The organism is Neisseria sp. RH3002v2f, from assembly GCF_014596375.1.
Classification (GTDB): domain Bacteria; phylum Pseudomonadota; class Gammaproteobacteria; order Burkholderiales; family Neisseriaceae; genus Neisseria; species Neisseria cinerea.
On the sequence record NZ_MAYZ01000020.1, the window covers coordinates 57,276 to 114,946 of the forward strand.

The following is a 57,671-nucleotide window of genomic DNA, read 5'->3' on the forward strand; positions in this document are numbered from 1 at the left end:
ATTGTCTAACCATGCTTGAGGGTGTCGGATGTTTGTTGTTGTGTCTCTAAAAAGCAACAAATTTTAGTTCAATCGGCAGAAAAAGTAATGTCAAATTTGTTTGACGGGATGGAATGAAGGTATAGTTTAAGTGAAGTTTTCGGCATTTGTTTTGCCGATAAAACGATAACTAGGCAAATCTGAAGAATTTGCCGCATAACGGAAGGACACACAAATGAAAAAATCACTGATTGCACTGACACTGGCAGCCCTGCCTGTTGCAGCAATGGCTGACGTTACCCTGTACGGTACAGTTAAAGCGGGTGTAGAAGTTTCCCGTACTAAACACACCTATGCCGACGGCGAAAATCAGCCCATCGTTACTACCAAAGACCGCGTAGCTACCGAGATTACCGATTTCGGTTCCCGTATCGGTTTCAAAGGTCACGAGCATCTGGGCAACAACCTGAACGCCATTTGGCAGGTTGAGCAAAATGCCTCTGTTGCCGGTACTGACAAAGGTTGGGGTACTCGCGAATCCTTCATCGGTTTGGAAGGCGGCTTCGGTAAAATCCGCGCCGGTAAATTGAATACCGTCCTGAAAGACAGCGGCGACAACGTCAATGTATGGGAATCCGGCAGCGAAAATGCCGACGTTCTGCAACTGGGTACGATCGGTCAGATGGAAGAGCGCAAAGTTTCCGTACGCTACGATTCTCCCGTATTTGCCGGTTTCAGCGGCAGCGTGCAATACGTTCCCCGCGACAATGCCGATCCTCAAGATAAAGGCAAACATGAACAGCCCAGCCTTGATTCTTACCACTTCGGTGTAAACTATGAAAACGCAGGCTTCTTCGGCCAATATGCGGGCGTATATGCCAAAAATAAAATCGTTACCAACGATATTCAAAATCTGATCGACATGAATGATGACGATTATGTAACAGGTAAAGATTATCAGGTACACCGCCTGACTGCAGGTTACAATGCCAACAACCTGTATGTTGCCGTTACCGGTCAGCATCAAAGCTATAGAATTCATGAAGCATATGATGCTGCTAGCGAAACTAGCTTCGCTTACGATGGCGGAAAAGCTTCACAAACCGAGGTTGCCGCTACTGCTGCATACCGTTTGGGTAACGTAACACCGCGTGTTTCTTATGCGCACGGCTTCAAAGGCAAAGTGGAAGGTGAGAAACAAAACTACAGCGGATACGATCAAGTGATCGTCGGTGCGGATTACGACTTCTCCAAACGCACTTCCGCTCTGGTTTCTGCAGGTTGGCTGCAAACCGGTAAAGGCGAAAGCAAAGCCGTTACCACTGCCGGTATGTTCGGTCTGCGCCACAAATTCTAATCTGAAAAGATTGGTTTGAACCCGGGAGCCTGTCTGATGACAGGCTCTTTTTTATATGCGGAAGCGGAGGGAGGTTATTTCAGGTTGATTCTGCTATACAATGCCGTCTGAAAAAATCACAAGAATCCCGATATTTATGAGTACCCCCGACACACAACGCTGGGCACTGACCCTATCCTATGACGGCAGCCGCTTTTACGGTTGGCAGAAGCAGGCAGGCGGCGTACCGACCGTTCAGACGGCATTGGAAAACGCACTTGCCCAAATAGCAGGGGAAGCGGTTTCCACCATTGTTGCCGGCAGAACCGATACCGGCGTTCATGCGACTGCCCAAGTCGTTCATTTTGATACTACCGCCGTCCGTCCGGCTCAGGCATGGATACGCGGTGTGAACGCCAACCTGCCGGAAGGCATTGCTGTTTTGCACGCCCAACAGGCCGCCCCCGAATTTCATGCACGATTTGACGCATACGGACGGCATTACCGCTATCTGCTTGAATCTTCCCCCGTCCGTTCGCCACTGTTGAAGCACAGGGTAGGTTGGACGCATCTCAAACTTGATATCGAACCGATGCGTCGGGCTGCCGCCTTATTGGTCGGCGAGCAGGATTTTTCCAGTTTCCGTGCCGCCGAGTGTCAGGCAAAATCTCCTGTCAAAACCATTTACAGCGCAGAAATTGCCTACGGCCGGGGGCTTATCCGTTTGGATTTGCACGGCAATGCATTTTTGCATCACATGGTACGCAACATCATGGGCGCGCTCGTCTATGTCGGCAGCGGCAGGCTCAGTGTAGAGGGTTTTGCCGCACTCATACGGGAGCGCAGCCGACTCAAGGCACCGCCGACCTTTATGCCGGACGGACTTTACTTGACCGGCATCGATTATCCGGAAAGTTTCAATATTATCCGTCCCGAATTGCCGCAATGGCTATAAAGAAAGGTGCAGGGGATGTGTCCCTGTCTGGCGGCATTTGATTTGTATATGCTGCGCGAGGTTCTTTTCAGATAAGTGTTGTAAAAATGCAAATATAAAAAATTAGTTTTAATAATATGTTTTTAAAAGAAAAAAACTTTAATAACCTATTATTTTCTTTTGTTTGCATATAAGATTTCACATAAAAGCAAGCATAAGTTTGTTTTTTCGGACGAGAGCATTTATAGTTTCAGACATGGAATCGCCGACATCGGCGGTAGACGTAAAGCCTAAGCGGATTGGAAAGTTTGGTCTGCTTAAATTTCTTAACTATGAAAAGGAATACAGCAATGAAAAAATCCCTGATTGCCCTGACACTGGCTGCCCTGCCTGTTGCAGCAATGGCTGATGTTACCCTGTACGGTACAGTTAAAGCGGGTGTAGAAGTTTCCCGTACCAAAACTACCAAGGAGGGTGTTTCCACTAAAGATAGAACTGCTACTGAAATTGCAGACTTCGGTTCTAAAATCGGTTTCAGAGGTCACGAGCATCTGGGCAACAACCTGAACGCCATTTGGCAGGTTGAGCAAAAAGCTTCTATCGCCGGTACCGACTCCAAATGGGGCAACCGCGAATCTTTCATCGGTTTGGAAGGTGGCTTCGGTAAAATCCGCGCCGGTAATCTGAACACCGTATTGAAAGACAGCGGCGACAACGTCAATGTATGGGAATCCAGCGATGCAAATGCCGATGTACTGCAAGTAAGCAAAATCGGTCGTGTTGAAAACCGCCAAATCTCCGTACGTTACGATTCTCCTGTATTTGCAGGATTCAGCGGCAGCGTACAATACGTTCCCCGCGACAATGCGAATCCTAAAGACAACCATACCCACGCAGTTAAGAGCCGTGAGTCTTACCACGCTGGTCTGAACTACGAAAATTCCGGTTTCTTCGCTCAATATGCGGGCTCTTTTGCTAAATATGCTGATTTGAATAAAGATGCAGAACGTGTTGCAGTAGGTACTGCAGATTCCAATCCTGTTAAGGATTACCAAGTACACCGCGTAGTTGCTGGTTACGATGCCAATAACTTGTACGTTTCTGTTGCTGGTCAGTATGAAGCTGCTAAAAACAACGACGGTTCTGCCAATAATGGTAAAAAACACGAACAAACTCAAGTTGCTGCTACTGCCGCTTACCGTCTGGGTAACGTAACTCCTCGAGTTTCTTACGCTCACGGCTTCAAAGCTAAAGTGAATGACGTTAAACAAGAAGGTTCTCAATACGACCAAGTTATCGTTGGTGCCGACTACGACTTCTCCAAACGCACTTCCGCTCTGGTTTCTGCCGGTTGGTTGAAAGAAGGTAAAGGCGTAAACAAAACTGAAAAAACTGCCAGCATGGTTGGCTTGCGTCACAAATTCTAATCTGCAAAGATTGGTGTAAAAAAAGCCTGTCGAAAGACAGGCTTTTTTTATTTTAAATGATTCGTTTGCTATTTGATGCGGCAGCCTTCATTCCCACGAGAGTGGGTATTCATCGGAAAAACAGAGACTTCTCCGCCGTCATGCCCGCGAAGGTGGGAATCCGGAAACTCAAAGCCACAGGAATTTATCTGAAACAATAACAATCTTTCCATTGTTATGTCCAAGAAAGTGGGCATCTGAAAACGAAAAGCTGTAAGAATTTATCCGAAATAACGGAACGGACCGGATTTCTGCTTTTGTGGGAACGACGATATATTTTTGCATTTGATAAAAATGCCGTCTGAAGACTTGGACGGTATTTCTCAGCATATTTCTTTTATTTCCAGCATCGTAGGGTGGGCTTCAGCCTGCTGTTTTCATAACCTCCTGCGTTCCCACCCATCCCGCCGCGTCCTTGGAAAATTCATCAGGTCGGAGGGAGTGAACAGCTGGATGCTTGTAATCGGTAAACGGGAATGCGCTCTTCCTGTTTGTATTTTTTGAGTTGATGAAGATGGTGGGAGTGGGTGGATTGGTGGGCTGAAGCTCACCCTACGCAACTATCCTACGCAACGGAACGGACCGGATTCTTGTCTGTGTGGGAATGACGGGATTTTGGGTTTCTATTTTGGTTTTCTGTTTTCGTGGGAATGATGGAATAAAAGAAGTTGAAATAATGAAGCAAAAGCGTGATGGTGCTGCGATTTGGGCTTGTGCAGGTGATCAACGTCAAGTTGTGTGAATGATGAAATAAAAATGCCGTCTGAAAGGTTTTCAGACGGCATTTCCGATTGGAAAAATCAGTCGGCAACAGCCATCAGGCTGGCGTTGCCGCCGGCGGCCGTGGTGTTGACGCTGCAAGAGATTTCTTCAAACACTTGCAGGATGTCCAAGCCTTGTTCGGACGGGAGGATGCGGATGAGTGCGCCGTCGCGGTTTGCCAGCTCTTGCTTGCGGCTGCTGTCCAGCGGGCTTAGGGCGGCGACGTGGTTAACACCCGTGTTTTCAGGCTTGCTGCTGACTTGCAGCAGGCCTTCGAGGTCGGCGGTGTAGGCGGCAAGCGGGCTGTCGGTTCCGACGACGGTTTGGATGCCTGCGGCGGCAAGTTCGGTCAGGGCGCAGAAGGCTTGCAGGAGGCTGCCGCCGTGTACCCAGACGCGTTTTGGCGCGCGCCAGCTCAGGGCGTTGCGTTCGCCGGTCGGGCCGACCAAGACGGATTCTGCTTGGCGCAGGGTGCGGATGCGGGCGTGTCCCAATGCCGATGCCGCTGATTTTTTCTCTTCCGCATTAAACGGCAGCTTGTGAATCAGGGCTTCGAGGCGTTTGAGCGCGGCTTCGTCCGCTTGTCCGATGCGGCTCAGCGGCGGGGCGACCCATTCGGGGATGCGGGTCAGTTTTTGCAGGTAGAAAGAGCCGCCTGCTTTCGGACCCGTACCAGACATGCCGTGTCCGCCGAACGGTTGTACGCCGACAACGGCGCCGACGATGTTGCGGTTGACGTAAACGTTACCTGCTTCGATGCGTTCGCGGATGCGTTTGACCGTGCCTTCGATGCGGCTGTGTACGCCGCTGGTGAGCGCGTAGCCTTTGCTGTTGATTTGGTCGATGATTTGGTCAAGTTCGTCGGCGCGGTAGCGGACAACGTGCAACACCGGGCCGAAGACTTCGCGGGTGAGTTCGTTCAAGTTGTTGAGCTCGAACAAAATCGGCAGTACGAAGGTGGATTTCGCAGAATCAACGTCGGAAGCGGCTTTGACTTCGTGGTAAGACTTGGCAACGCCTTTCATTTTGTTGATGTGCGATTGCAGATTTTGCTGCGCTTCGGCATCGATGACGGGACCTACGTCGGTAGTGAGCTGAACGGGTTTGCCGACGACCAATTCGTCCATCGCGCCTTTGATGATGGCGAGCATCTTGTCGGCAACATCTTCTTGAACGCAAAGGATGCGCAGGGCGGAGCAGCGTTGTCCTGCGCTGTCGAAGGCGGAGTTGAGCACGTCCAAGCAAACTTGTTCCGGCAGCGCGGTGGAATCGACAATCATGGCGTTTTGACCGCCGGTTTCCGCAATCAATACGGGGCTGTCGTCGCGTTTGGCAAGGGCTTTGTTAATCAGTTGCGCCACTTCGGTCGAGCCGGTGAAAATCACGCCGCCGATGCGTGGATCGCCTGTCAGCGCCGCGCCGACATCGCCTGCGCCGAGGACAAGCTGCAAGGCGGAAGTCGGAATGCCTGCTTCGTGCATCAGGGAAACGGCGTAACCGGCAATCAGACTGGTTTGTTCGGCAGGTTTGGCGATAACGGTGTTGCCGGCTGCCAATGCGGAAACGACTTCTCCGGTAAAGATGGCGAGCGGGAAGTTCCATGGGCTGATGGCAACGATTGCGCCGACAGCTTTGGCGTCTTTGGGCAGGGTGTTTTCGGCTTCGCCTGCGTAGTAGCGGCAGAAATCGACGGCTTCGCGTACTTCGGCGACGGCGTTGTTCAGCGTTTTACCGGCTTCGCGGACGGCCAACATCATCAATGCAGGTGTGTGTTGTTCCAACAGGTCGGCAAAACGGCGCAGGCAGTTGGCGCGTTCGGCAGCAGGCGTCGCGCTCCATTCAGGGAATGCGGCAACGGCTGCGCCAATCGCTTCTTGGGCAAGCGCGGCATCGGCAAAGCTGACTGTGCCGACGATGTCGTCGTGGTCAGCAGGATTTTTAATCGGTTGCGCCTCGCCGACATCGCGGGCTTTGCCATTGACAATGGACGCGGCATGGAAGTCTTGCGCGGCGGCGCGGTTGAGTTTTTCTTGAAGCTGTTGCAACACGGTTTCGTTGCTGAAATCGACACCTTGGGAATTCAGACGGCCTTTTCCGTACAAATCGCGCGGCAGCGGCAGGGCGTTGTGCAGGTGGATGCCTTGTTCGGCGATGGTGTCGAACGGGCTTCGGATCAGCGTATCGATGCTGATGTTTTCATCGACGATTTGGTTGACGAAAGAAGAGTTCGCACCGTTTTCCAACAGGCGGCGCACCAAGTAGGCGAGCAGGGTTTCGTGCGTACCGACCGGGGCGTACACGCGCACGCGGCGGCCTAAGTTTTGCGGACCGACTACTTGGTCGTACAGGGTTTCGCCCATGCCGTGCAGACATTGGTGTTCAAAGTCTTTGCCTTTACCCATTTGGTAGATTGCGCCTAAGGTGTAGGCGTTGTGGGTGGCGAATTGCGGGAACACGGCATCTTGCGCGGAAAGCAGTTTGCGCGCACAGGCGAGGTAGGAGATGTCGGTGTGGACTTTGCGGGTGTAGGTCGGATAGCCGTCCAGTCCGTCCACTTGCGCCCATTTGATTTCGCTGTCCCAGTATGCGCCTTTGACCAAACGGATCATCAGTTTTTGGTTGTTGCGGCGGGCAAGGTCGATCAGGTAGTCGATAACGAACGGACAACGTTTTTGGTAGGCTTGAACAACGAAACCGATACCTTTGTAGCCGGCCAAGTCAGGGTCTGAAACCAAAGCTTCCATCAAGTCCAAAGACAATTCGAGACGGTTGGCTTCTTCGGCGTCGATGTTGATACCGATATCGTATTTTTTACCCAAAAGGAACAATTCTTTCAGGCGAGGTAAGAGTTCGCTCATCACGCGTTCGTGTTGGGCGCGCGAGTAGCGAGGGTGGATGGCGGAGAGTTTGACGGAAATACCGTTGCCTTCGTAAACGCCTTGGCCTGCGGCATCTTTGCCGATGGCGTGAATGGCTTGAACGTAGTCGTTATAGTAGCGGTTGGCGTCTTCTTCGGTGTAGGCGGCTTCGCCCAACATATCGAAGGAGAAACGGTAACCCATTTTTTCGCGCTCTTTACCGTTTTGCAGGGCTTCTTCAATGGTTTGTCCGGTGACGAACTGTTTGCCCAACAGGCGCATGGCGTAATTTACGCCTTGACGGATGAGGGGGGCGCCGCCTTTGCTGACCAAGCGGCTGAGTGCGGAACCCATCTGCTTGTCGCTGGGTGCGGTCAGTTTGCCGGTAATCAGCAAACCCCATGCGGCGGCGTTGACGAAGAGGGAAGGGCTGTTGTTCAGATGGCTCTTCCAGTTGCCTTCGGAGATTTTATCGGCAATCAGACGGTCGCGGGTGGCGTTGTCGGGAATACGCAAAAGAGCTTCCGCCAGGCACATGAGTGCGATGCCTTCGTCGCTGGAGAGTGAAAATTCGTGCATCAGTGCATCGACGCCACTGGCTTTGGTGCGGCTGGCACGGACTTGGGTAACCAGACGGCGGGCAAGCTCGGAGGCGGCTTGACGTTCTTCGTCGCTCATCTGGGCGCGCTGCAGCATATCTTGTACGGCTTCGATTTCATCGCGGCGGTAGGCATCGGTAACGGCTTGGCGCAGGGCGGTTTGTGCCGGAAATGCAAAATTAAACATTGTTTGGATTCTCCAGGTTTTTTCTCGGGGGATTCAGACGGCATCAGTATGGTCTGAAATACGGTAATATCGTAATAAATCCGCAGATGAAATACAAGGTCTCAAATGCCGGTAGATTTATTGTTTTCGTTTCTTTGAAAATGAAACGGATAAAACATAAATAAAGCCTGTATGCAGGCACGATTTATTTGTGTTTGACCCGGAAACGGGTTCAGACGGCACGAAGAAGGATGCCGTGCCGTCTGAAAGGGGTTTATTGGGCGGCGCGGTAGTCTGCGTCGGCTTTTTCAAAACGTTCTTGGATTTCTCGGGAAGGCTCTTTGCCGACAAGTGAAACTACAATGGCGACAATCAAGCAGGCGATAAAGCCGGGAACGATTTCATACATGGTCAGAAGGCCGGTTTCATGTGCTGCCAAAGCAGGTTTTTTAACCCATTCAGCCCATGCCACCACAGTCAGCGCGCCGGCAACCATACCTGACAATGCGCCGTAAGCGGTAATGCGTTTCCATAATACGGACAGAATCACAATCGGGCCGAACGCCGCACCGAAACCCGCCCATGCGTAGGAAACCAAGCCTAAAACTTTGCTTTCGGGGTTGGCGGCAATCAGGATGGAAATGACGGCAATGGCCAATACCATCAGACGGCCGACCCAGACCAACTCTCTTTGTTGGGCATTTTTACGCAGGAATCCTTTGTAGAAGTCTTCGGTAATCGCGCTGGAACAAACCAGAAGCTGGCATGACAGTGTGGACATCACGGCGGCAAGAATCGCGCTCAGGATGATGCCTGCAATCCAAGGGTTGAACAGCAAAGTAGAAAGCGCGATGAAGATGCGTTCGTGGTTACCCTTCATTGAAGCGACTTGGTCGGGATTGGCGCCGAAATACGCAATGCCGAAATAACCGACCGCTACCGCGCCTGCCAAACACAATACCATCCAAGTCATACCGATGCGGCGTGCGGATACCAGCGATTTTGCGCTTTCGGCCGCCATAAAGCGCGCCAGGATGTGCGGTTGGCCGAAGTAGCCCAATCCCCATGCGGCAGTGGAAATAATGCCGATAACCGTCGTACCTGCAAACAGGCTGCCGTATTCTTTACCCGTGCCTGCGGCAACGTGTTGGATGGCGGCAGACATCTGCTCTGCGCCACCCAACCCCAAATAGACCATGACGGGGGTCAGAATCAACGCGAAAATCATCAAAGATGCTTGCAACGTATCCGTCCAGCTTACCGCCAAGAAACCGCCCAAGAAGGTATAGACGATGGTGGCACCCGCACCCAGCCACATTGCTTGGGTGTAAGTCATGCCTTCAAACAGACTTTGGAACAGGGTTGCGCCGGCCACAATGCCGGAAGCACAGTAAATTGTGAAGAAAAACAAGATAATCAGTGCGGAAACCACTTTCATTAAGTGTCCGCCTGCGCCGAAGCGGTGGAAGAAATAATCCGGCAGAGTCAGCGCATTGTTGGCATATTCGGTATGCACGCGCAGACGGCCTGCCACCAAAAGCCAGTTGAAATATGCGCCGATCACCAAGCCGATGGCAATCCACGCTTCATTTAAACCGCTCAAATAAATCGCGCCGGGCAGACCCATCAAAAGCCAGCCCGACATGTCGGAGGCACCGGCGGACATAGCGGTAACAAACGGGCCCAAGCTGCGCCCCCCCAAAATGTAATCGTCGAAATTGCGCGTAGAAAAATAGGCGGCAAGTCCGATCAGAAGGACTGCGATCAGATAGATTGCAAAAGTAATGTACATGGGATTCATGTGCTATTCCTCGTCTAAAACTTCAAAATTACAGGCTTTGAAATTGCAAGCAACTTATGCCTGAAATGTTTTTCTAATAAAAGTACAACGGAAAATCCGGGAAATCTGTAAAGATATTCGGATAAATTATTTTCAATCACAATAAGATATGTAATGAAACTATATGAAATTGTAAATAATTTGACTCAGCATAACCCAAATTTTTTTGTTTGCAAAGCATTTATGGTTCAAAAAAGATGAGAAAAATCCATCTATCGACATTAAATATTTTTAAAACAGTATGTTATTTTGTAGTGTCTTGTAGTCAAAAGGGTGCTGAATATGAAATCCGTTTTCTGCCGGCAGGTGTCTTGAAGTGTAATTTAGTAACCGTGAAGGAAGTGAGGCAGATTTACCGCGGATAACCTACCGCCCGTTTTCAGACGGCATTTTTCCTTATACAATAGCCGTTTGAATTTAATATGTTCAGGAAGGATACAGATTATGTTCGGCAAACAGCTTTTTGAAGAAGTCGGCTCGAAGATTAGCGAAACCATCGCTAACAGCCCTGCCAAAGATGTGGAAAAAAATATTAAAGCTATGTTGGGCAGTGCGTTCAACCGTATGGATTTGGTAACCCGTGAAGAATTCGACATCCAGCAGCAGGTTTTGATTAAAACCCGTACCAAACTGGCAGCTTTGGAAGAGCGACTGGCGAAACTCGAAGCCGCTCAAGAGCCTGAAGAAGCTGCTTTGAAAGCTGCCGAAGCTGCTGCGGAAGAAGCTGTTGCAGAAATCAAACAACAAACCGAAGCTGTTGAATAAGGCTGTCTGAAACATGTCGCTTGCCTTGGTTTACAGCCGCGCCTTGAGCGGCATGAATGCGCCGTTGGTTGAAGTGGAAGCCCACCTTGCCAACGGCCTGCCTCATTTTAATATCGTCGGATTGCCCGATACCGAAGTCAAAGAAAGCCGCGACCGCGTGCGCGCCGCCATCATCCAAAGCGGTTTTGACTTCCCCGCCAAAAAAATCACCGTCAATCTCGCTCCCGCCGACCTGCCCAAAGAATCGGGACGTTTCGACCTGCCGATTGCGCTGGGCATCCTCGCCGCATCCGGACAAATCGCACCTGAAAAGCTTGCGCAATACGAGTTTGCCGGTGAGTTGGCGCTTTCCGGTATGTTGCGCCCCGTGCGCGGCGCGTTGGCGATGGCGTGGCAGGGCATGCAGGCCGGACGTTCTTTTGTCTTGCCGCAGGAAAACGCAGAACAAGCCGCCGTGATGCGCGGCATTACCGTTTACGGCGCGCGCTCTTTGGGCGAAGTCGCCGCCCATTTGAACGGTATCGAACCTTTGGCGCAAACCGAATGCCAAGTTCCTCAGATGCCGTCTGAAAACGCCAAACTACCCGACCTTGTCGATGTCAAAGGTCAACATACCGCCCGCCTTGCTTTGGAGATCGCTGCCGCAGGAGGACACAGCCTTTTGATGATGGGTCCGCCGGGAACGGGCAAATCCATGCTTTCCCAACGGCTGCCCGGTATTCTGCCGCCTTTGACCGAAGACGAATTGGTCGAAGTATGGGCGTTGCGTTCGCTCCTGCCCAATCACCAGCAACAACTTGACAGCCACCGTCCTTTCCGCAGCCCGCACCACAGTGCCAGTTCGGCAGCCATGGTCGGCGGCGGTTCCGATCCGCGTCCGGGCGAAATTTCATTGGCGCATCACGGCGTTTTGTTTTTGGACGAGCTGCCCGAGTTTGACCGCAAAGTTTTAGAAGTCTTGCGCGAACCTTTGGAAAACGGTGAAATCCACATTTCCCGCGCGGCGCGCCAAGCCGTCTATCCCGCCAAATTCCAGCTTGTCGCCGCCATGAACCCTTGTCCTTGCGGTTATCTTGGGCATCCCGTCAAACCCTGCCGCTGTACGCCCGAGAGCGTCGCACGTTACCGCAGCAAGATTTCCGGTCCGCTGCTTGACCGCATCGATTTGACCATCGAAGTCCCCAGCCTGTCCGCCACCGAACTGATGCAGCAGGAAGCAGGGGAAAGCAGCGCCGTCGTGTTGGCGCGCGTGATCGCTGCCCGCGACAAACAATACGCGCGACAAGGCAAAGTGAATTCCGCCTTGAGCGTCAGTGAACTCGATACGTCCGCACGCATCCAAAAAGAAGCGCAGGAAGCCTTGGGCGGTCTGTTGGAAAAACTCTCCCTCTCCGCCCGCAGTTTCCACCGCATCATGCGCGTGGCGCGTACGTTGGCGGATTTGGCAGGCGACGAAGAAGTCGGCAGAAGCCATGTTATGAAAGCCGTCAGCTTCCGTCGTGCTTTGTGAAAGGGTATCGGGTCAGATTTTGCTCAAATATGGCAATATTGTTAGAATATCTGTCCGTGCGCAAACGGTGTTAATGCCGTCTGAAATACATTAAGGTATGTTTATGAACAAATTTTCTCAATCCGGAAAAGGTCTGTCCGGTTTCTTCTTCGGTCTGATACTGGCAACAGTCATTATCGCCGGTATTTTGTTTTATTTAAATCAAACGGGTCAAAATGCGTTTAAGAATCCGTTTTTGTCGAAACAACCGGCAGAAACAGAAATCCTGAAGCCGAAAAACCAGCCTGAAGAGGACTTGCAGCCAGATCCGACCGATCATAATGTGTTGACCGAACCGGATGGCGCTAAAACAATGGAATCAACAGATGGGGAAAAAACCATCGATAAACAGGCTGTTGCCGATAAAGTCACTGAGGTTGCTGAACAAACAGACGAGCCGGAACAGGAAGAGCCGAAAGAGCGGAATATACGCAAGAAAGCAGGGCAGTCGGAAGAGCATGTAAGAGAGGTTAGGGAAGAGGTATCGAAGAAAGATGCGGGAACGCCAAAAAAACAAGCGGTAAAACCTTCTGAAAAAGTAGAGAAAAAAGCGGTAAAAGAAGAGAAAAAGGCAGGGAAAGGCAAAACCGAACCCAAGCCGACACCGGAGCAAATCCTTAACAGCGGAAGTATTGAGAAAGCACGCAGCGAAGCTGCAAGAGAAGTGCAAAAATTGAAAACTTCCGTTAAGGAGGAGGCAACGAATTACCTGCAAATGGGAGCGTATGCTAATCGTCAGGGCGCAGAAGAGCAGCGTGCCAAGTTAGCTATATTGGGTATTTCTTCCAAAGTGGTCGGTTACCAGGCGGGAAGTAAAATGCTCTACCGGGTACAAAGTAATAATATGTCTGCCGATGCGGTGAAAAAAATGCAGGCCGAGTTGAAAAAACATGGGGTCGCCAGCCTAATCCGTTCGATTGAGGGCAAATAACCATGAGAATTAAACACCTTTTGCCGTTGCTGTTGTCGGTAGTCTTGTCTGCGCAGGCATCTGCCCTGACGGAGGGGGAAGATTATACTGTTCTGAATAAGCCCATTCCTCAGGAAAAATCTGACAAAATCGAAATTTTAGAATTTTTCGGCTATTTTTGCGTACATTGCCATCATTTCGATCCTTTGTTATTGAAATTGGGCAAGGCATTGCCGTCTGATACTTATCTGCGGACGGAGCATGTAGTTTGGCAACCTGAAATGCTCGGATTGGCCAGAATGGCAGCAGCCGTCAATTTGTCAGGTTTGAAATATCAGGCAAACCCTGCTGTGTTTAAAGCAGTTTACGAACAGAAGGTTCATTTGGAAGACAGGGCGGCCGCCGGAAAATGGGCTTTGTCTCAAAAAGGCTTTGACGGTAAAAAACTGATGCGCGTCTATGATTCTCCCGAGGCCGCTGCCGCCGCATTAAAAATGCAGAAACTGACGGAACAATATGGTATTGACAGCACGCCAACCGTTATTGTCGGTGGAAAATACCGCGTAATCTTCAATAATGGCTTTGATGGTGGAATCCATACCATTAAAGAATTGGTTGACAAAGTCAGGATAGAACGCAAACCGTCAAACCGTTCTACGCAAAAATAACCTTATCCCTCATACACCTGAAAGAAACCAAGCAATGGATTTTATGATTGTCCTGAAAGCCCTGATGATGGGTTTGGTAGAAGGTTTTACCGAATTCCTGCCTATTTCCAGTACCGGTCATCTGATTGTGTTTGGTAACTTGGTCAGTTTTCACAGCAACCATAAGGTTTTTGAAATTGCTATCCAACTTGGTGCAGTTTTGGCCGTGGTGTTTGAATACCGTCAGCGTTTTGCCGGTGTGTTGCATGGTTTGGGTAAAGACAAAAAAGCCAACCGATTCGTCCTCAATCTTGCCGTCGCTTTTATGCCGGCTGCCGTGATGGGGTTATTGTTCAGCAAACAAATCAAAGAGTATCTGTTTAATCCCTTGAGTGTTGCAGTCATGCTGGTTCTGGGCGGTTTTTTTATTTTGTGGGTAGAAAAACGTCAAAGCTATACGGTGCCTAAAAAAATTGATGTTGATGCACTCCGCCCGGTTGATGCGTTGATGATCGGTATTGCTCAAGTGTTTGCCTTGATTCCGGGAACGTCCCGTTCAGGCAGTACGATTATGGGCGGAATGCTTTGGGGCATCGAACGGAAAACAGCGACAGAATTCTCGTTTTTCTTGGCTGTGCCGATGATGGTTGCCGCAACAGCTTATGATATTCTGAAACATTACCAATTTTTCACGTTACATGATATCGGTTTGATTTTGATTGGCTTTGTTGCTGCCTTTGTTTCAGGCTTGGTGGCGGTAAAAGCGTTGCTGAGGTTTGTTTCTAAGAAAAATTATATTCCTTTTGCCTATTACCGTATTGTTTTTGGTATTGCCATCATTATATTGTGGCTGTCAGGCTGGATAAGTTGGGAATAAAGTCATGTATCCGGTTTGAGAATATATTTTCGGCTCGGATTTGTGTCTGATGGCAGAAAGATGATGTTATATTGGTCAATATTCTGATTTGTTTCAGAGTTTGAAAGAAAATACTTTCTATTGAAGCCTATTTGTTGGTTTATCTAGAATTGAAAATAAAAAAGCACATACCTTTTATGGTGTGTGCTTTTTTATTTGGTGGAGGTAAGCGGGATCGAACCGCTGACCTCTTGCATGCCATGCAAGCGCTCTACCAACTGAGCTATACCCCCGAAATATGGTGGCGAATCAGGGATTCGAACCCCGGACACAAGGATTATGATTCCTCTGCTCTAACCGACTGAGCTAATTCGCCGTTTCGTGAAGTCGCTATTATATGTTTTTTTGTTTTTTTGACAAGCCGTATTTTCTAATTTTAAATTAGTGCCCTGTTTTTAAATATTAAAAATTTTATGCCGTCTGAAAATGGTTAAGACAGCATGAGGATTAGAGTTTGTGGCAGATGTCGCCGAAACAAAATCCTGTCCAATCAATATTGATATTTTTACCGAATGCGATGACTTTAAACAACTCTCCCATTTCATGTTGGTCGATTAGTTTTTGAACAGCGGCAGCTTCACGGATATAGGCCGCCGAATCCGGTTGACCTGTCTGCGCCAACAGCTCGGTAATGCCCAGGTTCAATAAGAAATGGGATTGGGGAAGGTAACCTATCAAATCTAATCCGGCATCCGTCCCTGCTTGTGCAATGTCGGTAAAGTTGACATGTGCGGTCAGGTCGGCCAATCCGATAAAGTCAAAAGGATTGTGGATAACGTGATGTCGGTAGTGTCCGATCAGAGTACCTTGATTGCGTTGAGGATGGTAATACTGCGCTGCATCAAAACCGTAGTCGATGAATATCATGCAGCCGTGTTCGAGTCTTGAGGCAAGGGTGCGGATGAAGGCATATTGTTGCGGATGTAGTTCGCTGGTGTAGGGGGGACTTATTTTTGGGAAGTAGAGGGAAGCCAAGGCAGATAGCTGCAAGTCGTGCAGCGGTCGTGCCGAATAGGTAAAACGGTCATTCTCCAGGCAAACGCCGACATGCTCGAATGAGCCTCCTTCATCTTTACGGATGATTTCGACAGGCATGGCATCGAGTACTTCGTTACCGATAATGATGCCGTCAAATGTTTCCGGAAGTGCAGATAAGTGGACAATTTTTTGGGCGGCTTGAGGTGCGAGGGTCTGAATCAGGTCTTTCTGGCGAGCAGCCAGTTCCGGCGATATTTCAATAATGTAGTAACGGTTAATGCTGTTTGAAAGGTTGTTTAACAAATCGGCGGCGAGTTGACCGGTCCCTGCACCGAATTCATAGATATTGCCTGCGGTTTGGGGTAGGAGTTCTTGAAGTTGGCGCGCCAGTGTTCGGGCAAACAGGGGGGTAAGGGTCGGGGCGGTAATAAAATCCCCGTCGTTACCGATTTTATGGCTGCCTCCGGTGTAATAGCCGTATTGCGGGGCATATAAAACCAGTTCCATAAAACGTGAAAATGGAATCCAATTTCCATACTTTTTGATTTCTTCGGCAAGGAGGGTTTGAAGGTTGGCTGAGGATTGTTGCGCGGCGGGGGAGGGCATGGGGAGGGTCATGATAAGTGTTATCTTGTGTAAATTTATTGAATTTCCGTACATAGTACACGTTGGTACGGTTACTGTCATGGTTTTATTTTAATACTATATGTTGTAGTTAATTTATTAAATTACTATTATATAGTAATTTATTTTTTGGGTACTCTATGCTGCATACAACTTCTTGTTATCTGTGTTTTTTATCTTATTGTTTTTAAAGGAGCTTGAAATTTCAGATATGTTAATGAAGTTTTCTGTCTTGATTTGACCGAGTGTTTAAAATTTCTTATAGTGTCGATTAGTGGGAGAATGTGGGTCAAAGTGTCTTCTTTGCCCTTATTTAATTTTAACTTCAACTTGGGACATTTATGTTCGGCGGCGCACATGAATTGAGTATCGACAGTAAAGGGCGGTTGGCGGTTCCTGCCAAATTCCGCGATATTCTGTCGCGCCTCTATACGCCTGCCGTGGTAGTAACGCTTGAGTCGAAGCATAAGCTGTTGATGTATCCTGTTGCAGAGTGGGAAAAGGTCGCGGCGCAACTTTTGAACTTAAAAGTGGCGGATAACCCTGTTTTACGACGGTTTCAAAATCTTTTGCTGCATAACGCGGAAATTTTGGAATGGGATAGTGCCGGTCGGGTATTGGTTCCTGCCGGGCTGAGGAAGAGGGTGGTTTTTGACCGCGAAGTTGTTCTGGTCGGGCGGGCCAACCGTTTGGAGCTTTGGGGTCGTGAGCAGTGGGAGGCCGAAATGGTTCAGGCTTTGGACGACGATCCTGGCGAACTTGCCTTCCAGTTGAGTCAGACGGATTTGCAATTGTGAGTGAAACAGAAAATTACCGGCATATTACGGTTTTGCTGCATGAGGCTGTAGATGCGCTTGCCGTGCGCGAGGATGGTGTCTATGTGGACGGTACGTTCGGCAGGGGAGGGCATTCCCGGCTGATTTTGTCCCGTCTGGGTGATACAGGCCGGTTGATTGTATTTGATAAGGATCCCCAGGCGATTGCCGTAGCAGAAGAACTGGCGCGTTCGGATAAGCGGGTCAGTGTCGTGCATGGAGGCTTTGCTTCTTTTCAGACGGCATTGGATGATTTGGGTATTGGTGATGTGGATGGCGCATTATTTGATTTGGGTGTTTCGTCCCCGCAAATCGATGATGCGGTTCGCGGTTTCAGTTTCCGTTTCGACGCTCCCCTAGATATGCGCATGGATACGACGCGCGGGATGTCGGCGGCCGAGTGGATTGCATCGGCATCGGAGCAGGATTTGCACGAGGTGATTAAGAATTATGGTGAAGAGCGGTTTAGCCGTCAGATTGCGCGAGCCATTGTTGCACAACGGGCAGAAAATCCCATTGATACAACCGGCAAGTTGGCGAAGATTGCGGCGGAAAACGTCCGTACTCGTGAGCGGGGGCAAGATCCTGCAACACGTACCTTCCAGGCGGTCCGCATCTTTATTAACCGTGAGCTCGAAGAGGTAGAGGCGGTATTGCCGCAGGTGATGTGCCGTCTTAAAGAGGGGGGGCGCTTGGCAGTTATCGCGTTCCATTCTTTGGAAGATCGGATTGTGAAGCAGTTTGTCAGGAAATATTCCCAACACGCACCCTTGCCGCGTTGGGCTGCAGTAAGGGAAGCTGATTTGCCAGAGCCGCCCCTGAAGGCTGTAGGTAAGGCCGTTAAGCCCTGCGAGGAAGAGACGGTTGCCAATCCGAGGGCGAGAAGTGCGGTTTTGCGTGTGGCGGAACGGACTGCCGGCCCGATACCGGGACGATAACAGAGAAAACATCTGAATAACAATGAATAAATTGAATTTTCTTCTTCTGATTGCGGTTTGTATTTCGGCTTTTTCCGTAGTGATTCAGCAAAACCAGTACAGGCTTAACTTTACAGCTTTGTATAAGGCGAAAAAGCAGGAAATCGCTTTGGAGCAGAACTATGCGCAACTAAGGCTGCAACAGGCGCGGTTGGCGAATCATGAAGCGATTAGGTCGGCGGCAGAAAAACAAAATCTTCGTCCGCCGGTTTCAGGTAATACCTTTATGGTGGAACATCAAAAATAGAAGTAACCTGTCTGCCGGAATCAGGTTCCGGCAGCAGGGCGGTAACATAAAATAACGAGAAGTAACATGTTGATTAAGAGCGAATATAAGCCCCGGATGCTTTCTAAGGAAGAGCAGGTTAAAAAACCGTTGACCAGTGACGGGCGGATTAGTTTCGTCTTGCTGGCGATGGCGGTTTTGTTTGCCGGTTTGATAGTTCGTGGCTTGTATCTTCAAACAGTAACGTATAACTTCTTAAAAGATCAGGGTGATAACCAGATTGTACGGACTCAGGTGTTGCCGGCCACACGCGGTACGATTGAGGACAGGAACGGTGCGGTTTTGGCATTGAGTGCACCTACAGAATCTCTGTATGCCGTTCCCAAAGATATGGAGGAGATGCCGACTGCGGCGCAATTGGAACATCTTTCCGAGCTTATCGATGTTCCGGTCGATGTTTTAAGGAGCAAACTTGATCAGAAAAACAAATCGTTTATCTGGATCAAGCGTCAGCTCGACCACAAGCTTGCCGAAGAGGTGGAAGCCTTAGGTTTGAAACATTTTGCATTTCAAAAAGAATTAAAACGCCATTACCCGATGGGCAACCTTTTTGCACATGTCATCGGATTTACCGATATTGACGGCAAAGGTCAGGAAGGTTTGGAACTTTCACTTGAAGACAGTTTGCATGCTGAAGAAGGTGCGGAAGTCGTATTGCGGGATCGGGAAGGCAATATTGTGGACAGTTTGGATTCTCCGCGTAATAAAGCCCCGCAAAACGGCAAAGACATTATTCTTTCTCTGGATCAGAGGATTCAGACTTTGGCTTATGAAGAGTTGAATAAGGCGGTCGAATACCATCAGGCAAAAGCCGGAACGGTGGTGGTGTTGGATGCCCGTACTGGGGAAATCCTTGCCTTGGTCAATACGCCTGCCTATGAGCCCAACAAACCCGGTCAGGCAGACAGCGAACAGAGGCGTAACCGTGCCGTTACCGACATGATCGAGCCTGGTTCGGCGATAAAGCCGTTTGTCATTGCGAAAGCACTGGATGCGGATAAAACCAATTTGAACGAGAGGTTGAATACGCAGCCTTATAAAATTGGTCCGGCTCAGGTGCGCGATACCCATGTTTATCCTTCTTTGGATGTGCGCGGTATCATGCAGAAATCTTCCAATGTCGGTACAAGCAAACTGTCTGCACGATTCAGTTCGAAAGAAATGTATGATTTGTATCATGAGTTGGGTATCGGTGTGCGTATGCATTCCGGTTTTCCGGGAGAAAGTGCGGGCGTGTTGCGCAATTGGCAGAAATGGCGGCCTATCGAACAGGCAACTATGTCTTTCGGTTATGGTCTGCAGTTGAGCCTGCTGCAATTGGCGCGTGCCTATACCGTGTTGACACATGATGGTGTTTTGTTGCCGGTCAGCTTTGAGAAGCAGGCAGTTGCGCCGCAAGGCAAACGCATATTTAAAGCATCGACCGCACGTCAGGTGCGTGAGTTGATGGTTTCTGTAACCGAGCCCGGCGGTACAGGTACAGCAGGTGCGGTAGATGGTTTCGATGTTGGCGCGAAAACCGGTACGGCGCGTAAGTTGGTCAACGGACGTTACGTTGATAACAAACACGTCGCGACTTTCATCGGTTTTGCTCCTGCCAAAAATCCCCGTGTGATTGTAGCGGTAACCATCGACGAACCGACTGCAAACGGTTACTACGGCGGTGTGGTGGCAGGTCCGGTCTTCAAACAAGTCATGGGCGGCAGCCTGAATATCTTGGGCGTTTCTCCGACCAAACCCCTGACCAATGTTGCAGCCGTCAAAACACCGTCTTAATCCGAGTATCAACGAGATTATTTTATGTTCAGCAAGTTAACCCCTTTAGCTGAAACCAACTTTCCGCCTCTGCTGTGTGCAAACGCAGCAGGGCGTTTGTTGCATTCAGACAGCCGTCAAATCAAACAAGGTGATATTTTCGTTGCCTGTCAGGGCGAATATTCAGACGGCCGCAGTTATATCCCCGCTGCCATTGCCAACGGTGCGGCTTTTGTTTTTTGGGACGACGACGGCAAATTTGCGTGGAATCCCGAATGGAAAGTCCCCAATCAAGGCATCAAAGATTTGAAACACCGTGCCGGCATGTTGGCGGCGCAAGTGTACGGCAACGTTTCAGACGGCCTCAAAGTCTGGGGCGTAACCGGCACCAACGGCAAAACCTCCATCACACAATGGCTGGCGCAAGCCGCCGATTTGTTGGGCGAAAAAACCGCCATTATCGGCACGGTCGGCAACGGCTTTTGGGGCGCATTGGAAGAAACCACGCACACCACCCCCGCCCCCGTCGATGTCCAAACCCTGCTCTACCGTTTCCGTCAACAAGGCGCAACAGCCGCCGCGATGGAAGTCTCCAGCCACGGCCTTGACCAATCGCGTGTCAACGGCGTGCCATTCCGCAGCGCAATCTTTACCAACCTCACCCGAGACCACCTCGACTACCACGGCACGATGGAAGCCTACGGTGCCATCAAGTCGCGCCTGTTTTACTGGCACGGCTTGAAACACGCCATCATCAACGTAGATGATGAATACGGCGCAGAACTTGCATGCCGTCTGAAAAAAGACTGCCCTGATTTGGCCGTTTACAGCTACGGCTTCAGCGAACACGCCGACATCCGTATTGTTCATTTCACCGCTTCTTCAGACGGCATGGAAGCCGTATTCCAAACCCCGTGGGGTGAAGGCCGCTGCCGCACCCGCCTGCTCGGACGGTTCAACGCGCAAAACCTCGCCGCCTGCATCGCCTTGCTTTGTGCCAACGGTTATCCGCTTGATAAAGTATTGGATGTGCTGGCAAAAATCCGTCCCGCCTCAGGTCGCATGGACTGCATCATGAACAGCGGCAAGCCCTTGGTCGTTGTCGATTACGCCCACACGCCCGACGCATTGGAAAAAGCACTCTCCACCTTGCAGGAAATCAAACCGCAGGGCGCGGCTTTGTGGTGCGTATTCGGCTGCGGAGGCAACCGCGACCGCGGCAAACGTCCGCTGATGGGTGCAGCAGCCGTACAGGGCGCGGATAAAGTCGTCGTAACCAGCGACAACCCGCGTTTGGAAAATCCGCACGACATCATCAACGACATCCTGCCCGCCGTGTCCGCGCCCGAATGCGTCGAAGCCGACCGTGCCGCCGCCATCCGTTATGCAGTCGAACGCGCCGCCGCAAACGACATCATTCTGATTGCCGGTAAAGGGCATGAAAACTATCAGGATGTACAAGGCGTGAAGCACCATTTCTCTGATTTTGAAATCGCAGAAAAAGCATTGGCAGAGCTGGGATAGGCCATATCAAAAATACTCAGGCGGTCTTAATTAAAACCATCTGAAAAACAAACGGAAGAAATCATGAAACCACTAGATTTACATTTCATCTGCCAAGCCCTCAACCTTCCGATGCCGTCTGAAAACAAATCCGTGTCGCGCATCGTAACCGACAGCCGCGACATCCGCGTAGGCGATGTGTTCTTCGCATTGGCGGGCGGGCGGTTTGATGCGCATGATTTTGTTGAAGACGTATTGGCTGCTGGTGCGGCGGTGGTTGTGGTTTCGCGCGAAGACTGCGTTGCAATGGATGGTGCGTTGAAAGTTGATGACACGCTTGCCGCATTGCAAACACTGGCAAAGGCCTGGCGTGAAAATGTGAACCCGTTTGTGTTCGGCATTACCGGTTCGGGCGGAAAGACGACGGTGAAGGAGATGCTAGCTGCGGTATTGCGCCGCCGTTTCGGCGATGATGCCGTGTTGGCGACGGCAGGCAACTTCAACAACCATATCGGTCTGCCGCTGACTTTGTTGAAATTAAACGAAAAACACCGCTATGCCGTCATCGAAATGGGCATGAACCATTTCGGCGAACTGGCGGTTTTAACGCAAATCGCCAAACCTGATGCCGCATTGGTCAACAACGCCCTGCGCGCTCATGTCGGCTGCGGTTTTGACGGAGTGGGCGATATTGCCAAAGCGAAAAGCGAGATTTATCAAGGCTTATGTTCAGACGGCATTGCACTGATTCCTCAAGAAGATGCCAATATGGCTGTTTTCAAAACGGCAACGCTTAATTTGAATACGCGCACTTTCGGCGTCGATAGCGGCGATGTCCACGCGGAAAACATCGTGCTGAAACCTTTGTCGTGCGAATTTGATTTGGTGTGCGGCGACGAGCGCGCAGCCGTGATGCTGCCTGTTCCCGGCCGCCACAATGTCCACAACGCCGCCGCTGCCGCCGCGCTGTCTTTGGCTGCGGGTTTGAGTTTGAACGATGTGGCGGAAGGTTTGAAAGGCTTCAGCAACATCAAAGGCCGTCTGAACGTCAAAGTCGGCATCAAGGGCGCAACCCTGATTGACGATACTTATAATGCGAACCCCGACAGCATGAAGGCAGCAATTGACGTGTTGGCGCGTATGCCTGCGCCGCGTATTTTCGTAATGGGCGATATGGGCGAACTGGGCGAGGACGAGGCCGCCGCCATGCACGCCGAAGTCGGCGCGTACGCCCGCGACCAAGGCATCGAAGCGGCTTATTTTGTCGGCGACAACAGTGTCGAAGCGGCGGAAAAATTTGGTGCGGACGGTTTGTGGTTTGCCGCCAAAGACCCGTTGATTCAAGTGTTGAGCCACGATTTGCCCGAACGCGCCACCGTGTTGGTGAAAGGTTCGCGCTTTATGCAGATGGAAGAAGTGGTCGAGGCATTGGAGGATAAGTGAAAATGAAAAGCCGACGTTTTTTTAAAGCCTTATTGCTGATTGCCGCGCTGGTCGGCGCGTTTTATGCCGGAATGCGGACGCAGGCGTATCTTTATGAAGATTTATGTTTAGACTTGGGCGGCGGCAAAAATCCCGGGGGTTATCCGATTTGCGTGATTGAGAAAGTCCCTGCACGTTAATCTGCAAAAGCCGTCCGAAACCTTGCCGGGCGGCAAGCCAACCTTAAACGGGCGCAAGCCCATGTAACGACAAAAACAAAAAAAGGAAGCCCCATGTTTTTATGGCTCGCACATTTCAGCAACTGGTTAACCGGCCTGAATATTTTTCAATACACCACATTCCGCGCCGTCATGGCGGCGTTGACCGCCTTGGCGTTTTCCCTGATGTTCGGTCCGTGGACGATACGCAGGCTGACCGCGCTCAAATGCGGACAGGCAGTGCGTACCGACGGCCCGCAAACCCACCTCGTCAAAAACGGTACGCCGACGATGGGCGGTTCGCTGATTCTGACCGCCATTACCGTGTCCACCCTGTTGTGGGGCAACTGGGCGAACCCGTATATCTGGATTCTCTTGGGCGTACTGCTTGCCACCGGTGCACTCGGTTTTTACGACGACTGGCGCAAAGTGGTTTATAAAGACCCTAACGGCGTGTCTGCCAAATTTAAAATGGTGTGGCAGTCAAGCGTTGCCATTATCGCCGGCTTGGCATTGTTTTACCTTGCCGCCAATTCCGCCAACAATATTTTGATTGTCCCGTTCTTCAAACAAATCGCCCTGCCGTTGGGCGTGGCAGGCTTTTTGGTATTGTCTTATCTCACCATCGTCGGCACATCCAACGCCGTCAACCTTACCGACGGCTTGGACGGCCTGGCCGCCTTCCCCGTTGTTCTCGTTGCCGCCGGTCTCGCCATTTTCGCCTACGCCAGCGGCCACTCCCAATTTGCCCAATACCTGCAATTGCCTTACGTTGCCGGCGCAAACGAAGTGGTGATTTTCTGTACCGCCATGTGTGGCGCGTGTCTCGGCTTTTTGTGGTTTAACGCCTATCCCGCGCAAGTCTTCATGGGCGATGTCGGCGCATTGGCATTGGGTGCGGCACTCGGTACCGTCGCCGTCATCGTCCGCCAAGAGTTCGTCCTCGTCATTATGGGCGGATTATTTGTCGTCGAAGCCGTATCCGTTATGCTTCAGGTCGGCTGGTATAAGAAAACCAAAAAACGCATCTTCCTGATGGCGCCCATCCACCACCACTACGAACAAAAAGGCTGGAAAGAAACCCAAGTTGTCGTCCGCTTTTGGATTATCACCATCGTCTTGGTGTTAATCGGCTTGAGTACCCTCAAAATCCGCTGAACCTATGCCGTCTGAACACCTTTCAGACGGCATTTGAACGCGCAATAAACCTGCGGCGGCAATCTGTCCCGTCTTATCGTTAACGGCGGCTGAAAAACCGCCCCTCACCGAAATATAGTGGATTAAATTTAAATCAGGACAAGGCGACGAAGCCGCAGACAGTACAGATAGTACGGCAAGGCGAGGCAACGCCGTACTGGTTTAAATTTAATCCACTATAGGAGAGAAACCATGAAACAGACAGTCAAATGGCTTGCCGCCGCCCTGATTGCCTTGGGCTTGAACCAAGCGGTGTGGGCGGATGACGTATCGGATTTTCGGGAAAGGCTTCAAGCTGCAGAACAAGGGGATGCTGGAGCCCAATTTTATTTGGGTGCAATGTATGCACAAGGGCAAGGAGTCCGTCAAGACGATGCACAGGCAGCGCAGTGGTATCGCAAGGCAGCAGAACAAGGGATTGCCCAAGCCCAATTCAATTTGGGTCTGATGTATGCTAACGGGCAAGGCGTCCGTCAAGACGATGCACAGGCAGCGCAGTGGTTTCGCAAGGCTGCAGAACAAGGGGTTGCCACTGCCCAATTCGGTTTGGGTGTGATGTATTACGAAGGCGAAGGCGTCCGTCAAGACGATGCACAGGCAGTACAGTGGTATCGTAGGGCTGCAGAGCAAGGGTATGCCGATGCCCAAAATAATTTGGGTCTGATGTATGCTAACGGGCATGGCGTCCGTCAAGACTATGCACAGGCAGTGCAGTGGTATCGTAGGGCTGCGGAGCAAGGGAAGGCAGAAGCCCAAAATAATTTGGGTGAGATGTATTACAAAGGCGAAGGAGTTCGTCAGGATTATAAACAGGCAGTGCAGTGGTTTCGCAATGCGGCAGAACAAGGGGTTGACGAAGCCCAATTTTATTTGGGCATAATGTATTACAAAGGGCACGGCGTGCGCCAAGACCTTGCGCTCGCTCAAGAATGGCTTGGCAAGGCGTGTCAAAACGGATACCAAAAAGGCTGCGACAATTACCAACGCCTGAAGGCGGGTTATTGAACAGCTCGCGATGCCGTCTGAAAGCGGCTTGAGCAGGAGCGGACATCCCCCCTGAACAATATGATTTGTTTTAGGACAAAACCAAAATGACTTTCCAAAACAAAAAAATCCTCGTCGCCGGGCTTGGTGGTACGGGTATTTCCATGATTGCCTATCTGCGCAAAAACGGCGCGGAGGTTGCCGCTTATGATGCGGAGCTGAAACCGGAGCGCGTGTCGCAAATCGGTAAGATGTTTGACGGGCTGGTGTTTTACACAGGCCGTCTGAAAGATGCGCTGGACAATGGTTTCGATATTCTGGCGCTCAGTCCCGGCATCAGCGAGCGTCAGCCGGATATTGAGGCGTTCAAGCAAAACGGCGGACGTGTGTTGGGCGACATTGAATTGCTGGCGGATATTATGAACCGCCGCGGCGACAAGGTGATTGCGATTACCGGCAGCAACGGCAAAACCACGGTAACGAGCCTGGTCGGTTATCTCTGCATCAAGTGCGGGCTGGATACCGTTATCGCGGGCAATATCGGCACGCCGGTTTTGGAGGCGGAATTGCAGCGCGAAGGCAAAAAGGCGGACGTGTGGGTGTTGGAGCTTTCCAGTTTCCAACTGGAAAACACCGAAAGCCTGCGCCCGACTGCGGCGACGGTACTGAACATCTCCGAAGACCATCTTGACCGCTACGACGACTTGCTCGACTACGCGCATACCAAGGATAAGATTTTCCGTGGCGGTGGCGTGCAGGTTTTAAATTCAGACGACGTGTTCTGCCGCGCCATGAAGCGCGCCGGGCGCGAGGTGAAATGGTTTTCGTTGGAACACGAAGCCGATTTTTGGTTGGAGCGCGAAACGGGTCGTCTGAAACAAGGCGATGAAGATTTGATTGCCACGCAGGACATCCCGCTGCAAGGCTTGCACAACGCCGCCAACGTCATGGCTGCCGTGGCTTTATGTGAGGCTATCGGTTTGCCGCGAAATGAATTGCTCGAACACGTTAAAACCTTCCAAGGCCTGCCGCACCGCGTGGAAAAAGTCGGCGAGAAAAACGGCGTAGTGTTCATCGACGACAGCAAAGGCACGAATGTCGGCGCGACAGCCGCCGCGATTGCCGGTTTGCAAAATCCGCTCTTCGTGATTTTGGGCGGCATGAGCAAAGGGCAGGACTTCACGCCCCTGCGCGACGCGCTTGCCGGCAAGGCAAAAGGTGTGTTCTTGATTGGTGTCGATGCTCCGCAAATCCGCCGCGATTTGGACGGCTGCGGTCTGAATATGACCGACTGCGCCACTTTGGAAGAAGCCGTTCAGACGGCATATGCCCAAGCCGAAGCGGGCGATATCGTGTTGCTCAGCCCCGCCTGCGCGAGCTTTGATATGTTTAAAGGCTACGCGCACCGTTCGGAAGTGTTTATCGAAGCATTTAAGGCTTTGTGATGCCGTCTGAAATGCAAACGCCGTCATTGTTGGGCGGGAAGTAAAGATTTAGAATATTGATTGGGGATGTATCGCATGTTCGGACGGCATTATCTGCCGTCTGAAATTTTTGCCCTTCGCGGCAGATGCAAACAGAATGACAGGTGGTTTTTTTGAAGATTTCGGACATATTGGTAAAGGTGGGGAGCGGTATCCACACCGTGCTGCTCGACAGACAGATTGTGCGCGACGGCAGGAAATTCGACACGCCGCTTTTGTGGATGTTGGTGTTGATGACGGTATTCAGCCTGCTGATGATTTATTCGGCTTCGGTGGATTCGGCGGTACGCGAAGGCGGCAGCCAATTCAGCTATGTCGGCAAACAGGCGGCATTTGTCGCTTTCTTTGCCTGCATATGTAGTTTACTTAGTCTTTTTAAGATGAAAACGTGGCGTCGGCTTGTGCCCTGGATATTCGCCGGTTCGCTTATGTCGTTGGTCGCCGTGCTGCTTGTCGGCAATGAAGTCAATGGTGCGAAACGTTGGATTCCCTTGGTAATAGTCAATTTCCAACCGACCGAGTTATTCAAGTTGGCGGTCATCTTGTATCTGTCCAGCCTGTTTACCCGCCGCGAAGAAGTGTTGCGCAGTATGGAACACCTCGGCTGGCGGTCGATTTGGCGGGGGACGGCCAATCTGGCGATGTCTTTCACCAATCCTCAGGCGCGCCGAGAAACCAAAGAAATGTATAACCGCTTCCGGTCGATTATCCTGCCTATCATGCTGGTGGCCTTCGGCTTGACGCTGGTGATGTTCCAGCCGGATTTCGGTTCGTTTGTCGTGATTACCGTCATTACTGTCGGATTGCTGTTCCTTGCGGGTTTGCCGTGGAAATATTTTTTCATTCTGGTGGGCAGTGTTTTGACCGGGATGGCGCTGATGATTGCCGCCGCCCCTTACCGTATGCAACGGGTGCTGACCTTTCTCGACCCTTGGCAGGACAAACAGAACACAGGCTATCAGCTTACCCAGTCGCTGATGGCGATCGGGCGCGGCGACTGGTTCGGTATGGGTTTGGGGGCAAGTTTGAGCAAACGCGGGTTTCTGCCGGAGGCGCATACCGATTTTATTTTCGCCATTATTGCCGAAGAATTCGGTTTCTTCGGTATGTGTGTGCTGGTGTTCTGTTACGGTTGGCTGGTCATACGCGCGTTTTCCATCGGCAAACAGGCGCGTGATTTGGGGTTGACCTTCAATGCCTATATCGCTTCGGGTATAGGTATTTGGATCGGTATCCAAAGTTTCTTCAATATCGGCGTGAATATCGGCGCGTTGCCGACCAAAGGTCTGACGCTGCCGCTGATTTCTTACGGCGGTTCGGCAGTGGCGGTAATGTTTGTCAGTATTATGCTGCTGTTGCGCATCGATTATGAAAACCGCCGGAAAATGCGCGGTTACCAAGAGGAGTAAATCATGGGCGGTAAAACCTTCATGCTGATGGCGGGCGGTACCGGCGGTCATATTTTCCCTGCGCTGGCGGTGGCGGATTCGTTGCGCGCGCGCGGCCATCATGTGATTTGGCTGGGCAGTAAGGATTCGATGGAAGAGCGTATCGTGCCGCAATACGATATTCCGCTTGAAACGCTGGCGATTAAAGGCGTTCGCGGCAACGGCATCAAACGCAAGCTGATGTTGCCGTTTACTTTGTATCAAACCGTCCGCGAAGCGCAGCGGATTATCCGCAAACACCGTGTCGAGTGCGTCATCGGGTTCGGTGGCTTCGTTACCTTCCCCGGCGGTTTGGCGGCGAAGCTATTGGGCGTGCCGATTGTGATTCACGAACAAAACGCCGTGGCCGGTTTGTCCAACCGCCACCTGTCGCGCTGGGCAAAACGGGTGTTGTACGCTTTCCCGAAAGCGTTCAGCCATGAAGGCGGTTTGGTCGGCAATCCCGTCCGCGCCGATATTGCCAACCTGCCCGTGCCTGCCGAACGCTTCCAAGGGCGTGAAGGCCGTTTGAAAATTTTGGTGGTCGGCGGCAGTTTGGGTGCGGATGTGTTGAACAAAACCGTACCGCAGGCATTGGCTTTGCTGCCCGACAATGCGCGTCCGCAGATGTATCACCAGTCAGGCCGGGGTAAGCTGGGCAGCTTGCAGGCGGATTACGACGTGCTGGGCGTGCAAGCGGAATGCGTGGAATTTATTACCGACATGGTGTCCGCCTACCGTGATGCCGATTTGGTGATTTGCCGTGCCGGCGCGCTGACGATTGCCGAGTTGACTGCGGCAGGGTTGGGCGCGTTGTTAGTGCCGTATCCTCACGCCGTTGATGACCATCAAACCGCCAACGCGCGTTTTATGGTGCAGGCGGAGGCGGGATTGCTGTTGCCGCAAAGTCAGTTGACAGCGGAAAAACTCGCCGAGATTCTCGGCGGCTTAAACCGCGAGAAATGCCTCAAATGGGCAGAAAACGCCCGTACGTTGGCGCTGCCGCACAGTGCGGACGACGTGGCGGAAGCCGCTATCGAGTGTACGGCATGATGACATGATGCGATAAACGAAACAGATGCCGTCTGAAAACAACGAAACCGGTTTCAGACGGCCTTTTTGCAACTTGGCAGCCGTATTGTGCGGGAGTATGATGTAAATAGGAATTTCTCTCATTGGATGTTGCCATGTCTGCAAAAATCTCTCCCGAAACCGTTTCTGCACTGTCCAGTACCATGCTGATTCCCCTGTGGGCAAAGGCCGTAGAGCAGGGTAGGGCACAGCCGCTTTTGCGCGATGACGAAGCCGTGCGGATGTTGGACAAGATTGACTACGACTTCGGCAGGTTTGCCAAAGCCAAAGCATCACAGGTCGGTTGCTGCGGGCGGGCGAAGCTGTTGGATGATATGACCCGGCACTTTATCGCCGAACATCCCGATGCTGTCGTCGTACAAATCGGCGCGGGGCTGGATGCGCGTTACGAACGTTTGGGCAGGCCGCGCATTACCGCTTGGTATGATTTGGATTTGCCGGAAGTGATTGAAGTGCGGCGTATGCTGCTGCCCGAGTCGGACAATCATTATCTGGGTGCGTCCATGTTCGACGAAACGTGGATGAACACCATCGTCGCGCACGGAAAACCCGTGTTGCTCGTGATCGAAGGCGTGTTGATGTATTTTGAAGAGGCGCAGGTGCAGAACTTTTTCAAACAGGTTGCCCGCCGTCTGCCGCAAGCCCAGCTTGCCTTTGACACCATACCCCAAGCTCTTGCCGGACAAAGCAAACGCCACGACGCGCTCGGCAAAATGGACAAGCCGCCCGAGTTCCGCTGGGCGATAAGCGGCACGGACGACATCCGACGCCTGATGCCGGGTGTGGAAATCATCGAAGAAGCGGGCTTGAGCAGCGTCTGCAAACCGTGTTATCCGTGGCTCTTACGCCTTGTGTATGCGACCGCGTGGGGACGGCGCAAATTGGATATGCGCTTGATGAGGATACAGATGCCGTCAAGTTGAGAAGCGCGAGGTCGTCTGGAAACCAGTTTCAGACGGCCTTATATTTTGTTTTTTCGGGTGTTTCGGTATATGAAATCGAGTTTGAAAATGTGCAGGAAAGCAGGGTTTGCCGCTGGGTGCAGCCTTATTTTTAACTATATTGCCATCGATATGAAATCCTGTATGCCGAAACATCTGTAATTTACAAGAAAACTATGGCGTAGAAGCGGATAGCCCTTTAAAATAACGCCTTTACGCATCGAAATCCACCGGAACGCAACATCATGATGAAAAATCGAGTTACTAACATCCATTTTGTCGGTATCGGCGGCGTCGGCATGAGCGGTATCGCCGAAGTCTTGCACAATTTGGGCTTTAAAGTTTCCGGTTCGGATCAGGCGCGAAATGCCGCTACCGAGCATTTGAGCAGCCTGGGCATTCAAGTTTATCCCGGCCATACCGCAGAACACGTTAACGGTGCGGATGTTGTCGTTACCTCTACCGCCGTCAAAAAAGAAAATCCCGAAGTTGTCGCTGCGCTGGCGCAACAAATCCCCGTCATTCCCCGTGCCCTGATGCTGGCGGAGTTGATGCGCTTCCGTGACGGCATCGCCATCGCCGGTACGCACGGCAAAACCACGACCACCAGCCTGACCGCTTCCATCCTCGGCGCGGCAGGACTCGACCCCACTTTCGTTATCGGCGGCAAACTCAATGCCGCAGGTACCAACGCCCGTTTGGGTAAAGGCGAATACATCGTCGCCGAAGCCGACGAGTCCGATGCGTCCTTCCTGCATCTGACCCCGATTATGTCCGTCGTCACCAATATCGACGAAGACCACATGGATACCTACGGACACAGCGTCGAAAAACTGCATCAGGCGTTTGTTGATTTTATCCACCGTATGCCGTTCTACGGCAAAGCGTTTTTGTGTATCGACAGCGAACACGTCCGCGCGATTTTGCCCAAAGTGAGCAAACCTTACGCCACTTACGGCTTGGACGATACCGCCGATATTTACGCGACCGACATTGAAAGTGTTGGCGCGCAAATGAAATTTATCGTTCATGTGCAAATGAAAGGACATGAGCAAGAGCCGTTTGAGGTTGTTTTGAATATGCCCGGCCGCCACAACGTCCTCAATGCCTTGGCAGCCATCGGTGTTGCGCTGGAAGTCGGCGCATCGGTTGAAGCGATCCAAAAAGGCTTGCTCGGCTTTGAAGGTGTTGGCCGCCGCTTTCAAAAATATGGCGACATTAAATTGCCAAACGGCGGAACTGCTTTGCTGGTAGATGATTATGGCCACCATCCTGTCGAAATGGCGGCAACCCTTTCCGCTGCACGCGGCGCGTATCCGGAAAAACGTTTGGTATTGGCCTTTCAGCCGCACCGCTATACCCGTACACGTGATTTGTTTGAAGACTTTACCAAAGTCCTCAATACTGTTGATGCGCTGGTGTTGACCGAAGTTTATGCCGCCGGTGAAGAGCCGATTGCCGCGGCCGATTCCCGCGCCCTTGCCCGCGCCATCCGCGTATTGGGCAAACTTGAGCCGATTTACTGCGAAAACGTTGCCGACTTGCCTGAAATGCTGTTGAACGTTTTACAGGATGGCGACGTCGTGTTGAACATGGGCGCAGGCAGCATCAACCGTGTACCTGCCGCGATGTTGGAGTTGTCGAAAACCTGAGGCGCAACTTTTATCGTGATGCCGCGATAGCTGCCCAATGAAGCGATGTTTTATCAGGTAGGGCAAACGAGATTAAGGTCGTCTGAAAACCCGATTTGTTTTCAGACGACCTGTATCAAACAAAAAAGCAATCAAGAAAGAACAAAAACAATGCAGAATTTTGGCAAAGTAGCCGTATTGATGGGTGGCTTTTCCAGCGAACGCGAAATCTCGCTGGATAGCGGTGCCGCCATTTTGAATGCCTTAAAAAGCAAAGGCATAGATGCGCACGCCTTCGACCCTAAAGAAACGCCCTTGGCGGAATTGAAAAACCAAGGTTTCCAAACTGCTTTCAATATCCTCCACGGTACCTACGGCGAAGACGGTGCCGTTCAGGGTGCGTTGGAATTGTTGGGCATTCCTTATACCGGCAGCGGTGTCGCCGCTTCCGCCATCGGTATGGACAAATATCGCTGCAAACTGATTTGGCAAGCCTTGGGGCTGCCTGTTCCCGAGTTTGCCGTTTTACATGAAGACTCTGATTTCGATGCCGTCGAACAGCAACTCGGCTTGCCCATGTTCGTTAAACCGGCAGCCGAAGGCAGCAGCGTCGGCGTGGTGAAAGTCAAAGAAAAAGGCCGTCTGAAAAGCGTGTACGAAGAATTGAAACACCTTCAAGGCGAAATCATTGCCGAGCGATTTATCGGCGGCGGCGAATATTCCTGCCCTGTGTTGAACGGCAAAGGCCTGCCCAGCATACACATCATCCCCGCGACCGAGTTTTATGACTACGAAGCCAAATACAACCGCGACGACACTGTTTATCAATGTCCGTCCGAAGACTTGAGCGAGGCTGAAGAAAACCTGATGCGCGCGTTGGCAGTTCGCGGGGCGCAGGCAATCGGGGCAGAAGGCTGCGTGCGTGTCGATTTCCTCAGAGATACCGACGGTAAGCTGTACCTATTGGAAATCAATACGTTGCCCGGCATGACGAGCCACAGTTTAGTACCGAAATCCGCCGCCCGGACAGGCGTGGATTTTGCCGATTTATGCATTGAAATTCTGAAGACCGCACATGTGGGATAATGCTGAAGCAATGGGACGGCTGACGCGCTGGCTGCTTGTTATTGTGGCGGTGTTGCTGGCTTTGTCGGGATTCGTTTGGTTTTATAATTCAAATTATCTTCCTGTTAAGCAGGTATCATTAAAGGGTGATTTGGTTTATTCCAATCAAAAAGAACTGGGCGTTTTGGCAAAAAAATATATTCATGGAAATATATTGAGGGCGGATATCAACGGGGTACAGGAGGCCTACCGCCGATATCCGTGGATTGCTTCTGCCATGGTGCGCCGCAGGTTCCCTGATACGGTTGAGATTGTTTTGACAGAACGTAAGCCGGTTGCGCATTGGGGAGACAGTGCCTTAGTGGATAGCGAGGGTAATGTTTTTAAGGCTCGTCTAAACAGACCGGGTATGCCGGTATTTAGAGGCGTGGAAGGAACGTCTGCCGATATACTCCGCCGTTACGGCGAATTTTCGGCAATTTTGGCAAAGCAGGGTTTGGGTATCAAAGAAATAACCTATACGGCGCGTTCGGCGTGGATTATTGTGTTGGACAACAATATCACTGTCAGGCTCGGTCGGGAAAACGATATAAAACGTCTCCGGCTTTTTACCGAGGCGTGGCAGCATTTGTTGCGTAAAAATAAAAATCGGTTATCCTATGTGGATATGAGGTATAAAGACGGATTTTCAGTCCGTTATGACTCCGACGGTTTGCCTGAAAAAGAATCTGAAGAATAGTGAAGCAGGTACTAGAAAGATTATAGTCGTGCCGTCTGAAAACGGTGAGGCACAAATTTCAATTAGTCTTAAGAGCACATGAACAATGGAACAACAGAAAAGATATATCAGCGTATTGGATATCGGCACATCGAAAGTCTTGGCGCTGATCGGTGAAGTCCAGGATGACAACGAAATCCACATCGTCGGTTTGGGACAGTCGGTTTCCCGCGGCTTGCGTGCAGGCATGGTTACCAATATAGATGCCACCGTTCAAGCCATCAGGCAGGCGGTCAATGAAGCCGAGCTGATGGCGGATACCAAGATTACTCATGTTACCACAGGTATTGCGGGCAACCACATCCGCAGTCTTAATTCGCAAGGCGTGGTCAAAATTAAAGACGGTGAAGTCACGCAGGCAGACATTGACCGTGCTATCGAAACTGCAAAGGCAGTCAATATTCCTCCCGATCATAAAATCCTGCATGCCGTCGTTCAGGACTACATCATTGATACACAATTGGGTGTGAGGGAACCTATCGGGATGAGCGGTGTCCGGTTGGATACGCGGGTACATATCATCACCGGTGCAAGCACAGCCGTGCAAAATATCCAAAAATGTATTGAGCGCTGCGGCCTAAAGGTGGATGAAGTGATGTTGCAGCCGCTGGCAAGCGGTCAGGCCGTATTGACTGAGGATGAAAAAGACCTTGGTGTATGCGTCATCGATATCGGCGGAGGCACAACAGATATAGCTGTTTATACCAATGGCGCAATTCGGCATACATCCGTCATTCCGGTGGCCGGCGATTTGATTACCAAAGATCTGTCCCAGGCTTTGAGAACGCCGCATGATGCTGCCGAATATATCAAAATCCATTACGGTGTAGTCTCTCCGGAGATGGAAGGGCTGGATGAAATGATCGAAGTTCCCAGTGTGGGCGACAGGAAGCCGCGTCAGGTTTCCCGTAAGGTTCTGGCAATCGTTATCAGGGAACGTATACGGGAAATTTTGGAGGTAGTGGCTAGCGAATTGCGTAAATCGGGTTTCCCGAAAGAAGTACTGACTTCCGGAATAGTATTGACCGGTGGTACGTCCATGCTGTCCGGTATTGAAGAACTTGCCGAAGAAGTATTCGAACTGCCCGTACGTATCGGCATACCTCAGGAGATGGGCGGCGTTTCCGAGCGCGTCCGTACGCCGCGCTACTCTACTGTCATCGGACTGCTTCAGGCGGCACGTAGTTTGGAAGGTATCCATGTGCAGCAGCAAGGCGGAATAGTGCAAGACAAAGAAGAAGCCGGCAGTGGTTTGTGGGCAAGGTTGAAGAGGTGGTTTGAAAACAATCTCTAAACAGACAGGTTGCCGTTTGACAGGGTAAGAAGTATTTTGCAAGTAACAAGGTACTTCTTATATAATAATAAATAATAATTTATTTTCAACCGTCCTCTGAATGGGCGAGCAGGAGTTTTTGAATGGAATTTGTTTACGACGTGGCAGAATCGGCAGTCAGCCCTGCGGTGATTAAAGTAATCGGATTGGGCGGCGGCGGTTGCAATGCAATCAATAACATGGTTGCCAACAATGTGCGCGGTGTGGAGTTTATCAGTGCCAATACGGATGCGCAGTCTTTGGCAAAAAACCATGCGGCGAAGAGAATCCAATTGGGTACGAATCTGACACGCGGTTTGGGTGCGGGTGCCAATCCTGATATTGGCCGCGCAGCCGCCCAAGAGGATAGGGAAGCCATTGAAGAAGCCATTCGCGGTGCAAACATGCTCTTTATTACGACCGGCATGGGCGGCGGTACCGGTACCGGTTCGGCTCCGGTTGTTGCCGAAATCGCCAAGTCGCTGGGTATCTTGACGGTTGCTGTGGTTACCCGACCGTTCGCATATGAAGGTAAGCGCGTCCATGTCGCACAGGCAGGTCTGGAACAGTTGAAAGAACACGTCGATTCGCTGATTATTATCCCGAACGACAAATTGATGACGGCTTTAGGCGAAGACGTAACCATGCGCGAAGCCTTCCGTGCCGCTGACAATGTATTGCGTGATGCCGTTGCCGGCATTTCCGAAGTGGTTACTTGTCCGAGCGAAATCATCAACCTCGATTTTGCAGATGTGAAAACCGTGATGAGTAATCGCGGTATCGCCATGATGGGTTCGGGTTATGCCCAAGGTATCGACCGTGCCCGCATGGCAACCGATCAGGCCATTTCCAGCCCGTTGTTGGATGATGTGACGTTGGACGGTGCGCGCGGCGTGCTTGTCAATATTACGACCGCCCCCGGTTGTCTGAAAATGTCCGAGCTGTCCGAGGTTATGAAAATCGTCAACCAAAGCGCGCATCCTGATTTGGAATGCAAATTCGGTGCTGCAGAAGACGAAACCATGAGTGAAGATGCAATCCGGATTACCATTATCGCAACCGGCTTGAAAGAAAAAGGTGCGGTTGAAGCCGCTCCGGTCAGAGAAACTGAATCGGTTTCCTCATCCAAACAGGCGCAAAGCTACAATGTAGAAGGTATGATTCGCACTAATCGCGGCATCCGTACCATGAACCTGACGGCTGCGGATTTCGATAATCAGTCTGTCCTTGACGATTTTGAAATCCCTGCAATTTTGCGTCGTCAACACAATTCAGACAAATAATGTGCCATTTGCCGTAAACCTATTGCCTCCCGAACCGGTTTTCCCGATTTGGGAGGTATATTTTTCAATATGCCGAATCCTGTGCGGTTTGCGGTGTGCGGGCTCAGATTTTTTACTTGAAACGGACTGCTAGATATGGATATTTCAAAACAAACATTGCTGGATAGGGTTTTTAACCTGAAGGCAAACGGTACGACGGTACGTACCGAGTTGATGGCGGGTTTGACGACCTTTTTGACGATGTGCTACATCGTTATCGTCAATCCCCTGATTTTGGGCGAGACCGGAATGGATATGGGGGCGGTATTCGTCGCTACCTGTATTGCATCCGCCATCGGCTGTTTTGTCATGGGTTTTATCGGCAACTATCCGATTGCGCTTGCCCCGGGTATGGGTTTGAACGCGTATTTTACCTTTGCGGTCGTTAAAGGTATGGGTGTGCCTTGGCAGGTGGCTTTGGGTGCGGTATTTATTTCAGGTTTGATTTTCATCCTGTTTAGCTTTTTCAAAATCAGGGAAATGTTGGTCAATGCTTTGCCTATGGGTTTAAAAATGTCGATTGCTGCCGGTATCGGTTTGTTTTTGGCACTGATTTCCCTAAAAGGCGCAGGTATTATCGTTGCCAATCCGGCAACCTTGGTCGGTTTGGGCGATATTCATCAACCGTCTGCGTTGTTGGCACTGTTCGGTTTTGCTATGGTGGTTGTTTTGGGATACTTCCGCATTCAAGGTGCAATCATCATTACCATCTTGACCATTACCGTTATCGCCAGCCTGATGGGTTTGAATGAATTCCACGGGGTAATAGGTGAAATGCCGAGCATTGCGCCGACTTTTATGCAGATGGATTTTAAAGGGTTGTTTACCGTCAGCATGGTCAGCGTGATTTTCGTCTTTTTCCTGGTTGACCTGTTTGACAGTACCGGAACACTGGTCGGTGTATCGCATCGTGCCGGACTTCTGGTGAACGGTAAGCTGCCGCGTCTGAAGCGCGCACTGTTGGCCGATTCAACCGCTATTGTGGCGGGTGCGGCTTTGGGTACTTCTTCGACGACGCCCTATGTGGAAAGTGCGGCGGGCGTATCGGCAGGAGGCCGGACAGGCCTGACGGCGGTTACCGTCGGCGTATTGATGCTCGCCTGCCTGATGTTTTCTCCGTTGGCGAAAAGTGTTCCGGCATTTGCCACCGCACCCGCCCTGCTTTATGTTGGTACGCAAATGCTCCGCAGTGCCCGGGATATTGATTGGGACGATATGACGGAAGCCGCACCTGCGTTCCTGACCATTGTTTTCATGCCGTTTACTTATTCGATTGCAGACGGCATTGCTTTCGGTTTCATCAGTTATGCTGTAGTCAAACTTTTGTGCCGCCGAACCGGGGATGTTCCGCCTATGGTATGGATTGTTGCCGTATTGTGGGCACTGAAATTCTGGTATTTGGGTTGATAGTTGGAAGCATCAAATGCCGTCTGAAATTTTCAGACGGCATTTTGTTTGGATTTTGGGCGTACAATACGGAAAACATGACGATAAGGACACAAACTATGGCACAGTTTTTCGCCGTTCATCCCGACAATCCCCAAGAACGCCTCATCAAGCAGGCAGTCGAAATCATCAATCAAGGCGGCGTGGTGGTTTATCCGACCGATTCGTGTTACGCCTTGGGTTGCAAACTCGGCGATAAGGCGGCGATGGAACGCATACTCTCCATCCGCAAAATCGATCAGAAACACCATCTGACACTGGTCTGTGCCGATTTGAGCGAGTTGGGTTCATATGCCAAAATCGACAACGTACAGTTTCGTCAGCTTAAAGCCGCTACACCCGGGCCTTATACTTTTATTTTACAGGCGACGAAGGATGTGCCGGCGCGCACCCTGCACCCGAAACGCAAAACCATCGGGCTGCGTATTCCCGATAATGCCATTGCACAAGCCCTGCTGGAGGAGTTGGGCGAACCGCTTTTAAGCTGCACCCTGATGCTGCCCGAAGACGGCGAGCCGCTGACCGACCCTTATGAAATACGCGACCGTTTGGAGCATGCCGTCGATTTGGTGATTGACGGCGGCTGGTGCGGAACCGATCCGACTACCGTCATCGACATGACCGACGGTACGGAATTGGTGCGCCAAGGTTGCGGCGATACGGCAGTGTTCGGTTTGTAGGACAACAGATGCCGTCTGAAGCATAAGCCGTTCAGACGGCATCATATCCGCTGCCGGCAGAAATCTAAAATGCCGGCACACATTATGCCCGGGCGGAATATCCGTCTGAAACATCAAATAAAATGCCGTCTGAAAACGGGTTCGGACGGCATTTTTGCAGCTTCAATTTTTCGTCACAATCGGGATTTTCGGCTCGTAGAGCAAGTCGTAAGTCGGTTTGTCGAGCAGGTCTTGGAGTGTGAAGCCGTCCAGATAGGTAAAAAACGACTTTATCGCGCCGCCGAGTATGCCTGTCAGACGGCAGGACGGTGTAATCAGGCATTCATTGTTCGGCCCCATGCATTCGACCAACTGCATCGGTTCGAGATGACGGACGACCGCACCGATATTGATGCAGTCGGGCGGTGCGGCAAGCCTCAGGCCGCCGCCTTTCCCGCGTACGCTGTGTAAGAAACCGCCTTTGACCAGCGAAGTAACCACCTTCATCAAATGACTTTTGGAAATACCGTATGTTTCGGCAATGGTGCCGATATTGACAAGCATATCGTCATTGATGGCGGCATAGATGAGGACGCGCAGACCGTAGTCTGTATGTTGGGTCAGATACATGATTTTTTCAGTATGGTTCGTTATTTTTATTGTCGCTGTCCAAGTTTCACAGAAAATACCTTAAAGGTTGAAACTTTGTCAGTCAGGGCGGTAGAATGCAGCCTGTTCGCAGTAGTATGCCGTCTGAAACAGGCGGGCTGCCGTTTGATAATTTATTATTGTAACTCAAAATCATGAAACCGTTGAAACGACATTCGGCACTTATTGGACTTTCGCGCGAGCATCACCATTCGCTTTCCCTGTGCGTGCGCCTGCTGCGTACGCCGGAAGAGGAACACCGGAACGAGCTCGAGCCCCATTTTGCCGAGCTGGAAGTCCATTTTTGCGAAGAAGAAACCATGTTCGCCCCTGTCTGGCAGAATATTGCCCCCGAGCTCAAAGCCCGTTTCGAGAGGGACCATGCCAAACTGCGGCAGATGATGGCGGAACCCGAATACGGGAGCAAAGTATGGAACACGGATTTTGCTGTAACGCTTCGCGATCATGCGCGGTTTGAAGAACGCGAACTGTTTCCTGCCGTAGAACCTTTTTTGCCGTCTGAACCTGCCGGTTCGGAGGGGTGAATATATTAATGAAGAATAAGGAACATACATGAATGCATTTACCAAGCACCCCGTCTGGGCGATGGCGTTCCGCCCGTTTTATTCACTGGCGGCACTGTACGGCGCATTGTCCGTATTACTGTGGGGTTTCGGTTACAAGGGGACGTACGAACTGTCCGGCTTTTACTGGCATGCGCATGAAATGATCTGGGGTTATGCCGGTCTCGTTGTCATCGCCTTCCTGCTGACCGCCGTCGCCACTTGGACGGGGCAGCCGCCTACGAGGGGCGGCGTTCTGGTCGGGTTGACCGCCTTTTGGCTGGCTGCGCGGATTGCCGTCTTTATCCCGGGTTGGGGTGCGGCGGCAAGCGGCATACTCGGTACGCTGTTTTTCTGGTATGGCGCGGTGTGCATGGCTTTGCCCGTTATCTGTTCACAGAATCAACGCAACTATGTCGCCGTATTTGCAATATTTGTGCTGGGCGGCACGCATGCGGCGTTTCACGTTCAGCTTCACAACGGTAATTTTGAGGGGCTGTTGAGCGGTTTGCAGTCGGGGCTGATTATGGTGTCAGGCTTTATCGGCCTGATTGGGATGAGGATTATTTCGTTTTTTACGTCCAAACGTTTGAACGTGCCGCAGATTCCCAGTCCGAAATGGGTTGCGCAGGCTTCGCTGTGGCTGCCCATGCTGACTGCCATGCTGATGGCGCACGGTGTGTTGGCTTGGCTGTCTGCCGTTTTTGCCTTTGCGGCAGGCGTGATTTTTACCGTGCAGGTTTACCGTTGGTGGTATAGGCCCGTGTTGAAAGAGCCGATGCTGTGGATTCTGTTTGCCGGTTATCTGTTTACCGGATTGGGGCTGATTGCGGTCGGCGTGTCTTATTTCAAACCTGCCTTCCTCAATTTGGGCGTGCACCTGATCGGTGTGGGCGGTATCGGCGTGTTGACTTTGGGCATGATGGCGCGTACCGCGCTCGGTCATACGGGCAATTCCATTTATCCGCCGCCCAAATCCGTTCCGGTCGCATTTTGGCTGATGATGGCGGCAACCGCCGTCCGCATGGTTGCCGTATTTTCTTCCGGTACCGCCTATACGCACAGCATACGCACATCTTCGGTTTTGTTTGCCCTTGCGCTTTTGCTGTATGCGTGGAAGTATATTCCTTGGCTGATACGTCCGCGTTCCGACGGCAGGCCCGGTTGAGTAAAACCGCCGCAGATTCACGGTCTGCGGCGGTTTTGGCTTGGGCGGGATGCCGTCTGAACATCAATTTTCATCAGACCAGCTGTCGCGCGTGGCTTTGGCTTCTTCAAAATAGCGGTACAGGGAGGGGCGGTCCCGGTTAAGTAGGATGGTTTCCAAAGTGTCCAACTGCCTGCCCAAGCCCCGAATCAGCTCCAACAGGTTGTCCCTGTTGGCAAGGCAGATGTCCGCCCACACGGCAGGGTGGCTGGAGGCGGTGCGGGTAAAGTCCTGAAAGCCCGTGGCGGCAAATTTCAGATACGCCTTTCCGTCGGGGTGGTCGAAAAGCTGGTGGACATAGGCGAAGGCGGCAAGGTGGGGCATATGGGAGACGGCGGCAAAAACCGCATCGTGTTTTTGCGCGTCCATCGTATAAATTTCGGCCCCGACGGCGCGCCATAGGTTTTCTATCAATGAGATGCCGTCTGAATCTTCGCCGCCGTGTGGTGTGATGATGAGTTTTCTATTTTGGAACAGACCGTACTGCGCCGAATCTGCCCCGCTTCTGTCGGAGCCGGCAATCGGGTGGGCGGCAATACAGCGGTGAATGCTGTCGGGCAGGCAGCGTCGGAAAGCCTCGATAACGGAGATTTTGGTGCTGCCGACATCGGAAATCCAAGCGTGGGCGGGTAAAACGGGTGCAAGCGCGGTTAAGATGCCGGAGACTGAGGCAACGGGCGTGGCGATAACAATCAAATCCGCATCGGCGATGCTGTTTTTATCGATGACGGCGGAAGCCCGGTCAATCACGCCGCGTTCCAGCGCACGTTGCAGGTTGTCGCGGTCGGTGTCGATGCCGGTAACGGTACGGACGAGTCCCTGTTTCTTGAGGTCTAGGACGAACGAACCGCCGATCAGCCCGACGCCGACGAGGACGATATGGTTCAAAATGTGCATTTGTGTAAAAGACTTTCGCAAAGTACCGTCATGGTAGCGTATCGGCGGAATATCCCGCAAGATGGGCGGGTAAAGGAGGAAAAGTGGACAAAATCAGAATAGCTGCCGTGCAGATGGTTTCCGGGCTGTCTCCCCATAAAAATATCGAAACCATGAGGCGTTTGGTTAAAACAGCGGCTCAGCGCGGTGCGGATTGGGTGCTGTTGCCCGAATATTGGGTGCTGATGGGCGCAAACGATACCGACAAACTTGCGCTTGCCGAGCCTTTGGACGGAGGACACTTTCAGACGGCATTGAGCGAAACGGCGAAAGCGTGCGGCGTGGTGCTGTTTGGCGGAACCGTGCCGCTGCAAAGCAGCGAGGCGGGCAAGGTGATGAATACGCTGTTGGTATACGGACGGGACGGCGTAAGAACGGGTCTGTATCACAAAATGCACCTCTTCGGTTTTTCCGGTTTGGGCGAACGCTATGCCGAAGCCGATACCATCAGCGCGGGACGGGAGGTGCCGCACTTGTCGGCAGAAGGCGTGCCGGTGGCGGCAGGTATTTGTTACGATGTCCGCTTTCCCGAATTTTTCCGCCGCCAGTTGCCGTTTGACGTATTGATGCTTCCGGCGGCATTTACCCATACGACGGGCAAGGCGCACTGGGAGCTGCTTTTGCGTACGCGTGCCGTCGAAAACCAATGTTATGTTGTGGCGGCGGCGCAGGGCGGGCTGCACGAAAACGGCAGGCGCACGTTCGGACACAGTATGATTGTCGATCCGTGGGGGGAAGTTCTGGACGTATTGCCTGAGGGTGAAGGCGTTGTTACGGCAGACATCGATGCAGGCAGGCTGGGCAGCGTCCGCAGTAGGCTGCCTGCTTTAAAACACATGGTTTTAGATGCCGTCTGAAACCGGCAGGCGGTTTGTTTTGCCCAGCCGGTGTGAAACTTCCCATCCGCCCCTCCGCCAACAAACACAGTTTTTAAGCCGAATAAGTTGAAATGTTTTACCAAATCCTTGCCCTGATTATCTGGAGCAGCTCTTTTATTGCCGCCAAATATGCCTATGCCGCCATCGATCCCGCGCTGATGGTCGGCGTGCGCCTGCTGATTGCCGCACTGCTGGTGCTGCCCACTTGCCGCCTGCATATCGGCAAGATTCCGCGCAGGGAATGGAAGCCTCTGCTGGCGGTATCCTTCATCAGTTATGTATTCACCCTGATGCTGCAGTTTATCGGACTGAAATATACGTCTGCCGCCAGCGCATCGACCATCGTCGGACTCGAGCCGCTGCTGATGGTGTTTATCGGACACTTTTTCTTCAACGACAAAGCCCGTGCCTATCATTGGATATGTGGTACGGCAGCGTTTGCCGGCATTACGCTGCTGATGGTGGGCGGGGCCGAAGCCGGCGGGGAAGTCGGTTGGTTCGGCTGTTTTCTGGTGCTGCTTGCAGGACTCGGTTTCTGCACGGCAGTCCGCCCGACGCAAAGGCTGATTGCCCGTATCGGCGCACCGGCATTCACATCTGTTTCCATTGCCGCCGCATCGCTGATGTGCCTGCCGTTTTCGCTTGCCTTGGCACAGAGTTATACCGTACATTGGAGCTGGCAGGGCGTGGTGTCGCTGCTGTATTTGGGCGTGGGGTGCAGCTGGTATGCCTATTGGCTGTGGAATAAAGGTACGGGCAGTGTTCCGGCAAACGTGTCGGGACTGTTGATTTCGCTCGAACCCGTCGTCGGCGTGTTATTGGCGGTTTTGATTTTGGGCGAGCACCTGTCGCCCGTGTCCGCCTTGGGTGTGTTTGTCGTCATCGCGGCCACATTTGCTGCAGGCTGGCTGTCGCACAGGGATGCGGAAAGCGGTCATGCCGTCTGAAGCGGTTTCGGGCGTATGCCGGGGGGTTCGCCCGCGCCGTTTGAATATGTTAAACTTGTACTGTGTTTACAGCCGTCGTTTGCGACGGTTTCTTTATTTGATTTGAATGGAAATCCACATGTCTCCGACGTCTCCCCCGATGAACGAAAAACTGATGGCGGTCTTGATGGCGATGCTGGTTGCGCTCATGCCGTTTTCCATCGATGCCTACCTGCCGGCGATTCCCGAAATGGCGCAATCGCTGGGTGCGGATGTCCACCGTATCGAACAGAGCCTGAGTGTGTTTATGTTCGGCACGGCGTTCGGACAGGTGGTCGGCGGTTCGGTGTCCGACATCAAAGGGCGCAAACCCGTCGCGCTGACTGGATTGGCCGTCTACTGCCTTGCCGTTGCCGCCATCGCATTCGCCTCAAGTGCCGAACAGCTCCTCAATCTGCGCGTCGTGCAGGCATTCGGTGCGGGCATGACCGTCGTCATTGTCGGCGCAATGGTGCGCGATTATTATTCGGGGCGGAAAGCCGCCCAGATGTTCGCCCTCATCGGCATTATCCTGATGATTGTGCCGCTTGTCGCTCCCATGGTCGGCGCGGTATTGCAGGGCTTGGGCGGCTGGCAGGCGATTTTCGTTTTCTTGGCGGCTTATTCGCTGGTGTTGCTCGGTTTGGTGCAATATTTCCTGCCCAAGCCTGCCGTCGGCGGCAAAATCGGCAGGGATGTGTTCGGGCTGGTGGCTGGGCGGTTCAAACGTGTTTTGAAAACACGCGCCGCCATGGGGTATCTGTTTTTCCAAGCATTCAGTTTCGGCTCGATGTTTGCTTTTTTGACCGAATCATCCTTCGTGTACCAGCAGCTTTACCGCGTTACGCCGCATCAATACGCTTGGGCGTTTGCACTCAACATCATCACGATGATGTTTTTCAACCGTATTACCGCGTGGCGGCTTAAAACCGGCGCGCATCCGCAAAGCATCCTGCTGTGGGGGATTGTCGTCCAGTTTGCCGCCAACTTGTCCCAACTCGCCGCCGTGCTGTTTTTCGGGTTGCCCCCGTTTTGGCTGCTGGTTGCGTGCGTGATGTTTTCCGTCGGTACGCAGGGTCTGGTTGGTGCGAACACGCAGGCATGCTTTATGTCTTATTTTAAAGAAGAGGGCGGCAGCGCAAATGCCGTATTGGGTGTATTCCAATCTTTAATCGGCGCGGGGGTGGGTATGGCGGCGACCTTTTTGCACGACGGTTCGGCAACCGTGATGGCGGCAACCATGACCGCGTCCACCTCTTGCGGCATTGCGCTTCTGTGGCTCTGCTCGCATCGTGCGTGGAAAGAAAACGGGCAAAGCGAATACCTTTAACGGAAAATGCCGTCTGAAACCGTTTCAGACGGCATTTGATGTTAGAATGCACGATAAATCACCATTCAGACAAAATCATGTCCCATCACATCGACGAACTCCTCCTTCCCCACCGCAACGCCATCGACACCATCGATGCGGAAATCCTGCGCCTGCTCAACGAACGCGCGCAACACGCACACGCCATCGGCGAACTGAAAGGTACGGGCGCGGTATACCGTCCGGAGCGTGAGGTTGCCGTGTTGCGCCGCATTCAGGATTTGAACAAAGGCCCGCTGCCTGACGAATCCGTCGCCCGCCTGTTCAGGGAAGTGATGAGCGAGTGCCTCGCCGTAGAACGCCCGCTGACCATCGCCTATCTGGGACCGCAGGGTACGTTTACCCAACAGGCGGCGATTAAGCATTTCGGTCATGCCGCACACACTATGGCGTGTCCGACCATAGACGACTGCTTCAAACAGGTTGAAACGCGTCAGGCGGATTATCTGGTCGCCCCCGTGGAAAACTCGACCGAAGGCTCGGTCGGCCGCACGTTAGACCTACTTGCCGTTACCGCATTGCAGGCTTGCGGCGAAGTCGTCTTGCGCATACACCACAACCTTCTGCGTAAAAACAGCAGCAGTACCGAAGGCATCACCAAAGTATTTTCGCACGCACAGGCGTTGGCGCAGTGCAACGACTGGCTGGGCAGACACCTTCCCAACGCCGAGAGGGTGGCGGTCTCCAGCAATGCCGAAGCCGCGCGGCTGGTTGCCGAATCGGACGACGGTACGGTTGCCGCCATTGCCGGGCGTACTGCGGCGGAAATCTACGGACTCAGCCCCGTGGCCGAGTGCATTGAGGATGAGACGAACAATACCACGCGCTTCCTGGTTATGGGTCATCATGAAACCGGTGCCGGCGGCAGCGACAAAACCTCGCTGGTCGTTTCCGCACCCAACCGGGCAGGCGCGGTTGCCTCGCTGCTGCAACCCCTGACCGAATCAGGCATTTCCATGACCAAGTTTGAGAGTCGTCCCGGAAAGGCGGCGTTGTGGGAATACCTGTTCTTTATCGATATTGAGGGACACCGGACGGATGACAAGGTTCAGACGGCATTAAAACAGTTGGGCGGGCGCGCTTCGTTTGTCAAAATCATCGGTTCGTATCCGACTGCCGTTTTGTAGTCGCGGCAGCGTTCAGACGGCATTTCCACAACGATTATGTCCGAATACCGAGTCAACCACGAACCCGTTTTTATGCTGGCATCTTCGCCTTGGCGCGAAAGCAGCCTGTGGGTTGAAGCATTCAGCCGCCGTTACGGGCGTGTGGCTTTGCTGGCGCGGAGCGCGCGCAAACGGCAGAGCGAGCTGCGCGGCGTATTGGTTCCGTTTGTCCCTGTCAGCGTGTCGTGGTACGGCAGTCAGGAACTCAAAACTCTTCACCGCGCCGAATGGGTCGGCGGTTGGCGGCAGCCGCAGGGCAGGGCGTTGTTTGGCGGGTTGTATGTGAACGAGCTGGTTTTAAAACTGACCGCGCGCGAAGATCCCATGCCTGAGTTATACGATGCATTGGCTGAAGTGATGAAGGCAGTCTGCTGCGAAGCAGACCATGTTGCCGATTTGCGCCGCTTCGAGTGGAAGCTGCTGACGGCCTTAGGCGTCGCCCCCGATTTGCATACGGACGGAGAGGGCAGGGAAATCCAGTCATCCGCCAGATACTGTATCAGACCGGAAGAAGCAGTCATGCCCGTAGGCAGGGAATGTGTTTTGCCGTCTGAAACCGTCATTATTACCGACGGGCAGAGCCTGATTGATTTGCAGACGGGCAGTTTCAACAGTGCGCAAAGCCTTCAGGATGCCCTGAAAATCACGCGGCTGCTGACAGGTAGCCTGCTTCCTGAAGGGGTGAAGTCGCGGCAGGTATTGGAACAGATACGGCAGTTTGACCGTCGTGCAACATAGGTGCCGACGCAGCGTACCGGTATGCTGCAAAATAAAAAATCGAAGAGGAAAGGAAACATCATGCTTTTAGGTGTCAACATCGATCACATCGCCACCGTCCGCAACGCCCGCGGCACGACCTATCCCAGCCCTGTGGAAGCGGCATTGGTCGCGGAAACGCACGGTGCGGATTTGATTACCATGCACCTTCGCGAAGACCGCCGCCACATCAAAGACGCGGACGTGTTCGCCGTCAAAAACGCCATCCGCACGCGCCTGAATCTTGAAATGGCGTTGACGGAAGAAATGCTGGAAAACGCGCTCAAAGTCATGCCAGAAGACGTGTGCATCGTGCCTGAAAAACGTCAGGAAATCACGACCGAAGGCGGCTTGGACGTATTGGCGCAACAAGAAAAAATTGCCGAGTTCACCAAAATCCTGACCGACGCAGGCATCCGAGTCTCGCTCTTTATCGATGCCGACAACGAGCAAATCCAAGCCGCCTATGATGTCGGCGCACCCGTTATCGAGCTGCACACCGGCGCATACGCCGATGCACGCAGCCACGCCGAACAAATCAAGCAATTCGAGCGTCTGCAAAACGGCGCGCATTTTGCCAGCGATTTGGGCTTGGTCGTCAACGCCGGACACGGACTGACCATACACAACGTTACCCCCATCGCCCAAATCCTCGCCATCCGCGAGCTGAACATCGGGCATTCGCTGATTTCGCAGGCACTTTTCCTTGGATTGCCCGAGGCCGTGCGCCAGATGAAAGAAACCATGTTCCGTGCAAGAATGCTGCCGTAAGGGCAGGCAAACCGTTTCAGACGGCATTTCACGACAAAGGAGCGCAAATATGATTTACGGCATAGGCACAGATATTGTTTCCCTCAAACGCATCGTCCGCCTGAGCAAAAAGTTCGGACAAGCATTTGCCGAGCGCATCCTCACCCCCGAAGAACTGCTCGAATTCCCGCAAGCGGGCAAACCCGTCAACTACCTTGCCAAACGCTTTGCCGCCAAAGAAGCCTTTGCCAAAGCCGTCGGTACGGGCATACGCGGTGCGGTTTCCTTCCGCAACATCGGCATCGGGCATGACGCATTGGGCAAACCCGAATTTTTCTATGCCCCCGCCCTGTCCAAATGGCTGGAGGAACAAGGCATCAGCCGCGTCAGCCTCAGCATGAGCGACGAAGAAGACACCGTATTGGCATTTGTCGTTGCCGAAAAATAAAACAGTACCCATTGGCAGGTCGGATGCCCGAATCCGACCTTTCCGGATTTTGAGACGACCTTCTCCAACCATTCCCATGACCCAAGACACCCGACCCCTTATCCGCGTCGTTGCCGGCATCCTGCTCAACCGGGACGGCGACTACCTGCTCAGTTCCCGCCCCGAAGGTAAACCCTATGCCGGATATTGGGAATTTGCCGGCGGCAAGGTCGAAGCGGGCGAAACCGACTTCCAAGCCCTGCAACGCGAGTTTGAAGAAGAACTCGGCATCCGCATCCTCGCCGCCACGCCTTGGCTGACCAAAATCCATTCCTACGAACACGCCCGCGTCTGCCTGAAATTCCTATGGGTAAACCCCGACCAATGGACGGGCAAACCGCAATCCCGCGAAGGGCAGGAATGGTCTTGGCAGAAGGCGGGTGATTTTACCGTTGCCCCCATGCTGCCTGCCAACGGTGCGCTTTTGCGTTCGCTGTCCGTTCCGCGCCGTTTGTACGGCAGCCTGAAAACAGGTTTGTACGGGGAGAACAGTATGGGTACATATCGTGTTGTCCCATACGGTCGAAATGGGACGCATGATGCAAACGTTTTGGTCGGTGCGGATTGGCGGCAGACGGAAACAGCCGGAACAGGGCAAAGCGTGTGGGCGGAGGTGGAAACGCATATCCAATGGAGGCAGACGCAGGAAAAGGGCGCGGATGTCGTCGTGTGGCGCGTGTGCAATGATGTTCAGGCACAAGAGGCGGCAGAAGCGCTGCGTCAGGGCGTATCCGTTCCGCTCGTACTTGCAGCAAACGGACAGACGGTTGCACGTTATGGAAAACTATGGCTCGGATTGGGGGCGCATGCTGTGGTAACGGACGAAGCAATAGGGCAGAACCATGGATAAAAACCGCAAATTACTGCTTGCCGCACTGCTGCTGATTGCCTTTGCCGCCTTCAAGCTCGTTTTGTTGCAATGGTGGCAGTCGCAGCAGCCGCAAGTTGCGGAGGTGCAATGCGATTTGACCGAGGGTTGCACGCTGCCGGACGGAAGCCGTGTCCGCGCCACCTCTGTTTCAACGAAAGAACCGTTCGATATTTATATTGAACACACACCCTCCGGTACGGAGCAGGTCAGTATCAGCTTCAGTATGAAAAATATGGATATGGGTTTCAACCGCTATGCGCTTGAGCGGCAGCCGTCAGGGGATTGGCGGGCAACACGTATCCGCCTGCCCTTCTGTGTAGAAGGCAGGCACGATTTTACGGCGGACATTACGGTCGGCAGCCAAACATTTCAGACGGCATTTTCCGCCGAATAAATTTTCGGGACGGAAAATCCGTTATTGTCAGAATACCCGTCCGGAAAGGACACGCTATGAATACTTTATATACACTTTTTGCCACCTGCCCGCGCGGTTTGGAAACCGTTTTATCTCAAGAACTCGGAAGCCTCGGCTGTACCGATGTTCAAGCGTTTGACGGCGGCGTTTCCTGCCGCGGCGGATTGGAACAGGCCTACGCCGCCAACCTGCATTCGCGTACTGCCAGCCGTATCCTGCTGCGTCTGACCAAAGGTACATACCGCAATGAGCGCGACATCTACAAACTCGCCAAAAACATCAACTGGTTTAATTGGTTTACCTTGCAGCAGACGTTCAAAGTTAAAGTCGAGGCAAAGCGTGCCAACGTTAAGAGCATCCAATTTGTCGGCCTGACCGTCAAAGATGCCGTCTGCGATGCCTTCCGCGATATTTACGATGCCCGTCCGAGTGTGGACAAAATCTCTCCCGATGTCCGTATCCATGTTTTTTTGGATGAGCGCCACGTCGAGGTTTTTATCGACACTTCGGGCGAAGCCCTGTTTAAACGCGGCTACCGCCTGGATACCGGCGAAGCCCCGCTGCGCGAAAACCTTGCTGTCGGACTGCTGCTCTTGGCAGGTTACGACGGCACGCAGCCGTTTCAGGATCCGTTCTGCGGCAGCGGCACGATTGCCGTCGAGGCAGCTTGGATTGCCACAGGCCGCGCACCGGGCATGATGCGCCGTTTCGGTTTTGAGAAACTGCAAAATTTCGATAAAACGCTGTGGTCGGATTTGCGCCGCCGTGCCGAAGCGCAGGTCAAATCGGCTTTTGCACCGATTTCGGGCAGTGACAGCGACCGCCGCATCATTCAGACGGCATTGGCCAACGCACGCAGTGCCGGGGTGGACGACATCGTTTCCTTCAGCGTTTCCGATGCGCAGTCCGTCCGTCCGAACGGCGTGGGCGGTATTATGGTGTCCAATCCGCCCTACGGTGTGCGCCTTGAGGAAGTCCACGCTTTGCAGGCACTTTATCCGCAGTTGGGTACGTGGTTGAAAAAATACTATGCCGGCTGGCGAGTCGGTATGTTTACCGGCGACAGGGAAATGCCCAAATTCATGCGCCTGTCGCCAAAACGCAAAATCCCACTTTATAACGGCAACCTCGATTGCCGCCTGTTCCTGATTGATATGGTGCAGGGATCGAACCGTTGAGGAAAGTGTACAAAAATGCCGTCTGAAAAATGTTCAGACGGCATTTATTTTTCGGAATCAACCCCGTTTTAATACGGATGTGTTGATGTAGCGTTGGACACCTGAGGCAATGGATTGGGCGCACTGCCTGCGGAAGGATTCGCTACCCAGCAGCTTCTCTTCGGCAGGGTTAGACAGGAAGGCGGTTTCGACCAGGATAGACGGCATATCGGGTGCGCGCAAAACGGCGAAATTGGCTTCGTCAACCCTGCCTTTGTGCAAGTGGTTGAGCCTGCCCAATTCTTCAAGCACCAGGTTGCCGAGTTTGCGGCTGTCGCGCAGTGTGGCGGTTTGCGTCATGTCGAGCAGGGCGGTATCGACATTGCGGTTGCCGCTGGTCGGTACGCCGCCGACCGCGTCGGCATTATTTTGGGTTTGTTCCAAGAATTTGGCGGCAGAGCTGGTTGCGCCCTTGGTGTTTAACATATAAACCCCTGTACCGCGCGCGGAGGGGCTGGTGAAGGCATCGGCGTGGATGGAGACAAATACGTCCGCCCGCCGTGCGCGCCCTTTGGCGACACGCACGCCCAAAGGGATGAACACGTCTTCGTTGCGCGTCATAAATACATTGTAACCTAATGCTTCCAACTGATTTTTGGTTTCCCTGGCAATGGATAGGACGACATGTTTTTCCTGTAGGCCGCCCGGACTGCTGGCACCGGGGTCTTCACCGCCGTGTCCCGGATCGAGCATGATGACGGGTCTACGCCCGTTTTTGCCGCGTTCGGTTTGTGCGGGAGTGTTTTGAGCGAGGTCGGCTTCGGGGGAGCCGCGACGGGTTTTGTTCAGGCTGCCGTTAAGCAGCGCCATCATCGGATCGTCGGGATCCATTCCGTGCGGATAGAGGTCGATAACGAGGCGGTTCTTAAAGCCGCTGACAGGAGGGAGGGAAAAGACTTGTGCGCGTGAGGATTGTTTCAGGTCGATGACGAGGCGGACGGTAGTCGGCGTGTTTTGACCCGCGCGTATGCTGCGGATAAAGGGGTCGTCTGCCATGACTTTCTGAGACAGTCCGTGCAATACGGTATTGATGTTTGCGTTTTGTATGTCGACGACCAACCTGCCCGGGTTGTCGAGCGTGAAGTGTTGGTATTTGAGCGCGGTTGTGCTTTCCAGCGTCAGGCGGGTGTAGGTGTGCGACGGCCATATCCGTACGGCGGTAAACTGCGGGGCGTGTACTGTTTTGGCAACGGCAGATGCGATAGGGGTCAGGGCGAACAGTGTGCCGGCGGTGCGGCGGATGATTTGTCTTCGTGTCAGTTTGGTCATAGCGGCAGGCCTTCACGTCCTCGTTCGGTATGGGCGGTCAGCAGGCATTTTCTGCCGTCGCCGTCGTGTGTCAATGTTGCGGTGATGTCGGCAGGCGGGGTAAATTCGCCTCCCTGTTGCGGCCATTCGATCAGGCAGATGCTGTTTGCGGAAAACAGTTCGTCCAATCCGGCATCTTCCCATTCTTCGGGCGTGGTGAAACGGTAGAGGTCGAAATGATGCAGGGTAAAAGGTTTCAGCGGATAGGATTCGACGATGGCGTAAGTCGGGCTTTTGACCGGTCCCCGATGACCGAGTCCGCGCAGGATTCCGCGTGTCAGTGTGGTTTTCCCCGCGCCCAAGTCTCCCTCGAGATAAATGACCAGGGGTGCGTTTAAACGGGAAGACCATGCTTCACCCAAATCGAGTGTGGCGGCTTCATCGGCAAGGAATCGGGAGATGGAGGGTAAATCAGACATGGAAACGGTTTGTTGTAAGGTTGGGGGTATTATGGGCAGTTTTGCAGGTTTTGCAAATTTTGCACCCGAGGGGCGGATGCTTCCTGTCCGAGCATTATAACAGCCAAATACACGTTCTGCTTTCAGACGGCATGGCTGTCAAGAAAAAGCGGCGCGTGTACAATACGCGGATTGTATGTTTAGGACAGATTGGAAAAAAGATGGAAAATATCGGCAGGCAGCGACCCATCGGTGTTTTTGATTCAGGAATCGGCGGTTTGACCAATGTGCGCGCGCTGATGGAGAGGCTGCCGATGGAAAACATCATTTATTTCGGCGATACGGCGCGTGTGCCTTATGGAACGAAGTCGAAGGCGACCATTGAGCATTTCTCCATGCAGATTGTCGATTTTCTACTGGAACACGATGTTAAGGCGATGGTTATCGCATGTAATACGATTGCGGCGGTGGCGGGGCAGAAAATCCGTCAAAAGACGGGCAATATGCCTGTGTTGGACGTGATTTCCGCCGGCGCGAAAGCCGCGCTGGCAACGACACGCAACAATAAAATTGGCATTATCGCCACCAATACGACAGTTAACAGCAATGCTTATGCGCGCGCCATTCACAGGAACAACCCCGATACGCTCGTCCGCACGCAGGCTGCGCCGCTACTTGTCCCTTTGGTGGAGGAAGGTTGGTTGGAACATGAAGTTACCCGCCTGACCGTATGCGAATACCTCAAACCATTGCTTGCAGACGGCATCGATACGCTGGTGTTGGGCTGCACGCACTTTCCCTTGCTCAAGCCCTTAATCGGCAGGGAGGCGGGCAATGTTGCGTTGGTTGATTCTGCAATTACGACGGCTGAAGAAACCGCACGCGTCCTTGCGCAGGAGGGATTACTCAATACTGACAACAATAATCCCGACTATCGTTTTTATGTCAGCGATATTCCTTTGAAATTCAGAACGATAGGAGAGCGTTTTCTGGGTAGGACGATGGAGCAGATTGAAATGGTGTCTTTGGGTTAGGCCAAGGTTTGCTCAAACACCCGCATATCCGGAGTAAGGATGTGCGGGTGTTTTTTTGTGAAAGTACGTCAGAAAATGTTTGCAAATTACATTTTAAGTTAATACAATATGAACTATTATCATTTTTAAAAAAGTTGATATGAAAAAATTACTTATTGCCCAAGCAGCCGGCATCCTGCCTGTGCTGCTGCTTTCTGCCTGCGCGGGCGGCGGCAGTTTCGATTTGGACAGCGTGGAAACGAAACAGCGCAACCCACAGTCCGAAGCACCGAAATACCAAGACGAACAGACTGAAAAACCGGCAAAACCCGGTGAAGCGCAGGCGGCGGAAAACGAACGTTCGGCTTACGGTTTTGCAGCCAAAATACCGCGCCGGTTCTATTTTCCGAAGAAACCAGAGAATGAGCATAAGGCATTATCAGAAGCGGATTGGGAGAAATTAGGTGCGGGTAAGCCAGATGAGTTTCCCCAAAAGGATGAAATCTCGAATATGACTGACGGAACTCTGAACGAGTCTATTCAGCCGGGTGGGGACGGCAAAAGCCGCGTGGAAGGATACACGAAATTCGAGTATGTCCGCTCGGGCTATATCTACCGCGACGGCTTGCCGATGGAAAGAATCAATGGCAGTGCGCTCAACGGTCCGAAAGGCTACCTTTTCTACAAAGGCAGTAATCCTTCCCAAGCTCTGCCGATGGGTAAGGTAGGTTATAAAGGTACTTGGGATTATGTAACCGATGCCAAGATGGGACAAAAATTTTCCCAGTTGGCTGGTTTTCCAGCGGGGGATAGGTATGGGGCTTTGTCTGCCAACGAAGATGTGTTGCTCAATAAAAAGGATGCACCGGAAGGTCATACCGATTTCGGGCTGACCAGCGAGTTTGAGGTGGACTTCGCCGCCAAGACCATGACCGGCGCGCTCTACCGCAATAACCGGATTACCCATAACGAAACCGAAAATAAAGCCAAACAAATTAAACGTTACGACATTCAGGCTAACCTGCACGGTAACCGCTTCAAAGGTAAGGCGTTGGCAGCGGATAAAAATGCTAATGAGAAAGAACACCCCTTCGTTTCTGATTCTGACAGTCTGGAAGGTGGTTTCTACGGGCCTCAGGGCGACGAGTTGGGCGGCAAGTTTTTGGCAAACGATAAGAAAGTGCTTGCCGTATTCAGCGCGAAACAGAAAGACGATGCAGAAAAACCATTGGCTGAAACCTTTATGGACGCTTACCGCATCGGTGCGGATTTTGTGAAAAAACAGATTGACAGCTTCGGCAACGTGGCCAAACTGCTGATTGACGGCGTGGAGCTTGCGCTTGTGCCGTCCGAAGGCACTCAGACGGCATTCCAGCATGTATTTGAGAAAGACGGCGTGAAGGTGTCGGCATGCTGCTCCAATTTGGATTATCTGCATTTCGGGGTGTTGGAACACGGCGGTTCGCACGATATGTTCCTGCAGGGCAGCCGTACGGCAGTATCCGAAATGCCAACAACTGCCGAGCCGGCTGTATATCGCGGTACATGGTCGGGTACTATTGTTAATGGTACGAGCTGGAGTGCCGAACCTTCCGATAAGGAAGGCGGTAACCGGGCTGAGTTTAAAGTTAATTTTGCCGAGAAAACCCTCAACGGTATGCTGACGGCGAAAGACCGCATTGCCCCCGTATTCACCATCACTGCCCAGATTCAGGGCAACGGTTTTTCAGGTGTGGCGAAAACCGGTGAAAGCGGCTTTGCATTAGATCCGAAAAATACCATCGATCCGAAACGGACGAATATTCGTGCAGATGTGTCCGGCGGCTTCTACGGCAAAAACGCCATCGAGATGGGCGGATCGTTCTCCGGAAACACATTGGAGGGAGAAAGCGGCAAGGCGGCAGTGGTATTCGGTACGAAACGCCAACAGCTTGTCCGGTAAACTGGGCTGCCGGTTGGCAGAGGAAAGTTCTTCAGACGGCATATCGGCTTTAAATGCCGTTTGAAGGCAGTAAGTAGAGAAATGATATGAAACAGCAACATTTGTTCCGATTAAATATTTTATGCCTGTCGCTGATGACTGCGCTGCCTGCTTATGCGGATGTTTTACCGTCCGGACAAGTGGGGGAAAAGCAGCTCGATACCGTGCAGGTGAATGCGAAAAAACAGAAAACCCGCCGTGATAACGAAGTAACCGGGCTGGGCAAGCTGGTCAAATCTTCCGAGACGCTAAGTAAAGAACAGGTATTGAATATCCGAGACCTGACCCGTTACGATCCGGGTATTGCCGTGGTCGAACAGGGTCGGGGCGCAAGTTCCGGCTATTCAATACGCGGCATGGATAAAAACCGCGTTTCCTTAACGGTGGACGGCGTTTCGCAAATACAGTCTTACACCGCGCAGGCGGCATTGGGTGGGACGAGGACGGCGGGCAGCAGCGGCGCAATCAATGAAATTGAGTATGAAAACGTCAAGGCCGTTGAAATCAGCAAGGGTTCGAATTCATCAGAATACGGAAACGGCGCATTGGCAGGTTCGGTCGCATTTCAAACCAAAACCGCAGCCGACATTATCGGAGAGGGAAAACAGTGGGGCATTCAGAGTAAAACTGCCTATTCTGGAAAAGACCATGCCCTGACACAGTCCCTTGCGCTTGCAGGACGCAGCGGCGGCGCGGAAGCTCTCCTTATTTATACTAAACGGCGGGGGCAGGAAATCCATGCGCATAAAGATGCTGGCAAGGGTGTGCAGAGCTTCAACCGGCTGGTGCCGGTCGAGGATACCCATCCGTACGCAAATTTCATTGTCGAAGAAGAATGCCCCAATGGATATGCGGCCTGTAAAGACAATGCGAAAAAAGATGCTTTGGCCAAAGATGAGCGCAAAACTGTCAGCACGCAGGATTATACCGGCCCCAGCCGCTTCCTTGCGGACCCGCTTGAGTATGGCAGCCAATCATGGCTGTTCCGACCGGGTTGGCATTTGGACAACCGACATTATGTCGGAGCCGTTCTTGAACGTACGCAGCAGACCTTTGATACACGGGATATGACTGTTCCTGCCTATTTTACCGAGGCCGATCTGAATGACAGCGTCCGGAGAAACGGTACGCCGAGCGGCTTTGGCAAATATTCGGGCAATAATAAGGCAGAAAGGCTGTTTGTTCATGGAGAGGGCGGTACATTGCAGGGTATCGGTTACGGTACCGGCGTGTTTTATGATGAACGCCATACCAAAAACCGGTACGGGGTCGAATATGTTTACCATAATGCTGACAAGGATACCTGGGCCGATTACGCCCGACTTTCTTATGACCGGCAAGGTATAGATTTGGACAACCGTTTGCAGCAGACGCATTGCTCTCACGACGGTTCGGATAAAAATTGCCGTCCCGACGGCAATAAACCGTATTCCTTCTATAAATCCGACCGGATGATTTATGAAGAAAGCCGAAACCTGTTCCAAGCAGTATTTAAAAAGGCATTTGATACGGCCAAAATCCGTCACAATTTGAGTATCAATCTAGGGTACGACCGCTTTAAGTCGCAATTGTCCCACAGCGATTATTATCTGCAAAACGCAGTTCAGGCATATGGATCGAAAACTCCGGAAGGGGCGCAGTCGCCCAACGGAAGCCAAGGCAAACCGTATTGGGTGTCTATCGGCAAGACCACGGTCAATACATCGCCGATATGCCGTTTCGGCAATAACACCTATACAGACTGCACACCGAGGAATATCGGCGGCAACGGTTATTATGCAGCCGTTCAAGACAATGTCCGTTTGGGCAGGTGGGCAGATGTCGGAGCAGGCATACGTTACGATTACCGCAGTACGCATTCGGAAGATAAGAGTGTCTCTACCGGCACTCACCGCAACCTTTCTTGGAACGCAGGCGTAGTCCTCAAGCCTTTCACCTGGATGGATTTGACTTATCGCGCTTCTACGGGCTTCCGTCTGCCGTCGTTTGCCGAAATGTACGGCTGGAGAGCCGGGGAGTCTTTGAAAACGTTGGATCTGAAACCGGAAAAATCCTTTAATAGAGAGGCAGGTATTGTATTTAAAGGGGACTTCGGCAATT

At 52.2% G+C, this 57,671-nt stretch carries 50 protein-coding genes, 2 tRNA genes and 1 pseudogene (1 of these 53 only partly in view); 44 read left to right on the forward strand and 9 right to left on the reverse strand.

Annotated elements, in window-relative coordinates:
* The first annotated feature begins 214 nt into the window (after window positions 1-214).
* The 3 genes from porB (BBW69_RS04255) to porB (BBW69_RS04265) all read left to right on the forward strand — a co-directional run bounded on the left by porB (BBW69_RS04255) (window position 215) and on the right by porB (BBW69_RS04265) (window position 3,676).
* On the forward strand, window positions 215-1,336 hold the full coding sequence (gene porB / locus BBW69_RS04255; RefSeq protein WP_107961159.1) for a trimeric porin PorB: 1,122 nt from the start codon (window positions 215-217) through the stop codon (window positions 1,334-1,336).
* A gap of 136 nt (window positions 1,337-1,472) precedes the next feature.
* Window positions 1,473-2,270, forward strand: coding sequence for a tRNA pseudouridine(38-40) synthase TruA (gene truA / locus BBW69_RS04260; protein WP_188210518.1), 798 nt, complete (start codon window positions 1,473-1,475; stop codon window positions 2,268-2,270).
* Between the two features lie 329 nt (window positions 2,271-2,599).
* The gene (porB, locus tag BBW69_RS04265) at window positions 2,600-3,676 is read left to right on the forward strand and encodes a trimeric porin PorB (RefSeq protein WP_188210519.1); all 1,077 of its coding nucleotides are present in this window, start codon (window positions 2,600-2,602) and stop codon (window positions 3,674-3,676) included.
* A gap of 839 nt (window positions 3,677-4,515) precedes the next feature.
* Here the strand turns inward: porB (BBW69_RS04265) and putA are convergent.
* The gene (gene putA / locus BBW69_RS04270; RefSeq protein ID WP_188210520.1) at window positions 4,516-8,121 is read right to left on the reverse strand and encodes a bifunctional proline dehydrogenase/L-glutamate gamma-semialdehyde dehydrogenase PutA; all 3,606 of its coding nucleotides are present in this window, start codon (window positions 8,119-8,121) and stop codon (window positions 4,516-4,518) included.
* Window positions 8,122-8,374: 253 nt separating this feature from the next.
* Window positions 8,375-9,901, reverse strand: a complete 1,527-nt coding sequence (gene putP, locus BBW69_RS04275; protein ID WP_188210521.1) for a sodium/proline symporter PutP — start codon at window positions 9,899-9,901, stop codon at window positions 8,375-8,377.
* 483 nt (window positions 9,902-10,384) lie between these two features.
* On the opposite strand from putP, the gene BBW69_RS04280 reads away from it, so the two are divergent.
* The 5 genes from BBW69_RS04280 (at window position 10,385) to BBW69_RS04300 (ending at window position 14,688) form a co-directional block, all read left to right on the forward strand.
* Window positions 10,385-10,705, forward strand: a complete 321-nt coding sequence (locus BBW69_RS04280) for an accessory factor UbiK family protein (RefSeq protein WP_002249992.1) — start codon at window positions 10,385-10,387, stop codon at window positions 10,703-10,705.
* 13 nt (window positions 10,706-10,718) lie between these two features.
* Window positions 10,719-12,215 carry a YifB family Mg chelatase-like AAA ATPase gene (locus tag BBW69_RS04285; protein WP_188210522.1) on the forward strand — a complete coding sequence of 499 codons (1,497 nt, stop codon included), beginning with the start codon at window positions 10,719-10,721 and terminating at the stop codon, window positions 12,213-12,215.
* A 103-nt stretch (window positions 12,216-12,318) separates the two neighbouring features.
* On the forward strand, window positions 12,319-13,185 hold the full coding sequence (gene ftsN, locus BBW69_RS04290) for a cell division protein FtsN (RefSeq protein ID WP_188210523.1): 867 nt from the start codon (window positions 12,319-12,321) through the stop codon (window positions 13,183-13,185).
* Between the two features lie 2 nt (window positions 13,186-13,187).
* A complete protein-coding gene (locus tag BBW69_RS04295; RefSeq protein ID WP_107860173.1) occupies window positions 13,188-13,832 on the forward strand; it encodes a thiol:disulfide interchange protein DsbA/DsbL in 645 nt (214 codons plus the stop codon).
* 34 nt (window positions 13,833-13,866) lie between these two features.
* A complete protein-coding gene (locus BBW69_RS04300; RefSeq protein WP_188210524.1) occupies window positions 13,867-14,688 on the forward strand; it encodes an undecaprenyl-diphosphate phosphatase in 822 nt (273 codons plus the stop codon).
* Window positions 14,689-14,884: 196 nt separating this feature from the next.
* Here BBW69_RS04300 and BBW69_RS04305 read toward each other — a convergent pair.
* From BBW69_RS04305 to BBW69_RS04315, 3 genes are all read right to left on the reverse strand, one after another.
* Window positions 14,885-14,960, reverse strand: a tRNA-Ala gene (locus BBW69_RS04305).
* A gap of 6 nt (window positions 14,961-14,966) precedes the next feature.
* Window positions 14,967-15,043 (reverse strand) — tRNA-Met (locus tag BBW69_RS04310).
* 131 nt (window positions 15,044-15,174) lie between these two features.
* Window positions 15,175-16,323: a class I SAM-dependent methyltransferase gene (locus BBW69_RS04315; RefSeq protein ID WP_167395557.1), complete on the reverse strand. Its 1,149-nt coding sequence runs from the start codon at window positions 16,321-16,323 to the stop codon at window positions 15,175-15,177.
* A gap of 347 nt (window positions 16,324-16,670) precedes the next feature.
* On the opposite strand from BBW69_RS04315, the gene mraZ reads away from it, so the two are divergent.
* The 21 genes and pseudogenes from mraZ (at window position 16,671) to BBW69_RS04420 (ending at window position 38,664) form a co-directional block, all read left to right on the forward strand.
* The gene (gene mraZ, locus BBW69_RS04320) at window positions 16,671-17,126 is read left to right on the forward strand and encodes a division/cell wall cluster transcriptional repressor MraZ (protein ID WP_003676745.1); all 456 of its coding nucleotides are present in this window, start codon (window positions 16,671-16,673) and stop codon (window positions 17,124-17,126) included.
* Complete coding sequence (gene rsmH, locus BBW69_RS04325; protein WP_188210525.1) at window positions 17,123-18,082, forward strand: 16S rRNA (cytosine(1402)-N(4))-methyltransferase RsmH; 960 nt, start codon at window positions 17,123-17,125, stop codon at window positions 18,080-18,082. Before mraZ ends, rsmH begins: the two co-directional genes overlap by 4 nt.
* Before the next feature lie 22 nt (window positions 18,083-18,104).
* Window positions 18,105-18,368, forward strand: coding sequence for a cell division protein FtsL (gene ftsL / locus BBW69_RS04330; protein WP_003676740.1), 264 nt, complete (start codon window positions 18,105-18,107; stop codon window positions 18,366-18,368).
* 66 nt (window positions 18,369-18,434) lie between these two features.
* A complete protein-coding gene (locus tag BBW69_RS04335; protein WP_188210526.1) occupies window positions 18,435-20,183 on the forward strand; it encodes a penicillin-binding protein 2 in 1,749 nt (582 codons plus the stop codon).
* Between the two features lie 24 nt (window positions 20,184-20,207).
* Window positions 20,208-21,686 (forward strand): UDP-N-acetylmuramoyl-L-alanyl-D-glutamate--2,6-diaminopimelate ligase, encoded by a 1,479-nt coding sequence (locus tag BBW69_RS04340; protein WP_188210527.1) that lies wholly within the window; start codon window positions 20,208-20,210, stop codon window positions 21,684-21,686.
* Window positions 21,687-21,749: 63 nt separating this feature from the next.
* Window positions 21,750-23,108, forward strand: a complete 1,359-nt coding sequence (gene murF, locus BBW69_RS04345) for a UDP-N-acetylmuramoyl-tripeptide--D-alanyl-D-alanine ligase (RefSeq protein WP_188210528.1) — start codon at window positions 21,750-21,752, stop codon at window positions 23,106-23,108.
* Window positions 23,109-23,110: 2 nt separating this feature from the next.
* Window positions 23,111-23,287: a hypothetical protein gene (locus BBW69_RS04350; protein ID WP_042742360.1), complete on the forward strand. Its 177-nt coding sequence runs from the start codon at window positions 23,111-23,113 to the stop codon at window positions 23,285-23,287.
* A gap of 93 nt (window positions 23,288-23,380) precedes the next feature.
* Window positions 23,381-24,463, forward strand: a complete 1,083-nt coding sequence (mraY, locus tag BBW69_RS04355; RefSeq protein WP_188210529.1) for a phospho-N-acetylmuramoyl-pentapeptide-transferase — start codon at window positions 23,381-23,383, stop codon at window positions 24,461-24,463.
* Window positions 24,464-24,573: 110 nt separating this feature from the next.
* Window positions 24,574-24,681, forward strand: a pseudogene (locus BBW69_RS04360) (IS5/IS1182 family transposase); the annotation flags it as partial.
* A 13-nt stretch (window positions 24,682-24,694) separates the two neighbouring features.
* A complete protein-coding gene (locus BBW69_RS04365; RefSeq protein ID WP_188210530.1) occupies window positions 24,695-25,507 on the forward strand; it encodes a tetratricopeptide repeat protein in 813 nt (270 codons plus the stop codon).
* 86 nt (window positions 25,508-25,593) lie between these two features.
* The gene (murD, locus tag BBW69_RS04370; RefSeq protein WP_188210531.1) at window positions 25,594-26,931 is read left to right on the forward strand and encodes a UDP-N-acetylmuramoyl-L-alanine--D-glutamate ligase; all 1,338 of its coding nucleotides are present in this window, start codon (window positions 25,594-25,596) and stop codon (window positions 26,929-26,931) included.
* Between the two features lie 143 nt (window positions 26,932-27,074).
* Entirely contained in the window at window positions 27,075-28,379 is a 1,305-nt protein-coding gene (locus BBW69_RS04375; protein WP_188210532.1) for an FtsW/RodA/SpoVE family cell cycle protein, read from the forward strand.
* A 3-nt stretch (window positions 28,380-28,382) separates the two neighbouring features.
* Entirely contained in the window at window positions 28,383-29,450 is a 1,068-nt protein-coding gene (murG, locus tag BBW69_RS04380; RefSeq protein WP_188210533.1) for an undecaprenyldiphospho-muramoylpentapeptide beta-N-acetylglucosaminyltransferase, read from the forward strand.
* A gap of 134 nt (window positions 29,451-29,584) precedes the next feature.
* The gene (locus tag BBW69_RS04385) at window positions 29,585-30,412 is read left to right on the forward strand and encodes a class I SAM-dependent methyltransferase (RefSeq protein ID WP_188210534.1); all 828 of its coding nucleotides are present in this window, start codon (window positions 29,585-29,587) and stop codon (window positions 30,410-30,412) included.
* A gap of 263 nt (window positions 30,413-30,675) precedes the next feature.
* Entirely contained in the window at window positions 30,676-32,082 is a 1,407-nt protein-coding gene (murC, locus tag BBW69_RS04390; RefSeq protein WP_188210535.1) for a UDP-N-acetylmuramate--L-alanine ligase, read from the forward strand.
* Between the two features lie 150 nt (window positions 32,083-32,232).
* Window positions 32,233-33,147: a D-alanine--D-alanine ligase gene (locus tag BBW69_RS04395; protein ID WP_039854349.1), complete on the forward strand. Its 915-nt coding sequence runs from the start codon at window positions 32,233-32,235 to the stop codon at window positions 33,145-33,147.
* Window positions 33,137-33,865 (forward strand): cell division protein FtsQ/DivIB, encoded by a 729-nt coding sequence (locus BBW69_RS04400; protein WP_107960598.1) that lies wholly within the window; start codon window positions 33,137-33,139, stop codon window positions 33,863-33,865. The genes BBW69_RS04395 and BBW69_RS04400 overlap by 11 nt, the downstream gene beginning before the upstream one ends.
* A gap of 85 nt (window positions 33,866-33,950) precedes the next feature.
* Window positions 33,951-35,198: a cell division protein FtsA gene (gene ftsA / locus BBW69_RS04405; protein WP_111727326.1), complete on the forward strand. Its 1,248-nt coding sequence runs from the start codon at window positions 33,951-33,953 to the stop codon at window positions 35,196-35,198.
* A gap of 122 nt (window positions 35,199-35,320) precedes the next feature.
* Complete coding sequence (gene ftsZ, locus BBW69_RS04410) at window positions 35,321-36,499, forward strand: cell division protein FtsZ (protein ID WP_003676708.1); 1,179 nt, start codon at window positions 35,321-35,323, stop codon at window positions 36,497-36,499.
* 135 nt (window positions 36,500-36,634) lie between these two features.
* Window positions 36,635-37,945, forward strand: coding sequence for an NCS2 family permease (locus BBW69_RS04415; RefSeq protein WP_188210536.1), 1,311 nt, complete (start codon window positions 36,635-36,637; stop codon window positions 37,943-37,945).
* A gap of 98 nt (window positions 37,946-38,043) precedes the next feature.
* Complete coding sequence (locus tag BBW69_RS04420; protein ID WP_107860186.1) at window positions 38,044-38,664, forward strand: L-threonylcarbamoyladenylate synthase; 621 nt, start codon at window positions 38,044-38,046, stop codon at window positions 38,662-38,664.
* A 162-nt stretch (window positions 38,665-38,826) separates the two neighbouring features.
* On the opposite strand, the gene BBW69_RS04425 is transcribed toward BBW69_RS04420, so the two are convergent.
* Entirely contained in the window at window positions 38,827-39,273 is a 447-nt protein-coding gene (locus tag BBW69_RS04425; RefSeq protein ID WP_107997111.1) for an Rrf2 family transcriptional regulator, read from the reverse strand.
* A gap of 173 nt (window positions 39,274-39,446) precedes the next feature.
* On the opposite strand from BBW69_RS04425, the gene BBW69_RS04430 reads away from it, so the two are divergent.
* Window positions 39,447-39,836 carry a hemerythrin domain-containing protein gene (locus BBW69_RS04430; RefSeq protein WP_188210537.1) on the forward strand — a complete coding sequence of 130 codons (390 nt, stop codon included), beginning with the start codon at window positions 39,447-39,449 and terminating at the stop codon, window positions 39,834-39,836.
* A gap of 28 nt (window positions 39,837-39,864) precedes the next feature.
* Window positions 39,865-41,022: an NnrS family protein gene (locus BBW69_RS04435; protein ID WP_188210538.1), complete on the forward strand. Its 1,158-nt coding sequence runs from the start codon at window positions 39,865-39,867 to the stop codon at window positions 41,020-41,022.
* A 63-nt stretch (window positions 41,023-41,085) separates the two neighbouring features.
* On the opposite strand, the gene BBW69_RS04440 is transcribed toward BBW69_RS04435, so the two are convergent.
* Complete coding sequence (locus BBW69_RS04440; protein ID WP_188210539.1) at window positions 41,086-41,958, reverse strand: prephenate dehydrogenase; 873 nt, start codon at window positions 41,956-41,958, stop codon at window positions 41,086-41,088.
* 83 nt (window positions 41,959-42,041) lie between these two features.
* On the opposite strand from BBW69_RS04440, the gene BBW69_RS04445 reads away from it, so the two are divergent.
* From BBW69_RS04445 to BBW69_RS04490, 10 genes are all read left to right on the forward strand, one after another.
* Window positions 42,042-42,854 carry a carbon-nitrogen hydrolase family protein gene (locus tag BBW69_RS04445; protein ID WP_188210540.1) on the forward strand — a complete coding sequence of 271 codons (813 nt, stop codon included), beginning with the start codon at window positions 42,042-42,044 and terminating at the stop codon, window positions 42,852-42,854.
* Window positions 42,855-42,946: 92 nt separating this feature from the next.
* Window positions 42,947-43,822 carry a DMT family transporter gene (locus BBW69_RS04450; RefSeq protein ID WP_188210541.1) on the forward strand — a complete coding sequence of 292 codons (876 nt, stop codon included), beginning with the start codon at window positions 42,947-42,949 and terminating at the stop codon, window positions 43,820-43,822.
* Between the two features lie 118 nt (window positions 43,823-43,940).
* Complete coding sequence (locus BBW69_RS04455) at window positions 43,941-45,170, forward strand: multidrug effflux MFS transporter (protein WP_188210542.1); 1,230 nt, start codon at window positions 43,941-43,943, stop codon at window positions 45,168-45,170.
* Between the two features lie 38 nt (window positions 45,171-45,208).
* Window positions 45,209-46,336, forward strand: coding sequence for a prephenate dehydratase (gene pheA, locus BBW69_RS04460; protein WP_188210543.1), 1,128 nt, complete (start codon window positions 45,209-45,211; stop codon window positions 46,334-46,336).
* Between the two features lie 36 nt (window positions 46,337-46,372).
* The gene (gene recO / locus BBW69_RS04465; protein WP_107960607.1) at window positions 46,373-47,113 is read left to right on the forward strand and encodes a DNA repair protein RecO; all 741 of its coding nucleotides are present in this window, start codon (window positions 46,373-46,375) and stop codon (window positions 47,111-47,113) included.
* A gap of 60 nt (window positions 47,114-47,173) precedes the next feature.
* Window positions 47,174-47,902: a pyridoxine 5'-phosphate synthase gene (gene pdxJ / locus BBW69_RS04470; protein WP_111727721.1), complete on the forward strand. Its 729-nt coding sequence runs from the start codon at window positions 47,174-47,176 to the stop codon at window positions 47,900-47,902.
* A gap of 49 nt (window positions 47,903-47,951) precedes the next feature.
* Window positions 47,952-48,329 carry a holo-ACP synthase gene (gene acpS, locus BBW69_RS04475; protein WP_003676682.1) on the forward strand — a complete coding sequence of 126 codons (378 nt, stop codon included), beginning with the start codon at window positions 47,952-47,954 and terminating at the stop codon, window positions 48,327-48,329.
* 76 nt (window positions 48,330-48,405) lie between these two features.
* Complete coding sequence (locus BBW69_RS04480; RefSeq protein WP_188210544.1) at window positions 48,406-49,218, forward strand: NUDIX domain-containing protein; 813 nt, start codon at window positions 48,406-48,408, stop codon at window positions 49,216-49,218.
* A complete protein-coding gene (locus tag BBW69_RS04485) occupies window positions 49,211-49,633 on the forward strand; it encodes a hypothetical protein (RefSeq protein ID WP_188210545.1) in 423 nt (140 codons plus the stop codon). The genes BBW69_RS04480 and BBW69_RS04485 overlap by 8 nt, the downstream gene beginning before the upstream one ends.
* 56 nt (window positions 49,634-49,689) lie before the next feature.
* Complete coding sequence (locus BBW69_RS04490) at window positions 49,690-50,832, forward strand: class I SAM-dependent RNA methyltransferase (protein WP_188210546.1); 1,143 nt, start codon at window positions 49,690-49,692, stop codon at window positions 50,830-50,832.
* A 57-nt stretch (window positions 50,833-50,889) separates the two neighbouring features.
* Here the strand turns inward: BBW69_RS04490 and BBW69_RS04495 are convergent, their stop codons facing one another.
* Window positions 50,890-52,140 (reverse strand): N-acetylmuramoyl-L-alanine amidase, encoded by a 1,251-nt coding sequence (locus BBW69_RS04495; RefSeq protein ID WP_101119414.1) that lies wholly within the window; start codon window positions 52,138-52,140, stop codon window positions 50,890-50,892.
* Window positions 52,137-52,598 carry a tRNA (adenosine(37)-N6)-threonylcarbamoyltransferase complex ATPase subunit type 1 TsaE gene (tsaE, locus tag BBW69_RS04500; protein WP_188210547.1) on the reverse strand — a complete coding sequence of 154 codons (462 nt, stop codon included), beginning with the start codon at window positions 52,596-52,598 and terminating at the stop codon, window positions 52,137-52,139. Before tsaE ends, BBW69_RS04495 begins: the two co-directional genes overlap by 4 nt.
* A gap of 200 nt (window positions 52,599-52,798) precedes the next feature.
* Here tsaE and murI point away from each other — a divergent pair, with 200 nt between their 5' ends.
* From murI to BBW69_RS04515, 3 genes are all read left to right on the forward strand, one after another.
* The gene (murI, locus tag BBW69_RS04505) at window positions 52,799-53,611 is read left to right on the forward strand and encodes a glutamate racemase (RefSeq protein ID WP_039854299.1); all 813 of its coding nucleotides are present in this window, start codon (window positions 52,799-52,801) and stop codon (window positions 53,609-53,611) included.
* A 139-nt stretch (window positions 53,612-53,750) separates the two neighbouring features.
* Complete coding sequence (locus BBW69_RS04510; protein ID WP_188210548.1) at window positions 53,751-55,532, forward strand: transferrin-binding protein-like solute binding protein; 1,782 nt, start codon at window positions 53,751-53,753, stop codon at window positions 55,530-55,532.
* Window positions 55,533-55,618: 86 nt separating this feature from the next.
* Window positions 55,619-57,671, forward strand: the 5' portion of a protein-coding gene (locus BBW69_RS04515; RefSeq protein WP_188210549.1) for a lactoferrin/transferrin family TonB-dependent receptor. 677 nt of this gene lie beyond the right edge of the window; the window shows 2,053 of its 2,730 coding nt (coding positions 1-2,053); the start codon lies at window positions 55,619-55,621; its stop codon lies off the right edge, out of view.

Coding starts and splice junctions, on each gene's coding strand:
- porB (WP_107961159.1), top strand. CDS start 215: ATGAAAAAATCACTGATTGCACTGACACTGGCAGCCCTGCCTGTTGCA.
- truA (WP_188210518.1), top strand. CDS start 1,473: ATGAGTACCCCCGACACACAACGCTGGGCACTGACCCTATCCTATGAC.
- porB (WP_188210519.1), top strand. CDS start 2,600: ATGAAAAAATCCCTGATTGCCCTGACACTGGCTGCCCTGCCTGTTGCA.
- putA (WP_188210520.1), bottom strand. CDS start 8,121: ATGTTTAATTTTGCATTTCCGGCACAAACCGCCCTGCGCCAAGCCGTT.
- putP (WP_188210521.1), bottom strand. CDS start 9,901: ATGAATCCCATGTACATTACTTTTGCAATCTATCTGATCGCAGTCCTT.
- BBW69_RS04280 (WP_002249992.1), top strand. CDS start 10,385: ATGTTCGGCAAACAGCTTTTTGAAGAAGTCGGCTCGAAGATTAGCGAA.
- BBW69_RS04285 (WP_188210522.1), top strand. CDS start 10,719: ATGTCGCTTGCCTTGGTTTACAGCCGCGCCTTGAGCGGCATGAATGCG.
- ftsN (WP_188210523.1), top strand. CDS start 12,319: ATGAACAAATTTTCTCAATCCGGAAAAGGTCTGTCCGGTTTCTTCTTC.
- BBW69_RS04295 (WP_107860173.1), top strand. CDS start 13,188: ATGAGAATTAAACACCTTTTGCCGTTGCTGTTGTCGGTAGTCTTGTCT.
- BBW69_RS04300 (WP_188210524.1), top strand. CDS start 13,867: ATGGATTTTATGATTGTCCTGAAAGCCCTGATGATGGGTTTGGTAGAA.
- BBW69_RS04315 (WP_167395557.1), bottom strand. CDS start 16,323: ATGACCCTCCCCATGCCCTCCCCCGCCGCGCAACAATCCTCAGCCAAC.
- mraZ (WP_003676745.1), top strand. CDS start 16,671: ATGTTCGGCGGCGCACATGAATTGAGTATCGACAGTAAAGGGCGGTTG.
- ftsL (WP_003676740.1), top strand. CDS start 18,105: ATGAATAAATTGAATTTTCTTCTTCTGATTGCGGTTTGTATTTCGGCT.
- BBW69_RS04335 (WP_188210526.1), top strand. CDS start 18,435: ATGTTGATTAAGAGCGAATATAAGCCCCGGATGCTTTCTAAGGAAGAG.
- BBW69_RS04340 (WP_188210527.1), top strand. CDS start 20,208: ATGTTCAGCAAGTTAACCCCTTTAGCTGAAACCAACTTTCCGCCTCTG.
- murF (WP_188210528.1), top strand. CDS start 21,750: ATGAAACCACTAGATTTACATTTCATCTGCCAAGCCCTCAACCTTCCG.
- BBW69_RS04350 (WP_042742360.1), top strand. CDS start 23,111: ATGAAAAGCCGACGTTTTTTTAAAGCCTTATTGCTGATTGCCGCGCTG.
- mraY (WP_188210529.1), top strand. CDS start 23,381: ATGTTTTTATGGCTCGCACATTTCAGCAACTGGTTAACCGGCCTGAAT.
- BBW69_RS04365 (WP_188210530.1), top strand. CDS start 24,695: ATGAAACAGACAGTCAAATGGCTTGCCGCCGCCCTGATTGCCTTGGGC.
- murD (WP_188210531.1), top strand. CDS start 25,594: ATGACTTTCCAAAACAAAAAAATCCTCGTCGCCGGGCTTGGTGGTACG.
- murG (WP_188210533.1), top strand. CDS start 28,383: ATGGGCGGTAAAACCTTCATGCTGATGGCGGGCGGTACCGGCGGTCAT.
- BBW69_RS04385 (WP_188210534.1), top strand. CDS start 29,585: ATGTCTGCAAAAATCTCTCCCGAAACCGTTTCTGCACTGTCCAGTACC.
- murC (WP_188210535.1), top strand. CDS start 30,676: ATGATGAAAAATCGAGTTACTAACATCCATTTTGTCGGTATCGGCGGC.
- BBW69_RS04395 (WP_039854349.1), top strand. CDS start 32,233: ATGCAGAATTTTGGCAAAGTAGCCGTATTGATGGGTGGCTTTTCCAGC.
- BBW69_RS04400 (WP_107960598.1), top strand. CDS start 33,137: ATGTGGGATAATGCTGAAGCAATGGGACGGCTGACGCGCTGGCTGCTT.
- ftsA (WP_111727326.1), top strand. CDS start 33,951: ATGGAACAACAGAAAAGATATATCAGCGTATTGGATATCGGCACATCG.
- ftsZ (WP_003676708.1), top strand. CDS start 35,321: ATGGAATTTGTTTACGACGTGGCAGAATCGGCAGTCAGCCCTGCGGTG.
- BBW69_RS04415 (WP_188210536.1), top strand. CDS start 36,635: ATGGATATTTCAAAACAAACATTGCTGGATAGGGTTTTTAACCTGAAG.
- BBW69_RS04420 (WP_107860186.1), top strand. CDS start 38,044: ATGGCACAGTTTTTCGCCGTTCATCCCGACAATCCCCAAGAACGCCTC.
- BBW69_RS04425 (WP_107997111.1), bottom strand. CDS start 39,273: ATGTATCTGACCCAACATACAGACTACGGTCTGCGCGTCCTCATCTAT.
- BBW69_RS04430 (WP_188210537.1), top strand. CDS start 39,447: ATGAAACCGTTGAAACGACATTCGGCACTTATTGGACTTTCGCGCGAG.
- BBW69_RS04435 (WP_188210538.1), top strand. CDS start 39,865: ATGAATGCATTTACCAAGCACCCCGTCTGGGCGATGGCGTTCCGCCCG.
- BBW69_RS04440 (WP_188210539.1), bottom strand. CDS start 41,958: ATGCACATTTTGAACCATATCGTCCTCGTCGGCGTCGGGCTGATCGGC.
- BBW69_RS04450 (WP_188210541.1), top strand. CDS start 42,947: ATGTTTTACCAAATCCTTGCCCTGATTATCTGGAGCAGCTCTTTTATT.
- BBW69_RS04455 (WP_188210542.1), top strand. CDS start 43,941: ATGTCTCCGACGTCTCCCCCGATGAACGAAAAACTGATGGCGGTCTTG.
- pheA (WP_188210543.1), top strand. CDS start 45,209: ATGTTAGAATGCACGATAAATCACCATTCAGACAAAATCATGTCCCAT.
- recO (WP_107960607.1), top strand. CDS start 46,373: ATGTCCGAATACCGAGTCAACCACGAACCCGTTTTTATGCTGGCATCT.
- pdxJ (WP_111727721.1), top strand. CDS start 47,174: ATGCTTTTAGGTGTCAACATCGATCACATCGCCACCGTCCGCAACGCC.
- acpS (WP_003676682.1), top strand. CDS start 47,952: ATGATTTACGGCATAGGCACAGATATTGTTTCCCTCAAACGCATCGTC.
- BBW69_RS04480 (WP_188210544.1), top strand. CDS start 48,406: ATGACCCAAGACACCCGACCCCTTATCCGCGTCGTTGCCGGCATCCTG.
- BBW69_RS04485 (WP_188210545.1), top strand. CDS start 49,211: ATGGATAAAAACCGCAAATTACTGCTTGCCGCACTGCTGCTGATTGCC.
- BBW69_RS04490 (WP_188210546.1), top strand. CDS start 49,690: ATGAATACTTTATATACACTTTTTGCCACCTGCCCGCGCGGTTTGGAA.
- BBW69_RS04495 (WP_101119414.1), bottom strand. CDS start 52,140: ATGACCAAACTGACACGAAGACAAATCATCCGCCGCACCGCCGGCACA.
- tsaE (WP_188210547.1), bottom strand. CDS start 52,598: ATGTCTGATTTACCCTCCATCTCCCGATTCCTTGCCGATGAAGCCGCC.
- murI (WP_039854299.1), top strand. CDS start 52,799: ATGGAAAATATCGGCAGGCAGCGACCCATCGGTGTTTTTGATTCAGGA.
- BBW69_RS04510 (WP_188210548.1), top strand. CDS start 53,751: ATGAAAAAATTACTTATTGCCCAAGCAGCCGGCATCCTGCCTGTGCTG.